Below are 43,621 nucleotides of genomic sequence, written 5' to 3'. Positions count from 1 at the left end.
TTACCCACGGCCATTACGACGCGGCCCCAATTGGCATCCTCACCCGCAATAGCCGTTTTGACCAAGGGCGAATTGGCGATTGCTAACCCGACGCGCCGCGCGCTGTCGTTGCTGACGGCCCCCGTAACTTGAATTTCAATAAACTTCTGCGCCCCTTCGCCATCCCGCACCACGAGATGCGCCAATTGGCGACAGACATCGCTCAGTGCCGCTGCAAAGGCGTCGGCCCCAGCGTCATCAAAAGAGGTTAATCGCGCATTGCCTGCCTTGCCTGTGGCAAAGGCCAACACTGTGTCGCTTGTGGAGGTGTCGCTGTCCACCGTAATGCAGCTAAAGCTTGCTTGATTGGCGGCAGACAAAAGCTGCTGCAAGAAAGCGGCGTCGACGGCGGCGTCGGTGAAGATATAACCCAACATCGTCGCCATGTCCGGAGCGATCATGCCAGAACCCTTGATGATGCCGACAATCTGCACCTTGCGGCCATCGACCATCGCGCTTGCCGTTGCGCCCTTGGCAAAGGTGTCCGTGGTGCCGATGCCATCAGTGACATCTTCCCAACTGCAGGATGCAGCATCAAAAGCCGCCTCAAGACCTGCCTGCGCCTTGTCGATGGGCAAAGGCACGCCAATGACGCCCGTTGAAGAGACGAATATTTCCGTCGTGTCGCAGTTCAAATGGGCCGCCACTTGGCCTGTAATCGCGTCCACGGCATCTTTGCCCCGCTGCCCAGTGAAAGCGTTGCTATTGCCCGCATTCACCACCAAGGCGCGCGCACTGCCATGCTGCAAATGCGCACGGCACAGATCAACCTCGGCTGAACAACACAGATTTTGCGTGGTGACGCCCGCAACCGTCGTGCCTGCATCAAACGTCACATAGCTGAGGTCACAGCGGTCCCATTCCTTATACCCCGCGCGGGCAACATATGGTGTCGCTCCCGCGATGTCGGGCATGACTGGAAAAGGAATGGCGAGTGGAGAAGTGCTGGACAAGTAACTGTAACCTTGTAATAATTTTAGAAATTTCTGGAGGGCGTGTAAATGGTGTATTTTGTTTATCTGTTGGCCGCAATTGGCGCAACTGGCAATGCACGCTAGTCAGGGCGCTTCGGGATAGACGGAGCGGCTTTGTGTCCCTATAGGTCAGTGCGCACCTAACAGGGCCATATATGCGTTTACTGATTTATCTACTGGCGATGATGAGCGGTTTTTCCGCTGCCGAGGCGGCGCGTCCGGTCTCTTCGTCGTCTGCGTCAGTGGATACGGCGGTTGCGCAGGCTTATGTTGCTGCTGCTGCGTTGGAGGCCGTTGCCGCTTGCGAACCCGTGGTCCAAGAGACCGCGAAGGCGCGGGCGTCACTTGCGCCCGCCATTGGTGAAGCCACCTCGGTTGCCGTAACGCCAGATACGCCGGTTGACCGGCATGATATCATTTTAGGTTAGGCTTTCTGCGCCCTTTGAGGCGCCATAGCTACCTACCGCGCGCCGTTCGTGCGCGTCCCCTAAATATTTTGAAGGAATTATCCATGCTCGGCGGATTTGCCAAAGCCATATTCGGGTCGTCGAACGACCGTTACGTTAAATCGATTATGAAGATCGTTGAAAAGATCAACGCGCTTGAAGTCGACATCGCCGCCATGGACGATGAACGTTTGAAAGGTCAAACACAGCTATTTCGCGATCGTCTGGCGGCTGGTGAGACGCTTGACGATATCCTGCCTGAGGCTTTTGCCACGGTGCGCGAAGTATCAAAGCGCGTGATGGGCATGCGCCATTTCGATGTTCAGATGGTCGGCGGCATTGTGCTGCATCGCGGCGAAATCGCCGAAATGCGCACAGGTGAGGGTAAAACCTTGACCGAAACATTAGCATGCTATCTCAATGCGTTAGAAGGCAAGGGTGTTCATGTTGTGACCGTGAACGACTATCTGGCCCGCCGTGACGCGGAATGGATGGGCCGGATTTACGGGTTCCTTGGCCTTACGACGGGCGTCGTCGTTCCAAGCATCGCTGAATATGAACGCCGCGATGCGTATAATTGCGACATTACTTACGCAACGAACAATGAACTTGGCTTCGATTATTTGCGCGACAATATGAAATATGAGCGCGCGCAAATGGTGCAGCGCCCATTCAACTTTGCGATTGTCGATGAAGTCGATTCTATCTTGGTCGATGAAGCCCGGACGCCGCTGATTATTTCGGGGCCGACCGATGACAAATCCGAACTATATATGCAGGTCCACGCCGTGGTTCTCCAGTTGGACGAGGGCGATTATGAGAAGGACGAGAAGAGCCGTAACGTCACCTTGACTGAAGATGGCACTGAGAAAGTCGAGCGCTTGCTTGAGGACGCTGGCTTGCTGACGGGCTCTAATCTGTATGATTATGAAAATACCTTGGTCGTGCACCATCTCGACCAAGCCCTAAAAGCCAATGTCATGTTCAAGCGCGACATTGATTATATCGTCAAGGATGGCAAGGTCATCATCATCGACGAATTTACCGGTCGTATGATGGATGGACGTCGCTGGTCCAACGGCCTGCACCAAGCAGTTGAGGCCAAAGAGGGCGTGGTTATTGAGCCAGAAAATCAGACGCTGGCGACCATCACTTTCCAGAATTATTTCCGCATGTATCCCAAATTGTCCGGCATGACGGGTACAGCGGCTACCGAAGCCGGCGAGTTTCATGAAATTTACAAGCTAAACGTCGTCGAAATACCGACCAATTTGCCCGTGCAGCGTGTGGACGAGGACGACCAGTTCTACAAAAACACGCAAGATAAATTCGGCGCTATCGCCAAGACTATCAAAGAAGCCAATGACCGCGGTCAGCCCGTTTTGGTTGGAACGGTATCGATTGAAAAATCGGAATTGCTGGCTGAATTTTTGGAAAAAGAAGGCGTCCAGCACAGCGTCCTGAACGCCCGATTCCATGAAAGCGAAGCACATATTGTCGCACAAGCCGGGCGCTTGGGCAGCGTTACCATCGCCACCAACATGGCGGGTCGCGGTACGGATATTCAATTGGGTGGCAACTTTGAATTTCGGTTGAATGACGAATTGCGTGACATGCCCGAAGGTTCGGAGCGCGATGCCGCCATTCAAGCGTTGCAGGACGAAATCGCCGCCGAAAAAGCGAAGGTCATCGAAGCTGGTGGATTGTTTGTCCTTGCCACAGAGCGCCATGAAAGCCGCCGTATCGATAACCAGTTGCGCGGCCGTTCAGGGCGTCAGGGGGATCCTGGACTTTCCCGCTTCTATTTGTCGCTAGACGATGATCTTTTGCGTATTTTTGGGTCCGAAACCCTGTTCTCCAAAATGATGAACTCCAGCCTCGAAGACGGGGAAGCGATTGGCGGTAAATGGCTGTCCAAAGCGATCGAAACCGCGCAGAAAAAGGTCGAGGCGCGCAATTACGATATTCGGAAACAGTTGGTCGAATATGACAATGTCATGAATGATCAGCGCAAGGTCATTTATGAACAACGCAGTGACATCATGGATGCGGAAGCTGTCGATGACATCATTGACGATATGCTCAACGATACCGTCAACAACCTTGTTGGCGACCATTGCCCCGAAGGTACATATCCTGAGCAATGGAATGTGGAGGGCCTCAAGCAAAAATGCGCTGAGGTGCTTGGCCTTACGCCCGATATCGACAGTTGGTTGCAGGAAGACGGGCTTGAACCTGAAATCATCGAAACCCGCATTGCCGAATTGGCGAGCGCGAGATTCAAGGCCAAGGGCGCTACGCTAGATGAAACCATCTGGCGTCAGGTTGAAAAAAGCATCTTGCTGCAAACGCTGGACCATCATTGGAAAGAGCATTTGTCCACGCTCGATGCCCTGCGTCAAGTGATTTATCTGCGTGCGTATGCGCAGAAGAACCCAGTCAATGAATATAAGCAAGAAGCCTTTGGCCTGTTTGAACGCATGCTGTCCGCCATTCGCGAAGGCGTGACCAAAACCATCGCCACCAATGATTTCCGCGCCGAAGAAGAATTTGTACCCCAAGATTTACCCGAGTTGCCCGATTTCCTGACAACGCATATCGACCCGTTGACGGGTGCAGATAATAAAGACGACAGTGACGGCGCTGCGCTTGGGTTGGTGACAACGACAATCCCACGCGCTTCGGCTCCATCGGGTTTCAATGACCCATATGCAGGTGACCCTGATCTGCGCCGTAACGACCCATGTCCTTGCGGTTCGGGACAAAAATATAAGCACTGTCACGGCGCTTATTGATGATTTGATGCGGGGAGGACGAAGATGTTCTGGCTAGCCGGCCTCTTTGCTCTCGTCGCATTTGTCTATGCATCAGTTGGCTTTGGCGGCGGGTCGACTTACACGGCGCTTCTTGCCTTGTGGGGGGTGGATTACCGGCTGATCCCGGTGATTGCACTGGTCTGCAATATCATCGTCGTTACTGGGGGCAGTATTCGCTTCGTGCGCGCTGGCTTGGTGTCTTGGCGGCAAGTTCTGCCTTTGCTTATGGTATCAGCGCCGCTCGCCTTTTTAGGGGGGCTTGTGCCGCTGAAACAAGTCGTGTTCCTCACCATATTGGGCGGCACGTTGCTGGCGTCTGCAATTGCCCTATTTCTCCAAGCGGACAAGATGGCGCCGCGCGCCGTTCCCAAGCCTGTGGTGTTGGCGCTTTCAGGCGCGGTGGGCTTGCTCGCGGGGTTGTCGGGCATTGGCGGGGGCATATTTATGGCACCGGTTTTACACCTGATCCGTTGGGCAGAGGCACGCCGGATTGCGGCTTTTGCATCGCTTTACATATTGATTAACTCGGCAGCTGGCTTGCTAGGGCAAATACTGAAATCAGGGGCGCATTCGCTTGCGGAGCCTGCGCTGCAATATGGACTGCTGCTCGGCGCTGTGTTGGTCGGCGGACAAATGGGCAGCCTGTTCGGCATGCGCTATCTATCACCACATTTGTTACGTGTACTCACGGCGTTGCTGGTTGGCTATGCCGCGCTCCGGCTGCTCTGGCAGGCCCATGGGCCATTTTAGCATCTGCTTAGCCAGAAAAATGGCTCCCCGGGAGGGATTCGAACCCCCGACCAATTGATTAACAGTCAACTGCTCTACCACTGAGCTACCAGGGAACAGCCCGATATGTTCGGGCAGAGGCGCGCCTATAGCAGCGCTTTTTTGCTTTTGGCAAGCGTCCATTGCCCGTTCAGACAATAAATTGTTCCATCGATATGCGATCATCCAAAGCATGCTCGGGATCGAACAACAATGTGAGCGCGCGGTTGCGGTCCAAGGCGACTTCGACAGAGGCAATATCACGGATTTCGCGTTGATCTGCCACGGCGCTAACCGGCCTTTTACTGGCCTCTAATATTTTGATCCGGATGACATAGCGGTCGGGCAATATTGCGCCCTTCCAACGTCGTGGTCGAAAAGGGCTGATGGGGGTCAAAGCGAGCAACGAAGAGTCCAATGGCAAAATTGGGCCATTGGCGGATAAATTATATGCAGTGGATCCAGCGGGCGTTGAGACCAATATGCCATCGCAAATGAGTTCAGGGATGACTGCTCTGCCGTTGACGGAAATCTCCAGCTTCGCCGCTTGACGCGTTTCGCGCAGCAGCGACACTTCGTTAATGGCGGGCAAGGTAAATTTTTGACCGCTGATTGTGGTTATGTCTGCCGTCAATGGACGGACAGAAAATGACTTGGCGCGTTGAAGGCGTCTGGGAAGGTCATGCACGTCCCAGCTATTCATCAAAAAGCCAATTGTGCCGCGGTTCATGCCATAAGCCGGAATGTCGCGGCGGTTTTCCAATAATTGGTGCAAGACCTGAAGCATGTGCCCGTCGCCACCAAGCACAATGACAGCATCAGCGACGTCAAGCGGCACAAACTCATGCACTTCGCGCAATAGTGCCTCAGCTTCACGGGCTTGCGGGGTTGCCGACGAGATGATCGCAAGTTGCATATTTTGGTTCATCCACCTGTTGCGTTCATATGCCGCGCGAGCCGGAGATCAGGCTGCGCCAACTGTGTTTCGAATTCATGGCGCTGGGGTTTAAGCCGCAAAGCCCGTTGAAGCAAATAATCGACATCTGTAAGCGTGTCCTCACGCAGCGCCTTGCGCAAATCGACGTGCAGTTCCGAGCCAAGGCACATATAAATTTTGCCGTCGGTGGTGAGGCGGATCCGGTTGCAATGGTCGCAGAAATTATGGCTCATGGGTGTGATGAGACCAAGGCGCAGGCCCAAGGGCTCCACGCGCCAATAACGCGCAGGGCCGGCGCTCTTATGCGCTAAAGGATGGAGATCATAAAGTTCGCGCAAAGGTGCGGTGAAATCATCGAGCGCGATGTAGCTCTCTTCGCGTTCCAAAACGCCAGCGCCCAAGGGCATGGTTTCTATCAATGTGAGATCAAGCCCATTTTCTGCGCAGAAATGCGCCATGGGTAAAAGCGCGTCTTCATTCTGCTGCTTCAGCGCGACCATGTTGATTTTGACATCCATGCCGTGCGCGCGCGCCGCATTTATGCCGGCCAACACCGTATCGAGGTCACCACCCCGGCTGATCCGGCGACAGGCTTCGGCATCCAACGTATCGAGGCTGACATTTATCCGCTTCATGCCCGCTGATGCCAATAATGGCGCGAACTGTTCCAATCGGCTGCCATTGGTTGTCATGGTCAGTTCTTCGAGAGCGCCGCTGCGCACATGCCGACCAAGCGCCTCAATCAAGATATGGATATCGCGCCGAACAAGGGGTTCGCCGCCGGTAAGTCGGATTTTGCGGATGCCATGGGCGATGAACCGTTCCACCAAAACCAGGATTTCGTCATAGGTAAGGAGGTCGCGGTGCGGCAAAAAGCTTTGCTGTTCTGGCATGCAATAGGTGCAACGAAAATTGCAACGGTCGATCACCGATATGCGTAAATAGTCGATATTGCGTCCGAAACCGTCGATCATTTTTGCGATGTAAGCGCAAAACCGTGCGGACGAAAGCTGAATCCAACAGCGGCAAGGGGAAGGGTCGGATTATCCGTATCGCCCTTTACCCTCATCCGCTGTGCAGCTTTGGCCCGAAGCTTGGTCTAACCCGATTTACGCGCCAGGCTGGCGAGGCCGCGTGACAGTTGTAAGCATCCGTTCAACCGCGCCACAGGGTCGCCCCAAACGCGGTTGATCACCAGCTTACTGTCGGGGCGCAACTTTGCAGTTTGGCCAAGCTTGTCGACATAAGCGAGTAATCCGGCAACGTTGGGCGGCGTATCCTGATGGAAGCTGACCAACGTCCCGCGCGCGCCGACTTCGATCTTCGCAACCTTTGCGATGAGTGCGTTTTGCTTGATCTGGATAAGCTTGAGCAGATTTTGTGTGGGTTCGGGGATCGGACCAAATCGGTCGGTCATTTCCGCAGCAAAGCCTTCGACGTCTTGGCCCTCTTCGAGATCGTTCAAGCGGCGATACAGCGCCATACGGACCGACAGGTCGGGGACATAATCTTCGGGTATAAGGATTGGCGCGTCGATGGTGATTTGCGGCGAGAAGCTGCCACGCGGCTTGGCCAGCCCTTGCGCCCCTGCACGGGCCTCCAAAATCGCTTCTTCAAGCATCGATTGATATAATTCAAAGCCGACTTCCTTGATGTGGCCCGATTGCTCGTCACCCACCAAATTGCCTGCGCCGCGAATGTCGAGGTCATGGCTTGCAAGCTGGAAGCCTGCGCCAAGGCTATCGAGGTCGCCCAGCACCTTCAGGCGTTTCTCCGCTGTCTCCGTCAGAACACGGTTTGGTTCATGGGTCAGATAGGCATAAGCACGCGTCTTTGAACGTCCAACCCGCCCACGTAGCTGATATAATTGCGCAAGACCGAAACGGTCGGCGCGATGGATGATCAGGGTATTAGCGCTGGGGATATCAAGGCCACTTTCCACGATCGTGGTCGACAGCAGGACATCATACCGCTTTTCGTAGAAAGCGCTCATGCGCTCCTCAACTTGTGTGGGCGACATTTGGCCATGCGCCGTGACATATTTCACTTCGGGTATTTCGGTCCGCAGATATTCCTCGATCTCGGTCAAATCTGCAATGCGCGGCACAACAAAGAAGCTTTGTCCGCCGCGATAATGTTCGCGCAGCAAAGCCTCGCGCAGCACGACCGGATCCCATGGCATAACATAGGTGCGCACGGCCAGACGATCGACCGGTGGGGTTTGAATGACCGACAATTCACGCAGGCCCGACATCGCCATTTGCAATGTGCGCGGGATGGGGGTCGCGGTGAGCGTGAGCATATGCACGTCTGTTTTGAGTGCCTTCAACTGTTCCTTGTGATTAACCCCGAAACGTTGTTCTTCGTCTACAATGACAAGCCCAAGGCGTTTGAACGCGAGCGACTTTGCCAGCACGGCATGCGTCCCGATCACAATATCCACGGTTCCATCGGCAAGGCCTTCACGGGTTTGCGCGGCTTCTGCAGCGGGCACAAGCCGCGACAGCCGACCCAATTTCAAAGGCAAATCACGAAAACGTTCGGCAAAGTTCGCATAATGCTGCCGAGCCAGCAGGGTTGTTGGCGCAATGACGGCGACCTGAAGCCCCGCCATCGCCGCGGCAAAAGCAGCGCGCATCGCAACCTCGGTTTTCCCAAAGCCGACATCGCCGCACACCAGACGATCCATAGGCTTGCCAGCCGACAGATCCTGAAGCACTTCTTCAATCACGCGGAACTGATCTTCGGTTTCCTCATAAGGGAAGCGATCCACGAAGCTTGCATAAGCAGGGCCATCAACTTCAATTATGGCACCCGGCCGCAATGCCCGTTCGGCAGCGGTTTTGAGCAGCTCGCCGGCAATGGCGCGGATGCGTTCTTTCAACTTTGACTTGCGCCGCTGCCATGCTTCGCCGCCCAATTTGTCGAGCGTGACATGCTCGCTGTCTGAACCATAACGGGACAGCACGTCGATATTTTCAACCGGCACGTATAATTTGTCGCCGCCCGCATAAGTAAGGGCAACGCAGTCGTGCGGACTGTTGCCGACGGGGATGGATATCAGGCCATCATATCGTCCGATACCATGGTCTTGATGGACAACAAGGTCACCCGGCGTCAGCGCGGCCAATTCGGCCAAGAAAGCGTCTGCTGACTTGCGCCGCTTCTGACGCCGTACAAGACGGTCGCCCAGCATGTCCTGTTCGCTCAGCACCACAAGGTCAGGCGCAGTATAGCCATGGTCCAGCGGCAGAACGACAATGGCGGTTTGTCCCGCCGCAACGCCCAAGGCTTGTTGCCAACTATCGGCCGCTACAATCGTCGGTGCCTTATGCTCGGCCAGTAACCCCTTCAACCGTTCGCGCGCGCCACCTGAGTAGCTGGCGATGATTGTTTTGGTTTTGGCGGCGTGCAACGATTTAAGATGCGCGGCGACCGCCTCATATACATTTACCTTTTGCGCCCGTTCCGGCGCGAAGTCGCGCGCGGCACCAATGCCGAAGTCGATTATGTTTGCTGAGTCCGGTTGCGCAAAGGGTGTGACGAGATGCGCGGCATTATCTGCAAATAATTGGTCGAGTTCATCGCCGCTCAAATATAGCATTTCCGGCGGGAGTGGACGGTAGCTTCCAGGCTCCGCCGCCTGCGCTTTCACGCGGTTTTCGTGATAGTCGGTGATGGAGTCGAGCCGTGACTGCCCCGCCGCAATCGCGCCGCTGTCTCGGATAATCAAGGCGTCCGCGCCAACATGGTCAAATATCGTCGCCATCCGCTCTTCGAACAAAGGCAACCAATGGTCCATGCCGGACAGCCTGCGGCCTTCGGACACCGCTTGATATAATGGGTCGCCCGTTGCCGTGACGCCAAATCGTTCGCGGTAGCCCACACGGAAGCGTTTGATGGCCTCTTCATCCATTAAAGCTTCAACGGCGGGTAAGATGTCGAAATGCTCGACCTGATCAATGCTGCGTTGGTCCGATGGGTTAAAGCGGCGGATGCTTTCAATTTCATCGCCAAAGAAATCGAGGCGAAGGCCGACTTCGCTGCCAGCGGGAAACAGATCGACAATGCTGCCACGGATAGCGAATTCGCCAGCGTCGGCAACGGTGTCCACGCGGAAATATCCGTTTGATTGCAACAAGGACGCCAGCCGTTCGCGGCTGATTTCGCGACCGGCGGTTAATCGTTCGCCTGTCTGGCGGATACGGAACGGCGTCACATATTTTTGAATAACCGCGCCGATGGTCGTAACCACAAGCTGCTTCTTTTTTGTTGGCTGCTGGAGTGCTTGCAGCGTCGACATACGCTGCGAGGTGACAGCGACGGAGGGCGAAGCGCGGTCGTAGGGAAGGCAATCCCAACCCGGCAGAATCAGGATTTCGATTTCAGGTGCAAAAAATGGCACGGCATCGGCAATGGCGCGCATCGCCGATTCATCGGGCGCAATATACAGCGCGCGCGTTTTCGCCGCGCGCGTCAGGTCCGCCAGCAACAACGGTGCAAAGCCATTTGGCACCGACGCAAGCGTAAGTGCTTGGCGGCTGTTTATGATGCGTTGCAGGTCAATCATGACTTATGCGTGCTAAGTCCTTCAGGAAGAACAATGAAATCCAGTTTCATCATCTGGTCCATCAATGGGCCAGCAAAGGCCGGGTCAGGCTCAGCGGTGCCAAGCGCCCATGCCATGATATCAACATCCTGTTCATCCAGCAGGCGTTCAAACCATTCATACTCAACCGCGCCCCATTGCGCGGAGCAATGATCGAAAAATCCACCGACCATAGCATCGGCTTCCCGCGTGCCACGATGGTGCGCGCGATAATGCAGTTTGCGACGATAAGGGTCAGCGTCCATGTCACGCATCCTTTAAGTTTCTGGTGGAATATGATTATCGGGTTATAAGCGGCCCTAGTCATGCGCCCCGATATACTCAATCCGTTATTTACAGACATTCGTGCCTTAAAAGGTGTTGGCCCTGGTCTTGCCAAGCCGTTGGAGCGGCTTGGGCTGGAGCGGGTGAAGGACGTTCTGTATCATTTTCCCAATAGCTGGACCTATCGCAAGGCGGTGTCCTGTTTGGATGTGGCCGATGTTGGCCGGAATATCATCCTAACCGTTACGGTCATGGATCACCGGGGCGCAAGCAGCCCGCGCGCGCCATTGCGCATATTCGCGGCGGATGCTGGAGGCAATTACATCACGCTGACATTTTTTGGCAGGAATGGCGGTTGGGCGCGTAAGCAGCTTCCGGTCGGCGAAACGCGCATCATATCGGGCAAACTTGACCGTTATGGAGATGAACTTCAGATGGTGCATCCCGATCATGTGGTGCCCATCGGTAGCGATACCTCGCCGGGGTTGGCCGAGCCGATTTATCCCTTGTCCGATGGCCTAACCAACAAGCGCATGGGGCAATTGGTGGCGACATCGTTGCAAGACGTGCCTGATTTGGCGGAGTGGATTGAGCCGACCTTGTTATCCAGTCGTGGGTGGTCCAGTTGGTCGAAGTCTATCAACCTACTGCACAACAAGGATGACCAAGACGCGCGGGATAGGCTGGCTTATGATGAGCTATTCAGCAACCAACTTGCCATGCGATTAATCCGCGCGGCAATGGACAAACGCGCCGCTGTGCCGATACGCGGTGACGGCTCTTTGGTGTCAAAGCTGACATTGCCCTTTGCGCTCACAGGCGCGCAGCAGCGTGCCATAACCGAGATTGAAGGCGATCTTGCGCAGTCGCGGCCAATGCTCCGCCTGCTGCAAGGTGATGTCGGCGCTGGCAAGACAATGGTCGCGCTGATGGCGTTGTTGCGCGGCGTTGAGGCAGGTATGCAGTCCGCGATGCTCGCGCCGACAGAAATTCTTGCGCGGCAGCATTATGCCAGCCTTCAAAAGATACTCTCAGGCTTACCCATCAACATTGCGATTCTTACCGGTCGCGAAAAAGGCAGCTTGCGCGAGGCAACTTTGATGGGGCTTGCCGATGGATCAATTCACATCCTTGTTGGCACCCATGCGATATTTCAGGAGGCTGTGACCTATAAGGCGCTCGCAGTGGCGGTGATTGACGAGCAACACCGCTTTGGCGTCTCACAAAGGCTAATGCTGTCCCGCAAGGGCAGGGGCGTGCCGCATTTGTTGGTTATGACAGCAACCCCGATACCACGGAGCCTTGCGCTCGCGGCTTATGGTGAAATGGATAGCTCGATCTTAGACGAGCTTCCTCCAGGGCGGACGCCGGTTGAAACCCGCGTGATGTCTCAGGAGCGGCTGGAAGAACTGGTTGAAGGCGTTGCCCGGCATTTGGCTGCGGGAAAGCAGGCATTTTGGGTCTGTCCTCTTGTTGAAGAGAGCGACAAAAGTGACCTTGCCGCCGCCGAGCAACGTGCTGAACAGCTTCGTCTGCGCTTTGGTGATCAGGTTGCGTTGGTGCACGGCCGTATGCGCGGCCCGGAAAAAGACGCTGTCATGGAACGCTTCGTAGCAGGTGAAACCCGCTTGCTGGTTGCAACAACGGTGATTGAGGTTGGCGTGGATGTTCCCAATGCCAGCCTTATGGTGATTGAGGCAGCAGACCGCTTTGGTCTTGCCCAGCTCCACCAGTTGCGCGGGCGGGTTGGTCGAGGGGCCGAAAAATCGGTCTGTATCCTGGTCCGCAGCACACAGATTGGCGAAACCGCAAGGGCCCGACTGGCGTTGATGCGCGAAACGAACGATGGTTTTCGCGTTGCTGAGGAAGATTTGAAACTGCGCGGCGCGGGCGAATTGCTGGGCACAAGGCAGTCGGGCGAAAACCCGTTTCGAGTCGCCACGTCTGAACAGGTCCGCGCGCTGATTGGTGTCGCTGCAGACGATGCGCGGTTGTTGCTTGACCGCGATGGCGGGCTTGATGGCGCGCGCGGTCAAGCGGCGCGGATAGCGTTATACTTGTTTGAAAGAGATGCAGGTGTTGCCACCCTGCGCGGCGGTTAGCAGCTTGTGTGACCAATCTCGTCTAGCAGCACGAGAAAATCAGGGAAACGCAGCACGCGTTCAAATTGCAGTCCCGCGCGCTGGGCCAGCGTCCAGATAACTAGCGCTTCAATCCGGCCAATGATCGGGAGCTTTAATTCAACCCGTTCGCCGCGTTCGTAACCGGGGTTGTTGTCGATCATGAACCCATGCGCAGAAATGTTCACGATATGGATATACTGATCGCCATGCCGGCGGCTTTCCGCAATCAATTTATGGTCGGTACGGTGCCGCGCCGCGCGACGTAAACTCATATCTGCATTTTGTAAGGCTTGCGCCATGTTCATCACCCCATGCGCTGTTTACATGAAACAGCAATATGGGCCAGAATTACGAATAATTGGTAAACCTATGCCAATGGGAAAGGGCAGGTTATACGAAGTTGATTAAACCGTGCTTTTTCTTTCCCGCAGAGATTTTGACAGGGGCTGCTTGAGCCGAAATAACTGCGTCTTCGTCTGTCACGGCGTCGCCATCAAGGCGTGCGCCGCCGCCTTGGATCATCCGGCGCGCTTCTTTCTTTGAAGCGACAAAGTTCAAGCCAACCAATGCGTCAATGAGTGAAATGTCGCCCGAAGCGTCAAAGCTGGGTAAGTCACCGCCGCTTGTGCCTTCTTCAAATGTCTTACGTGCGGTTTCCGATGCAAGGGTCGCGGCGTCTGTGCCACGGCACAATTCGGTCGCGGCATTGGCCAAGGCGATCTTGGCCGCGTTGATGTCCGAACCGCCGAGTGCTTCAAGCCGCTCAATTTCGTCTAGCGGGATATCGGTGAACAAGCGCAGGAAACGACCCACGTCACGATCGTCCGTATTCCGCCAGAATTGCCAATAATCATAGTCCGGCAATTGTTCACGGTTCAGCCAAATCGCGCCAGAGACCGACTTGCCCATCTTTGAACCATCGGCTTTTGTAATCAGTGGGGTCGTTAGGCCAAAAACGTCGGCGCCGTCCATCCGGCGGGCAAGTTCCATGCCGTTAATGATGTTGCCCCATTGGTCGGAGCCGCCCATTTGCAAGCGAACGCCCATAGTCTTGCTCAAATGTCGGAAGTCATAGCCTTGCAAGATCATATAGTTGAATTCGAGGAAGGTCATCGGCTGTTCGCGCTCAAGGCGCAGCTTCACCGAATCAAATGTCAGCATGCGATTGATGGTGAAATGCGTGCCAACCTGCTGCAGCAATTCGATATATCCCAACTTTCCAAGCCAGTCATGATTGTTGACCATCACCGCGTCGGTCGGGCCGTCGCCAAATGTCAGAAATTTTTCGAACGCCGTTCGGATGGAATTGATGTTCGCTTCGATCGTCTCGTCCGTCAGCATTTTGCGGACTTCGTCCTTGCCCGTCGGGTCACCAATACGCGTCGTTCCGCCGCCCATGACCACTACAGGCTTATGGCCCGCTTGCTGCAATCGGCGCAGCAGCATGATCGAGACAAGATTGCCGACATGAAGCGATGGCGCGGTCGCGTCGAAGCCGATATAGCCTGGAACAATCTCTTTGGATGCCAATGCGTCAAGCGCAGGGGCATCGGTCGTCTGGTGAATATAGCCACGTGCATCGAGCAGGCGGAGGAGATCGGATTTATAAGCAGTCATAACGCGTCCGCGCCTAGCATGGAGTTTCGACATTGGCCAATATTTCAATAACTGAAGTGCCGATGATATGCCACGTGCAGTCGCTAGCCGGCTGTATTGAGCGTATCGATGTTACGATTACGCTTGGGACAAGCGGCGAAGTTACGTTGACCTATCGCGTGTCTGCCGAAATAGCCGCTCTAGAAATTCCGGCCCTGTCAACGCCGCGCCGCATTGACGGTCTATGGAAAAGCGCTTGTTTTGAACTGTTTATAGGTAATTTTGAAGATGAAAACTATTTAGAGTATAATTTTGCGCCGTCGCGGCAATGGGCAGCATATCAGTTTGCGGGCTATCGTTCGGATATGGCTGAGTTGGAAACAAACACTCCAAACATCACAATCGCACAAGATGCCGATATTCTGACATTGTCCGCAACGCTTCACTTGCCCGATTCTTGGCGCGCACGCAGGCTGCGGGCAGGCATCAGTGCGGTCATCGCGAAGAAAAACGGAGATATTTCCTATTGGGCTGCGGCACACCCTCCGGGCAAGCCAGATTTTCATCATAAGGATTGCTTTGCCGTGCAACTGGAGGCACGAAGCGCGTCATGAAATTTGGAATTGACCGCCTTTTGGCAGAGCCTGAACTTCGTGCCCCCCTGAAGGGCAAGCGCGTTGCTTTATTGGCGCACCCCGCTTCCGTCACGGCGGACCTTACTCATTCGCTGGACGCACTCGCGGTTTTAGGCGACGTCAACGTCACCTCCGCCTTTGGCCCCCAACACGGCCTGCGCGGCGATAAGCAGGACAATATGATGGAATCGCCGGATTTCATGGATCCAGCACATAATATTCCAGTGTTCAGCCTATATGGCGAAGTCCGCCGTCCGACCACAGCGTCTATGGAGACTTTCGATGTCATCCTCATCGATCTGCAGGATCTGGGTTGCCGCATTTACACGTTTATCACGACGCTGCTGTACATATTGGAGGCCGCTGCGGAGCATGGAAAGACAGTTTGGGTATTGGACCGACCAAACCCGGCTGGACGCCCTGTGGAAGGGCTCACGCTGCGTTCTGGATGGGAAAGCTTTGTAGGGGCGGGGCCGATGCCTATGCGACATGGCCTGACGCTGGGCGAGATGGGCAAATGGTTCATCGATCATTATAAAATCAACGTCGATTATCGCGTCATCGCTATGGAGGGCTATGCACCCGACGCTGCGCCAGGCTTCGGTTGGCCTAAGGACCGGCTTTGGATCAACCCAAGCCCCAATGCGGCAAATATTAACATGGCGAGGGCTTATGCGGGCACCGTTTTGCTTGAAGGCACGACTTTGTCTGAGGGCAGGGGTACGACACGCCCTCTTGAGATTTTTGGCGCTCCGGATATCGACGCACGCAAGATCATCGCTGAGATGGAAAACTTCGCGCCTTCATGGTTGCAAGGCTGCAGTCTGCGGGAAGTCTGGTTTGAACCAACTTTCCACAAACATGTGCATCAGCTTTGCCATGGCGTGCATATCCATGCAGAAGGCCCCGGCTATGACCATCAAGCGTTCCAGCCATGGCGGTTGCAGACATTGGCGTTCAAGGCGATCCGGCGGCTGTATCCGGACTATGAACTGTGGCGCGATTTTCCCTATGAATATGAACATGGTAAGCTCGCCATCGACGTTATCAACGGCGGCCCAGCTTTGCGCGAATGGGTTGATGCAGCCGACAGCACGCCAGAGGCATTTGACGCAATGACGTCCATCGATGAGCAGGCTTGGGCCGAAGAACGGCGCAAACATTTACTATATTAATGGCCGTGCTTGCGGCTTAGCTCGCGCATAGCGTCATCCAGACCTTCTAGTGTCAGCGGATACATGCGGTCGTTGACAAGCTCCTTGATGATCTTGGTCGACTGCGAATATCCCCATTGCTTTTCGGGCACGGGGTTCAGCCAAACCGTTGCCGGATAAGTGCTGGTGATGCGGTTCATCCACACCGCGCCTGATTCTTCGTTGAAATGTTCAACCGAACCGCCGGGATGGGTGATCTCATAAGGGCTCATGGAGGCGTCGCCCACCATCACCACTTTATAATCATGCGGGAACTTATGGAGCACGTCCCACATCTGCGTACGCTCACTAAACCGACGCTTATTGTCTTTCCACACGCCTTCATATGGGCAGTTGTGAAAATAGAAAAACTCCAAATTTTTGAATTCACTAGTGGCTGCACTGAATAATTCTTCACAAAGTTTTATGAACGGATCCATCGATCCACCAACATCCAGCATGAGCAGCACCTTAATGGCATTGCGCCGTTCAGGGCGCATTTTAATGTCCAGCCATCCTTGGCGCGCCGTACCGTTTATTGTGGCGTCGATATCCAGCTCTTCCACCGCTCCGTCGCGGGCGAACCGGCGCAATCGGCGCATTGCGATTTTGATATTTCGGGTGCCTAATTCTTTGGTGTTGTCGAGATTTTGGAACTCGCGTTTGTCCCACACTTTGACGGCGCGCTTATGTTTCGATTCGCCACCAATGCGCACGCCTTCAGGGTGGTAGCCCGAATTACCATATGGCGAAGTGCCGCCAGTGCCGACCCATTTATTGCCGCCCTGATGTCGCTTTTCCTGTTCTTCGAGACGCTTTTTCAACGTCTCCATCAATTCGTCCCAGCTGCCCATTTTTTCGATCTTCGCCATCTCCTCGGGCGAGAGATATTTTTCGGCAATGGCTTTCAACCAATCCGCCGGAACATCGACGGGATTTTGTCCATATTCGGTGAAGATACCCTTGAACACCTTGCCAAACACTTGGTCAAAACGGTCAAGCAACGCTTCGTCTTTTACAAGTGTCGCGCGTGCCAGATAGTAAAATTCTTCAGGGCTTTGATCAATGACATCAGCGTCCAAAGCGGCAAGTAAAGCCAGATGCTCCTTCAGCGAAGCCGAGATGCCCGCAGACCGCAACTCTTCCATGAATGAGAAAAACATCGGCTGGTTCCTGTATAAAGTGACCGATTAAGCTTTTGGCGAATGAGCAGTTCTAAAGGTAAAAAGCGAGTGGACGAATTCTAGCTGGTTGGGCGACGCGCCATGAAAGCGAGGCGTTCGAACAACATAATGTCCTGCTCATTTTTGAGCAGCGCACCGTGCAAAGGCGGGATGGCCTTGGTTGGATCGCGCGATTGAAGCACATCCAACGGCATATCTTCGTGCAGTAGCAGCTTAAGCCAATCGAGCAATTCGCTCGTGCTTGGCTTTTTCTTCAAGCCAGGCACGTCGCGTACTTCGTAAAAAATGTCCATTGCCTTTGAAACCAGCATTTTTTGAATGCCGGGAAAGTGGACATCAATAATGGACTGCATCGTCGTGCGATCTGGGAATTTGATATAATGGAAGAAACAACGGCGCAGAAACGCGTCGGGGAGTTCCTTCTCATTGTTTGAAGTGATGATGACGATCGGGCGCTCGACCGCTTTGATTGTCTCTTGCGTTTCGTAGACAAAGAATTCCATACGATCGAGTTCCTGTAACAAATCGTTCGGAAATTCGATGTCGGCCTTGTCGATTTCGTCGATCAACAAAACGGGTAATTGGGGGGCAGTAAAAGCTTCCCACAGCTTGCCTTTTTTGATGTAGTTTTTGATGTCATGCACGCGCTCATCGCCCAATTGGCTGTCGCGCAGGCGGGCAACGGCATCATATTCATATAGGCCTTGGTGCGCCTTGGTCGTGGACTTGATATTCCATTCGATGAGCGGCGCACCGAGCGCGGTGGCTATTTCTTGCGCAAGGACGGTCTTACCTGTGCCTGGCTCACCTTTGACCAGCAAAGGCCGACGCAACTTAGTGGCGGCGTTAACCGCGACCTTCAGGTCATCAGTGGCGACATAATTATCGGTGCCTTCAAAGCGCATGAACAAACCCCTTAGTTAATCGAACAATTAATTCGTTAAGTGGACCAATGGGGATATGCAACATTATATTATGCAAGACAGCGCGGGGCGTAGCAACGGCGCCCAGGTCCGACCTGCATATAAGAAAGGATCCCATCCTGAATTTCGGAAGGGGCCCTTTTCCAACAATTTGATGCGATGTTATTGATCGAGGAAGCTGCGCATTTTGCGGCTGCGGCTTGGATGCTTGAGCTTGCGTAACGCCTTGGCCTCAATCTGGCGAATACGCTCACGCGTCACGCTAAATTGCTGTCCGACTTCTTCAAGCGTGTGGTCGGTGTTCATTCCAATGCCGAACCGCATACGCAACACGCGCTCTTCACGCGGTGTAAGCGATGCAAGAACACGCGTTACCGTTTCCTTCAAATTGGCCTGAATTGCGGCATCCACAGGAATGATCGCGTTTTTGTCTTCGATGAAGTCCCCCAAATGGCTGTCTTCTTCGTCACCAATGGGGGTTTCAAGGCTGATCGGCTCCTTAGCGATTTTCATCACCTTGCGCACTTTTTCAAGTGGCATGGAAAGGCGCTCGGCCATTTCTTCGGGTGTAGGCTCGCGACCTTGCTCGTGCAGGAACTGGCGGCTCGTGCGCACCAATTTGTTGATAGTTTCGATCATATGCACGGGGATACGAATGGTCCGCGCCTGATCGGCAATCGACCGCGTAATCGCCTGGCGGATCCACCATGTTGCATATGTGCTGAACTTGTAACCACGGCGATATTCAAACTTGTCTACAGCCTTCATCAGGCCGATATTGCCTTCTTGAATAAGATCAAGGAACTGCAAGCCACGGTTGGTGTATTTCTTGGCAATGGAAATCACGAGGCGCAAATTTGCCTCAACCATTTCCTTTTTCGCGATGCGTGCTTCGCGCTCGCCCTTTTGCACCATGTTCACAATGCGGCGGAATTCGCCAAGTGACATGCCGGTATTGGCTGCTATGTCAGCTATCTCACTGCGAATGCGCTCGACGCTTTCGGCTTCGGTCGTTGCGAAGGCCGTCCATTTCTTGTCGATGTTAGACACTTCGGCGAGCCAATTTTCATCCAGCTCATGACCCATATAGCTGTCGAGGAACGCCTTGCGGGGAACCTTATGCCGCTCGGCCAAGCGCAGCATCTGACCACCAAGAGCGGTCAGGCGGCGGTTGAATGAATATAATTGATCGACCAGATATTCGATCTTGTTCGCGTGGAACTGAACGCTTTCAACTTCTGCGGTCAATTCTTCACGCAATTTGTGATATTTGTTTTCGGAGGCAGTGGAAAAATCTTCGCCGGCGTTCAGTGCGCGCATGCGCTCAAGCTGAATGTTTGAGAATTTCTTGAACAATGACGTGATCTTGGCGAAACGCTCAAGCGCTGCTGGCTTCAACGCTTCTTCCATTTGGGCGAGGCTGAGGGTGTTATCTTCCTCCTCTTCCTCGACAGGACGCGAGCGCCGCTCGGTCATGTCTTCATCATCGTCGCTTGCCGCTTCGGGTTCATCTTCGACGTCATCTTCCTCTTTATAGGAAGGACCAGCGGTCTTCTCGCTGATTTCGCCGTCGCTTTCTTCTTCGCCATCTTCGGTAAGCGATTCAGGAGCAGGCTCTTTCGAAAGCATGGCATCGAGGTCGAGAATTTCGCGCAACTGCATTTCGCCGTCGTTGAGCGCATTGGACCAATCGATAATCGCATGGAAAGTGATCGGGCTTTCGCACAGGCCCAAAATCATGGTGTCGCGTCCAGACTCGATTCTCTTGGCAATAGCGATTTCGCCTTCGCGGGATAGCAATTCCACCGCGCCCATTTCACGCAAATACATGCGGACGGGGTCATCGGTCCGTTCGCCCGTGCCCGTTTTCTTGATCGTGTTGGTCAGCGAGCGGGGATCGTTTTCGGAAATATTGTCGATGGTTTCGACTTCTTCCTCGGCCTCGTCCTCACTATCGTCGCCAGCTTCGTCATTCTCGACGATTTGCACGCCCATATCGTTGATTGCCGACATGACGTCTTCAATTTGTTCCGACGACATCTGATCCTGTGGCAGGGCTGCATTCAGTTCGTCATAAGTCAGAAAACCCCGGCGCTTGGCCTTGGCGAGCAGTTTCTTTACGGTCGCGTCGTTCAGGTCGATCAGCGGTGCATCACCGTTTTCGCCGATGTCTTCTTCGTTTTCATTTGCGCGACTTGCCAAAATAATTCCCCGATAAACTTATAAACTATCCGCATCACGCCGAAAAAATTCGATGATACGATCGTCAAATGCCTTTTTTTCGTGTCGCAACCTTTGCTGTTCGGCAAAAGTCTCTTCAGTCATCTCCAAACCCGCCAACTGCGTGGCGCGTTCCAGAGCTTCTTCCAGCGCCGGGCGCTGCTTCATAAGCCTGATTGCTTCACCCAAATTTTTTGAAGCGTTAGAAAATCCGTCGCCTCCCGTACCGAACTCTCCGCGGTTAAAGGCAAATACCTTACCGTTGCTGTGGAGCAGTGTCGACGCGACATTATACAACTTCTCGCCCAATATGGTAATTAGCCCCTCGGTATCAAGCGTTTCTTTGCTAAAAAATTCGTTGAGCATCACGTTGAGCAAAGCGGCATGATTCGGGTCGGGCGGGACGAAGTCGCTGAGTGCCTCGTGATGTTGTGCAATAAGCGCGGGGTGGCGCAATAAAGCAGCAAGCACGCCTTGGATAAGAAAGTCCGAACCCTTGGCATTGAAGCTTTTGGTCTCCGCGCCTGGCGGCAAAGTTTGCGTCTTGTTCCACCCGGGCTTTTGTCCGCGCACATAGGGTGGGGGTGGCTTAAATGTAGAGCTTCGTCGCGGCGCGAACAGATTATCGAACCGCTCGCGAAAGGCATCGGCATAATGACGACGAATTTCTCCGTCCGCGATATTTGCCATATGCGCCCCTAATCGCTGCTTAAGCCCCGCACGGTCCTCTGGCGTGTCTAATGGCCCTGCAGACATTTCTGCCCTCCATAACCTCTCTACGAGCGGCTGAGAGGAGTTTAGAAGCTGCGTGAGAGCGCCGGCACCGGATGCCTTGACGAGATCATCTGGATCCTGTCCTTCGGGCAAGGTCACAAACTGAAGACTATGGCCAGGCTTCAACAATGGTAGTGCGCGTAAAGCCGCGCGCATGGCGGCCTTTTGACCTGCCGCATCACCATCAAAGCATAAGGCAGGCTTTTCTGTCATCCGCCACAACATCTGGATCTGCTGTTCCGTGAGCGCGGTACCCAGCGGCGCAACGGCGTCTGCAAATCCCGCCTGCGCGAGGGCAATGACGTCCATATAACCCTCAACCACAATTACGCGGCCCGTCTGGCGCGAAGCAGGGGAGCATTTGTCCAGATTGTACAACACACGGCCCTTGTCGAATAAGGGCGTGTCAGGTGAATTGAGATATTTCGGTTCACCTTCACCTAAAATCCGGCCTCCAAAGGCAATCACGCGGCCACGCGGATCACGGATCGGGATCATCAGCCGACCGCGAAACCGGTCATAGGGCGCTTTCCCGTCGACCGATATTAGCAGCCCTGCCTCAATCAAGTTTGGTTCACCGAATTGCTTAAGTGCGGTTTTTAGGCCCGTGCGATTGTCGGGAGCGAGGCCGAAGCCAAAGTCGCGGATCGTTTGCTCCGTAAATCCGCGTTGCTTGAGATAACCTCGCGCAGCGGAACCCTCAACGCCAAGCAATTGTGTGACGAACCAGTCCTGCGCCGCCGTCATGACGTCATATAGGCTGTTTGCCTTCTCGGCCCGCTGTGCCGCCTTGGGATCAGCGGCAGGGACCTCCATCCCGGCCTCAGCCGCCAGTTCCTTAATCGCATCCATGAAAGACAGGCCGCGCTGGTCGGTCATCCAGCGGATGGCATCGCCATGCGCGGAACAACCAAAACAATTGCCGGTCAGGATATTGTCATCCAGCGCGAACGCATGTTCTTTCGGCACGTCGGCGCAGTAGACCGTTTCGATCCTGTCGGTTTCTTCAACTGAACAAACGACCCAGCGCAGCCGGGCAAATTTTTTTCTGCTGTTAGCGAACCGCTGCCGAGCCTCGGACAGAAGGAATAATTCTTTAGCCAAACCCGAATTAACCAAATGGATTCGGTGCAATGCGGACGCGGTTTTCCCATAACCTTTTCGCCACAATGTCGTTCGTCCGTAGGTAGTAATGCCAAGCGACGTGCAGATGTCCCTGATTGCTTCCAACGTCTCGGCATTGGACGAATTTAGCATCACCGTTCCGTCTTTGGCGACGTGCCCGTCAGCCGCCAGGTAACCAGCCAGAAAACCCAGAAGATACGACTGCGAAGCACCATTTTTGGGCAACGCCTTCATATCCTCAAAGGCACGTCCGCCATAAATTCTCAGATAAAGCGCACCGCCTTCACGCTCATGGATATGATGCTTTTGCGACGGAAAATACTTGCGTAGCTGCGCATCTTTTTCTCCATGCAGGTTCACTGTACCGTAGATGCCTTTATACATCGCGCCGTCGCCATATACGATGCCATGGCGGATGCCTTCGGGGTCAAGCGACCAATTTTTTCGGATATCAGGAAGAGCGGACTGCAGAGCATATCCCGGTTTAAGGTCTGTGGTTAGATATTCCGAAACCCGATCATGCACGAACCACCGATGGCCGGATGTCGCAAAAATCTGTTTCTTAACGCCGTTTCGCGAGAGCGAAATTTTCCAGAGCCGCTGTTCGCCATAACTGTTAAATTCAGCACGGATCCATCGCCCCCCGCGCGACAGCACCGAATGGCTTTTGCCCGATAGAGCTGAGATTGGAAACCGACCCCTATCAGTTATGACGACCGTCTCGCCGGCTAAACAATGGTAAAAGCCCTTTTCATCGTTGATCGTGAAGCTGGGTGTTTTTTCGTTATGGAACGGGCAACATGCCTTAAACTCGCGGCCAGCCCTGGTGACCTTGACGGTGCGGCCAATCAACGCAGACAGCGTAATCCGCGCGCGCAATTCGTCCAGCCATTGCGGGGTAAGAGCCACCTTAACCCAACGCTGCCTTTACCAAAGCACTGGCCTTGCTCATGTCGAGTTGTGGGCCATGACGCTCTTTCAAGACGGCTATAACGCGGCCCATATCTTTCAAGGTTTCTGCGCCAAGCTCTGCCTTGATGCCCTCAATCGCTTCGCTGGTTTCGGCGTCGCTCAACTGCGCAGGCAGGAAGTCTTCGATAATCGCCAGCTCGGCAGCCTCAACCGCAGCAAGTTCAGCACGACCACCCTGTTCGTATAACGCGATCGACTCGCGGCGTTGCTTGATCATTTTCTGCATGACCTCAACTACCATCGCGTCATCATCCGGTTGCTGGGATGCGGTGCGCAGTTCGATGTCGCGGTCTTTGATCTTGGCGAGAATTAGGCGTACGGCGGCTAGACGGTCTTTATCGCCCGCTTTCAACGCGGTAATCTGGGCGGCTTTGATGGTGTCACGAATCATATTTGGTTCCGAATTTCTGATGATGCATTGCGTTAGACGAACATCCAAATTTCGTCACTCGGAACTTGTCTATCGTTATCCTGACATCATCGGTCGTCATCCTGAACTTGTTTCAGGATAACAGCTGGTGTTGAAGATGATGTTAGATGACTTATTCCACAGCTTTGTCGATTTCCGCATTGACGCTTTGGGTCACCATCTCTAGGCGCAATGCCTTAGCGACATTGCTGTAATCTGTTTATCAGGAGCGACCCCATCATGGCCGACCCCAAATCTTCGCGCGCGCCTTCAGGAGCGACGGGGGTATTGGTTTTGGCTTCCGGGGAAGTGGTCTGGGGCAGGGGCTTTGGCGCCGAAGGGCAAGCGGTTGGTGAAGTCTGCTTCAACACCGCCATGACGGGTTATCAAGAAGTGATGACCGACCCGTCTTACGCCGGGCAAATCATCAACTTCACCTTTCCGCATATTGGCAATGTCGGCACTAACCCCGAAGATGTCGAGGCATTGAACCCGCATGCCTTGGGCGCGATTGTGCGGCAAGATGTAACCGACCCATCCAATTTCCGCAGCACGCAGCATTTTGATGCATGGATGAAAGCCAATGGCCGTATCGGCATCTCCGGCGTCGATACCCGCGCACTGACACGTCTTATCCGCGTTGCTGGCGCGCCGAACGCCGTGATCGCGCACACGGCGAACGGTGAATTCGACGTGCCTGCATTGTTGGCGCGCGCAAAGGCGTGGGCTGGTTTGGAGGGCATGGACCTAGCCAAGGATGTAACGACGTTGCAGACTTATGGTTGGGATCAAGGACTTTGGAAGCTGGGGTCTGGCTATGCTACGCCAGCAAAGGGCGGCAAAAAAGTCGTCGCCATTGATTATGGAATCAAACATAATATTTTGCGTAATCTGGTCGATGTCGGTTGCGATGTCACCATCGTCAGCGCGACCACAACTTTCGACGAGATCATGGCCCATGCGCCCGATGGCCTGTTCCTGTCGAACGGCCCCGGTGACCCAGCCGCGACGGGCGAATATGCCGTGCCGGTCATCAAGCAGTGGCTTGAGACCAAAAGGCCGTTGTTCGGCATTTGCCTCGGGCATCAGATGCTCGGCCTCGCGGTCGGCGCAAAGACCGAGAAGATGCATCAGGGCCATCGCGGCGCGAACCATCCGGTCAAGCGTCTAAGCGACGGTGCAGTCGAGATCACCAGCATGAACCATGGCTTTGCCGTGGATGCAGATACTTTGCCGGCCAATGCCAAGGCCACGCATATCAGCCTGTTCGACGGCAGCAATTGCGGCTTTGAACTCGCCGACCAGCCCGCATTTTCAGTACAATATCACCCCGAAGCCTCACCCGGCCCGCAGGACAGCCATTATCTGTTCGAGAAGTTCGCTGGGATGATGGGAGATTAGATTATGGCAGTTGAGGTCAATGGTGAGAAGTATATCCAAATAGACACTTATGATTGCGAAGAACGCGAATTTCAAAATAAGCTCTCTCAGTCCCTTCGCCTGACAGAAAACGCCTTTAACCAGTTGAAGAAGTTAGGTTAAAATCACTTCTTATGCCCAAACGTACTGACATAAAATCCATCCTCATCATCGGCGCTGGCCCCATCATCATCGGGCAGGCGTGCGAGTTTGATTATTCGGGGACGCAGGCTTGCAAGGCGCTGCGCGAGGAGGGCTATCGCATCATCCTCGTCAATTCGAACCCAGCGACGATCATGACCGATCCGGATATGGCCGACGCGACCTATGTCGAGCCGATTACGCCTGAAATCGTCGCCAAAATCATCGAAAAAGAGCGCCCCGACGCGGTGTTGCCTACGATGGGCGGGCAGACGGCGTTGAACGTCGCTTTGGCGTTGTTCAACGATGGCACGCTGGCAAAATATGGTGTCGAGATGATCGGCGCCGATGCCGAAGCCATCGACAAGGCCGAAGACCGGATCAAGTTCCGCGACGCAATGACCAAAATCGGGCTGGAATCCGCGCGGTCGGGTATTGCACATTCGATGGAAGAGGCGCTCGAAGTGTTGGAACGCACGGGCCTACCTTCCATCATCCGCCCAAGCTTTACCATGGGCGGCACAGGCGGCGGCATTGCATATAACCGCGACGAATTTATCAAGATCGTCACCGGCGGCCTTGATGCATCGCCAACCACCGAGGTGTTGATTGAGGAATCGCTGCTCGGTTGGAAAGAATATGAGATGGAAGTCGTGCGGGACCGCGCCGACAATGCCATCATCATCTGCTCTATTGAAAATGTTGACCCGATGGGCGTGCATACCGGGGATTCCATTACCGTAGCACCAGCATTGACGTTGACCGACAAAGAATATCAGGTCATGCGCAATGCGAGCATCGCGTGCTTGCGTGAAATCGGCGTAGAAACAGGCGGTTCCAACGTACAGTTTGCAGTAAATCCCGCTGATGGTCGCCTGATCGTCATCGAAATGAACCCGCGCGTGTCGCGTTCTTCGGCGCTGGCGTCAAAGGCGACGGGTTTCCCCATTGCCAAGGTCGCCGCGAAACTGGCGGTTGGCTTTACGCTCGACGAAATCACCAACGACATTACCGGCGCAACGCCAGCATCGTTTGAACCAACGATTGATTATGTCGTCACCAAAATCCCGCGCTTCGCCTTTGAAAAGTTCAAAGGGGCCGAGCCATTGCTGCATACCGCCATGAAATCGGTTGGCGAAGTGATGGCGATTGGCCGCAATATCCACGAAAGCATGCAAAAGGCTCTGCGTGGCCTTGAGACCGGATTGTCGGGCTTCAATTATATCGATGCTTTGCGTGGCGCATCTAAGGATGAATTGTCGGCCGAACTCAGCCGTGCAACACCCGACCGATTGCTGGTTGCGGCACAAGCCCTGCGTGAGGGCATGACCGTAGCCGAAATTCACGCCATCGCAAAATTCGACCCATGGTTCCTCGAACGGCTTGAGGAAATCATTGCAGCTGAGAATGATGTTAAGGCGAACGGTCTACCCAATAATGCAGAGGCGCTCCGCCGTTTGAAGGCAATGGGCTTCTCGGACAAAAGGCTTGCCTATCTGGCTGTGGAATCGGTCAATATACGGCCCGGTATGGCAACGGCAGTCCGCCGTGGCTCGGGCATTGCGATGCAGGCTGCCCGCGCGATGGCGGGCGCCGTGACTGAAGACGAAGTGCGCGCGCTGCGTCACAAATTGGGCGTGCGTCCAGTGTTCAAGCGTATCGACACCTGCGCTGCGGAATTTGAGGCAAAGACGCCGTATATGTATTCCACTTATGAGGCGCCAAGCTTTGGCGCGCCAGAGTGTGAGAGCGCACCTTCGGATCGCGAGAAAATCGTCATCTTGGGCGGCGGGCCAAACCGTATCGGGCAGGGGATTGAGTTTGATTATTGCTGCGTCCACGCCTGTTTTGCACTCGCGGACGCTGGCTATGAAACGATTATGGTCAACTGCAACCCAGAAACGGTGTCGACGGACTATGATACATCCGATCGTTTGTATTTCGAACCGCTGACCGCTGAGGACGTGCTGGAAATTCTTCATGTCGAGCAACAAAATGGCACATTAAAAGGCGTTATGGTTCAATTCGGCGGGCAAACGCCGCTGAATTTGGCAAAAGCGCTCGAGGCGGCGGGTATTCCTATTTTGGGAACGTCACCCGATGCCATCGACTTGGCGGAGGACCGTGAACGCTTTGCGGCGTTGATCAATAAGCTTAAGCTCAAACAGCCCGAAAACGGCATCGCGCGCAGCCGCGAAGAGGCGATAAAGGTCGCCGAAAATATCGGCTACCCCGTGCTGATGCGACCATCTTATGTGCTTGGTGGCCGCGCGATGGAAATCGTCGACACCCAGGCGCAGTTGGAGAATTACATCCAGACGGCAGTAATCGTCTCGGGCGACTCACCAGTTTTGATCGACAGCTATCTGCGCGATGCGATTGAGGTGGACGTCGATGCCTTATGCGACGGCGACGAGGTTGTGGTTGCTGGCATATTGCAACATATCGAAGAAGCAGGCGTGCATAGCGGCGACTCTGCGTGCACTATCCCGCCATATAGCCTGCCTGCGGACATTATTTCTGAAATCCGCCGTCAGACGGAATTGCTTGCCGTAAACCTGCATGTCCGCGGATTGATGAACATCCAGTTTGCGGTGAAAGACGGCGAAGTTTATCTGATTGAGGTAAACCCGCGCGCCAGCCGCACGGTGCCTTTCGTGGCCAAGGCCATTGGCGCGCCCATCGCGAAGATCGCCGCGCGCGTTATGGCGGGTGAGAAATTGAAGGATTTGCCGCCCATTAATCTCGATATTGATTATATTGCGGTGAAAGAGGCTGTGTTTCCGTTTGACCGCTTCCCCGGGGTTGATCCTGTGCTGTCGCCTGAAATGAAATCAACCGGCGAAGTCATGGGCATTGATCGTGATTTCGCGACGGCCTTTGCCAAATCCCAAATAGGCGCGCGTATGCCGCCGCCCATGAGCGGAAAGCTTTTCGTATCGGTCAAAGATACCGACAAGCCGGTGATTGTTCCTGCAGTTCGGCAAGCTATCGCTTGTGGCTTTAGCGTCTGCGCTACCGGTGGCACTGCCGATTATTTATTGGCGCAGGGCATAGAGGTCGAGCGTGTGAACAAGGTTGCCCAAGGCCGCCCTCACATTGTCGACAAGATTAAAGATGGCGAAATCCAGCTTATTTTCAACACGACCGAAGGTTGGCAAAGCCTGAAAGACAGCGAGGAAATCCGCCGTTCCGCCCTTGCGGGCAAGGTTTCGCAATATACGACGGCTGCAGGAAGTGTGGCGGTTGCGCAGGCGATTGCCGCGCTGCAGCAACGGCAACTTGAAGTTCGGCCACTTCAAGACTACTATTAATACGCGCAGTATCTTTCCCCGACAATTGAACTGCATATCGGATGGGTGGTTAGTACGCGTCCGGTCGGGATGTTTTTGTGACGAAGGGTTTTTGCCTGATGGCGAGTTTTGAGAAATATCCGATGTTGGCCGAAGGCTATGAAAAGCTGACGACCGACTTGAAGCGCCTTCGTGACGAACGTCCGTTGATTGTGGAAGCAATTGAGGAGGCGCGCGCGCATGGCGATCTTTCGGAAAATGCCGAATATCACGCTGCTAAGGAACGTCAGGGCCAGGTTGAAGCCACGATTTCGGAAATCGAGGACAAGATTGGTCGTGCGCAGATTATTGACCCTTCAACGCTGTCGGGCGATAAAATCGTATTCGGTGCGACCGTTACCTTGTTGGACGAAAATGATAAGCCCGTGCGCTATCAGCTTGTTGGCGAGACCGAAGCCGACGCAAAAGCGGGCCGCATTTCTTACAACTCGCCATTGGGCCGTGCGCTAATTGGGCGGATTGTCGAAGATGAAGTCGAATTGACTGTGCCGTCCGGCGACAAATATTATCTTGTATCGAAAATCGAGTTTATTTGATCATGCGCTTCGGTGAGAAGCGTCAAACGGGATAATATGCAGTTTCCGCGTGGCCCTGTTACCAATGCCTTGGTGGTCATCAATCTGTTGATTGCAGCCATATTGCTGATTCCGTCTTGGTGGCAATATGCGGTGATATCGGGCGGGCTGTTCCCAGTCCGCTTAAGCAGCGGTAGTGCGGCATTTTCAGATGTCGCGTTCCTCATGCCCGCGTTTTTGACGCCACTATCTGCTGCTTTTCTGCATGGTGGCGTGGCGCATGTCGTGATGAACATGCTGATGCTTTTACTTATCGGTAAGATGGTGGAGCGCGTATTGGGCAGTGGCCTCTATCTCGCGCTTTACATCGGGTCGGCTTATTTTGCCGCAGCGATGGAGTGGCTTGCGTCATTCATGGCTTGGCCCATGTCTTTGGACATGATGACACCAGCCATTGGCGCAAGCGGTGCAATTTCGGGCGTTATTGGCGCTTATGTGCTGCTCTTTCCAAACAAGAAACCGCAGTCTTGGGGACCGATTCCCGCTGAATATGCCCGGCCATTGCACTTAACTATCGCCTGGGCGGGGTTAAATCTTGCGCTTGGTTTTGTGGGGCCCAGCTTGGGAATCGCTATCGCAATATGGTCGCATATGGGCGGATTTGTCGCCGGATTATTGCTGGCGCGGCCATTGTTATTATGGCGATATCGGCACGCTTAATCGGCACTGCGTGCGGTTATCAGCTTTCGGGTTGCAAAAGCTTGTGCAAATGCACCACAACATATTTCATTTCGGCATCATCGACCGTGCGCTGGGCCGCCCCGCGCCACGCTTCCTCAGCGCTGGCATAATCGGGAAACATGCCGACAATGTCCAAATTTTCAAGGTCGGTAAATTTTAACGTTTGCGGGTTGTCAACGCGGCCACCAAAAACGAGATGTAATTTCGTATCGCTCAAACGGCTATCCTTAACTTTTTTCCTTAGCCGCATCTGTAGCGGCCTGACTGGCGGCCTTTACAGCTAGAGCGGCCTTGCTGACAAGCTCTCTAAACTGCGCACGCATGGCTTCGCCATTTAAACCAAGCGTATCGACCTGGCTCATGCCAGCGACTTTGGCAGCTTCGGCTATTTTGCGCGCTTTTTTATTCAATTTCTTGCCCGCCTTGCCCAACACTTTGGTCTCGCGTTCGGTCCGCGGCAAAAGCGCGCCGACAATCGCGCCAATGGCGATACCGCCTAGCACGATGGCAAGCGGGTTTTTATCGATACCGTCGCTCGTCTTTGCCTTTGCCTTGCGGGCCATTTCCTTAGATTGCTCTAAGCCTGAAGCGGCAGCATCTTTGCTTTTCTCCAATGCGACCGAAGCCTTCTGTCGCGCCGCAGAGGTCGAACGTGAGGTTTTTGCTTTCGCGCTATCAGCTGCGGATTTGATGCTGTCGCCAATCTTGCTCATATATCGTTCCTATATCTTTTGCTGGAGGGCGTTTTGCTTTTACTGTGTCGCAGCGTCGAAATCCAACGCGTAATTGGGCCGCGTGCCGCGATTAACAAGGCACCCAAGCCAATAACACCAATGATGGGGGCATTGTTCTTCGCAATTTGAACTGTCTCGTCTGCAATATGCTTGGCTTGGGTGGTTTGACGTTCGACGAACCGCTTGAGTTGGTTGCGTGGCTTAAGGACATCACGCGCGACGGCCAAGCTCCCTGTAAGCTTACGCCGTAAATACCGCCGCTCTGCGTTCGACAAAATCACGCTTTCCCGATCCGTGACAACAGGTTCTTCAGGTAAGATCGTCGACATTTTTCTGCATTTCCGGAAAGTAAACTTTCCGCATCCATTTTCGAGCCAATACCGCGAAAAAGATACCGATGATCACAAAACTTATGGTGACGAGCAAGGTTGCCGCCAATGGGCCAATTAATGGTGAAAGTGTTAGAACCAGCCCGAGCACCAGCGCAATGGAAGCTCCCCCAAATGCGAAGGCTGCGACGGCGCCATAGCGGAATGACCAGCGGAATACGTGGCGGGTGTAATCTAACCGCGAGCGATGATAGCGCATTTCTGCCTTCACCATCGCACGCATATCCTCCATCACCAAGGCGAGCTGTTCGCTCACGCTTGGCTCAATCGGCGGCGCTAGGTCTTCCAACGCTTCGGGCTGAGGTTCTTCTATCTTCATCTTACCCGCTTATCGGCCATTGGCTGCATTTTGCAATGCCGCCTGTGCTTCTACTCAAACGTCTTTACCGCCAGAACGCACAAGACGCGCCAAAACAAAGCCTATTGCAGCTGCGGCACCAATGGCCACCGCTGGGCTTTTGCGGACAAATTGTCGTGCATCTTCTGCCAACGCATCCACATCCTTAGCGTCCATTTTGCCGGCGAAGCCTTCCACCATATCAGCTGCGCTGCGGGCATAGTCGCCATATTGCTTGCCAACATTATCGTCGATGGTGCCAGCGCTATCCCGGATTAGCTTGCTGATGCTGCCAACCGCTTCGGTCGCGCGATCCTTGCCTTTTGTTGCCGCCGCGCGGACGGTGTCGGTGGCTTGGGCCTTAAAGCCATGCATGTCGGGTGTGACCTTTGATTTGGCGGTTTCGGTCTTGCCTTTGGCTGGTTGCGCCTTTGTTACAGCTCTTGGTGCCGGGGTCTTCGCCTTGGCAGGCTTGGATGCTGCCTTAGCAGTAGGCTTGGCTGCTGATGACTTAGTGGCTGCTTTTTGGGCTGCTGCGGGCTTTTCGGTTTCGGCCATAACAATGGATCCTTTTAAACAACTGGGGCGAAAGAAATTGTCTTGCTACCCATGAATATTTGTATTGCGCGTGCCTTAGTCAACTATAGCACCGCAAATTTAGTTTTAAAAACGATATGTCGGTGGGTCGTTGCCAAATCCTGATCACAAGGATAGACGCGCTGACATAACGCCTCACTCGCACGAACGGACACTAGTTATGACAGCTATCCTTGATATTCACGCTCGCCAGATCCTCGACAGTCGGGGCAATCCGACGGTTGAAGTCGATGTCGTGCTGGAGGATGGCAGCTTTGGTCGCGCCGCTGTGCCATCTGGTGCATCCACAGGCGCATATGAAGCTGTTGAAAAGCGTGATGGCGACAACTCCAAATATATGGGCAAGGGCGTGCTACAAGCGGTTGAGGTCGTAAACGGACCAATTTTCGAAGCGTTGGTCGAACTGGACGCGGAGGAGCAGGAAAATATCGATGCGGTCATGATTGACCTTGATGGCACGGACAATAAATCGAACCTAGGCGCGAATGCCATTCTGGGCGTCAGCCTTGCGGTAGCAAAAGCCGCTGCGGACGCACGCGGGCTTCCGCTGTATCGCTATGTTGGCGGCGTAAATGCCCATGTCCTGCCAGTGCCGATGATGAATATCATCAATGGCGGAGAGCATGCCGACAATCCGATTGATTTTCAGGAATTCATGGTCATGCCGGTCGGCGCTGGCTCCATTGCCGAAGCCGTCCGCTGGGGCTCAGAAATATTCCATACGTTGAAGAAGGGCCTGCATGAGAAAGGTCTGGCAACCTCGGTAGGCGACGAAGGTGGTTTTGCCCCCAATTTGGCGTCAACCCGTGATGCGTTGGATTTCATAATGGCGTCGGTTGAAAAGGCTGGATTTAAAGCAGGGGTAGATGTCGTTTTGGCGCTGGATTGCGCCGCGACCGAATTCTTCCGCAATGGCAAATATGAAATATCAGGTGAGGGACTTTCGCTGACACCCCATCAAATGGCCGATTATCTTGCTGCGCTCTGCAAGGACTATCCAATCCTGTCGATCGAAGACGGCATGAGCGAAGATGACTTTGAAGGTTGGAAGGCGATCACTGACAAAATTGGTTCCGAGGTGCAATTAGTGGGTGACGATTTGTTTGTTACGAACCCAGAGCGCCTGTCGATGGGTATCGGCAAGGGACTTGCAAACTCCTTGCTGGTGAAGGTCAACCAGATCGGTACTTTGACCGAGACGCTGGCCGCCGTGTCTATGGCACACCGCGGGTCCTACACGGCCGTGATGTCGCACCGTTCGGGCGAAACCGAAGACGCGACGATTGCAGACCTTGCCGTGGCGACCAATTGTGGCCAAATCAAAACCGGAAGCCTCGCCCGTTCGGACCGGTTGGCCAAGTATAACCAGCTTATCCGAATAGAAGAAGAGCTTGGCGCTTCTGCGATTTATGCCGGTCGGGGTATTTTTCGCTGACCGTGATATCCTTGCCAAATCGTCTAAAATATGATTCTGTCTGAATATGGTCCGAGGCAATAAAAAACCGGAATATATGAAGTCAGTGGTTGGGCCTGCTTTGGGGCTTCTGGCTTTGCTCGGGATCGCGTCTTACGCGTTGCTGGGTCCGACGGGAATCATTGCGTGGACCGACTATCGCGCGGCGTTGAGTGAGCGTAAAGTTGAGTTGGCAAATCTGCAAAAGGAACGGGACGCTTTGAGGAATCGGCAGATGCTGCTGGATCGGGATAATGTTGACCCAGACCTTGCGGGCGAACTTATGCGCAAAGAATTGAACGTTGTTGCCCCTGACGAAGTGGTCGTTCCACTAAAGTAAGGCGCTTTCCATATAATGAATAGCTATGCCTTGATTTACGTAGCGGAAAAGTCTTTTCACCTTAACCGTTTTTGACTAGGCGGCTTTAAATTCGCATATAAAAATTCCACCAAAGGAAATAATTTTGGCATCCACCCCAGCGAAAAAATCTGCTTCCAAGAAGGCAAGCGTCAGCGAAGATGCGGCGCGCGCCAACAGGGAGCGTCCGACCGAGCCAGTGCCGTATAAAGCGACTAAGGAAGAGCTTCTAAAGTTCTACCGCGACATGTTGCTGATCCGGCGTTTTGAGGAAAAGGCGGGGCAGCTTTACGGACTAGGGCTGATTGGTGGTTTTTGCCATTTGTATATAGGGCAAGAGGCGGTCGCGATCGGCCTGCAATCCGCGCTAACACCCGGCAAAGACAGCGTCATAACCGGCTATCGGGACCATGGCCATATGCTGGCTTATGGTATCGACCCAAATATCATTATGGCCGAACTGACTGGCCGCGCTGCCGGCATATCGAAGGGCAAGGGCGGGTCAATGCACATGTTTTCGACCGAACATAAATTTTACGGCGGACACGGGATTGTCGGGGCGCAGGTATCGCTCGGCGCGGGCCTTGCCTTTGGGCATAAATATGCGAATGATGGCGGCGTGTGCCTTGCCTATTTTGGCGACGGCGCTTCCAATCAGGGGCAGGTATATGAAAGCTTCAACATGGCGGAGCTTTGGAAACTGCCCATCATTTTCGTGATTGAAAACAACCAATATGCAATGGGCACCAGCGTCAACCGCGCTTCGTCCGAAGATCAGCTTTATCGCCGCGGTGAGAGCTTCCGCATCCCCGGCATACAAGTCGACGGCATGGATGTGCTGGCCGTACGCGGCGCTGCCGAGGTTGCGCTGGATTGGGTGCGCAGCGGTAAGGGACCTGTATTGTTGGAAATGAAAACCTACCGTTATCGGGGCCATTCCATGTCCGACCCTGCTAAGTACCGCAGCCGTGACGAAGTCCAGTCGGTCCGCGACAACAGCGACCCGATTGAAGGTTGTAAAGCCTATCTCGCCGAAATGGGTGTGGGTGAAGACGCGCTGAAGATGATTGAAAAAGAGATCAGGACGATTGTGAACGAATCCGCCGATTTTGCCGAAACCTCGCCAGAGCCGGATCTTACTGAACTATATACTGACGTGCTGGTGGAGCAATATTGATGGCAATCGAACTTAAGATGCCCGCGCTTTCGCCAACGATGGAAGAAGGCACCTTGGCCAAATGGCTGGTCAAAGAGGGCGATAAGGTTAAATCTGGCGATATTCTTGCGGAGATCGAGACCGATAAGGCGACAATGGAATTTGAAGCTGTCGACGAAGGCGTGATATCTTCGATTAATGTTGCCGAAGGGACCGATGGCGTCAAAGTTGGCACCGTGATTGCGTTGATTATCGGTGAGGGGGAGGAGGCCGCTGCGCCTTCTTCAAAACCAGTCGCATCGAGCCCCGTCGAGAATCCGGCAGATAATGCGCCAGCCCCAATTGTGCCGAATAAGCCCGATACAAAAGGGAAGGGGCGCGCCACGCCTGCAAAATCTGAGCCAGTCGCTATCGCGAGCGGCAATATGCAATCCGTCACCTTACGCGAAGCCTTGCGCGATGCCATGGCAGAGGAAATGCGCCGCGATGACCGCGTATTTGTGATGGGTGAGGAAGTCGCAGAATATCAAGGGGCCTATAAGGTCACGCAAGGCCTGCTGGACGAATTCGGCGCGCGGCGGGTCATTGATACGCCCATCACGGAATATGGGTTTGCTGGCGTTGGCACGGGCGCTGCAATGGGGGGCTTAAGGCCAATCATTGAATTCATGACCTTTAACTTTGCCATGCAGGCCATTGATCACATCATCAACTCAGCGGCGAAGACCAATTATATGTCCGGCGGACAAATGCGTTGTCCCATCGTGTTTCGTGGTCCCAATGGTGCAGCAGCACGTGTCGGTGCACAGCACAGCCAGAATTATGCACCTTGGTATGCCAGCGTCCCTGGCCTCATTGTCATTGCGCCTTATGACGCCGCCGACGCGAAGGGATTGTTGAAAGCCGCCATCCGTTGCGAGGACCCAGTTGTATTCCTGGAAAATGAATTGCTCTATGGCCGCACCTACGACGTTCCAATGGGCGACGATCATGTGTTGCCCATTGGCAAAGCGCGGGTGATGCGTGAGGGCAAGGACGTTACTATCGTCAGTTACTCTATTGGCGTTGGCCTCTCGCTTGAGGCGGCGGACAGGCTGGCCGAAGAAGGCATCAACGCGGAGGTCATTGACCTGCGCACCATTCGTCCGCTCGACAAGGCGACGGTTTTGGCAAGCCTTGCAAAAACCAATCGCTTGGTCGTTGCCGAAGAGGGTTGGCCAACATGTTCGGTTGGCAGCGAAATTCTGGCGATCTGCATGGAAGAGGGCTTCGATGATTTGGACGCACCCGTTTTGCGCATCACCAACGAAGACGTACCCATGCCTTATGCAGCAAATCTGGAGAAAGCGATGCTATTGAACGCGGACAAGATTGTGGCTGGCGTTCGAAGAACGCTTGGGGTCTAATCGCGCGGTGACCAGATTGTCTCGGCGCTGGTTATTGAAAGCCAATGATAGCTTTGCTGCGCATAAAGTGCGCACATGACGACCGACGCTGTTTTGGAATTGGTTCCGCCCGCCCGGCTGGCAATTGCCTATGCGCCGTCAAATATTCGGTCTGCTTTTGCATTGCTTCTGCAAATCGACAACCGCTTTGCCGAGATATTGCGCAATGCGCGCGAGCCGATGATCGCACAGATCAAGATGGCGTGGTGGCGCGAAGCTTTTGCCAGCCCAGCTGAGGCGCGACCGAAAGGGGAGCCATTACTGCAAGCGCTAAACGAGGTGGGTGAGTATATTCCTTTAAGCGCGCTTGAGGCGCTGGCTGCGGCGTGGGAGCATCTGCTGGGCAATGAGCGGTTCAGCCAAGAGCTTGTCGACGCCCATGCCGAATTGCGCGCAGAGGCGATTTTTCTGACCTATGCGGGTTGGATGGGCACAGTGCAGGATATGCGCCCAATTGGGCGGATATGGGCGCTGGAAGCCCTGCGGATTGCGTTTCCCGAACGCGTTGCAGATTGCAATATGCCCCATGCGCCGTTGCCAAAGGCACGGGCTTTGCGGCCATTGTCTATTTTGACCATGTCCGTGCGGACGGCGTCAGGGTCAAGATTAATTTTACATGCTTTAACAGGGATTTAGGTATAGGCTCTGCTTGCGAGCCATCAATCAGGAGATGGTTGCAATGCAGCGTATGTTGATCGGCGGTGTTGCTGCCTTATTCATGGCGCGCGGCGGACTATTGGTCTGGCAGGGCATGGCCAAACAGCCATCGCTTATCCCCGCGCCGCCACCGCCCGCTGCCATATCCGACAAACTCCCTGAAGCAGGGGCCGATGCGCCTGCCTTTGGTCCCCCGCCGCCTACGCCGCCGGAGGCGCCAAAAGCGAGCCGTGAGGAAGTGCGTTTCAACCGTTATGACCGCAACAGGGATGAGCTTGTCTCTCGCCTTGAAATGATGGGCAGCCGGACGAAGGCGTTTAAGGCGCTGGATACCGATGATAATAATCTGCTGACATTTGAGGAATGGGCCGCCGCCACGGGCCAGCGTTTTGCGAGCGCCGATGGAAACAAAGATCAGCTTTTGACGCGCAAGGAATTTGCCCGGACCCGGCCCAAGACACCCGCAAAGCCGGGATGTCGCTGCTAGGTCCTGACCCTAGGCCGCGATGGCTTGGGCGGTGATCCAGCTGTTTAAGTCTGTTCGCGCCCTATTGGTCATCGCGGCTTTGCGTGATTTCTTGTGCACTTTTTCATCGAGCGGTGCGAACAGGCCGAAATTGATGTTCATCGGTTGATAATCGTCGGCCAACGCATCGCCGGTGATATGGCCAAGCAATGCACCAAGCGCGGTGGTGGATGGTGGCGCCGTAACCGTGCGTCCGGCCAATTCCGCTGCCGTCATAATACCGGCCATCAAACCTACGGCACTGCTTTCCACATAGCCTTCGCAGCCCGTAATTTGCCCTGCAAAGCGAATATGCGGGGCGGATTTTAACCGAAGCTGCCGGTCCAACAATATGGGCGATCGGATGAAGGTGTTGCGATGTAAACCGCCAAGGCGCGCAAACTCAGCCTTTTCAAGACCCGGGATCATGCGGAGCAATTCAATTTGCGCCTTGTGCTTCATCTTTGTTTGAAACCCGACCATGTTCCACAAGGTGCCCTGTTTATTGTCCTGCCGTAATTGCACCACGGCATGGGCCCAACGGCCCGTTTTGGGGTTGTCGAGACCAACAGGCTTCATAGGGCCAAAGCGCAACGTGTCTAACCCGCGCGATGCCATGACCTCAATGGGCATACAGCCTTCGAAATAAGGCGTATTGGTCTCCCATTCCTTGAACTCTGTTTTCTCCGAGTCCAGCAGACCTTGGTGAAAGGCGCGATATTGCGCCTCGTCCATTGGGCAATTGATGTAATCCTTGCCTTCGCCTTTGTCCCAGCGCGAGGCATACCACGCAATGTCCATGTCGATGCTGTCATGATAGACAATGGGCGCAATCGCATCGAAGAAAGCAAGGCGGTCCTCACCTGTTTTCGCCATAATGCTTTCGGCGAGATTTGTTGCAGTCAGCGGGCCAGTGGCGATAATCACGGGCCGGTCAGTTGGAATGGCGTCTACACGTTCGCGGACGATTTCGATGTTGCTGTTAGTTTCGAGATGCTTTGTGACGGTTTCTGAAAATACATCGCGATCCACGGCAAGTGCGGAACCGGCGGGTACCTTGGCGACTTCGGCCGCTTGCATAATCAGCGAACCCAAATCCCGCATTTCCTGATGCAAAAGGCCAACGGCATTGTTTTCGGCATCGTCCGACCGAAAGCTGTTGGAACAAACCAATTCTGCCAGACCATCGGTCTGATGCGCTGGCGTCATATCTCCTGATCCGCGCATTTCCGACAGCCGCACGCGTATCCCGCGCTGTGCCAATTGCCACGCTGCTTCGCAGCCTGCGAGGCCGCCACCGATAATCTGGACATCATGTTTTTTGGTCATGAACGTGCGGCTATCAAAAATCTTTGGCGCTGCACAGGCAAAAGCGCCAAGATGGGCCATGGGATTTACATTGAACTCTTCGGGCGACGGAACAATCTTGCGCCCAACGCTGCTTCCACCGCCTTTTGACGCGCACAAATATAGCCGTGGGCACGCGATGCTGTGGAGTGGGCCAGTCTTGCACACTGGCGCTTCGCGGCTATCTGCACAGGCGGCATTGGCCGTGGGGGCTGGCCTTGTAACGCTGATTGGCGACAGTGCGGCGCTGACGGAACACGCCGCCCATGTGACCGCTATCATGTTGCGCGAAACGGATCTGTCCTTGGCCTGTGTCGATGATCGCGTTACCGCCTTTGCCATTGGCCCAGGGGCAGGGGCATTTGTTCGGCAGGCTGTCCTCAAGATTCTGAGCCTGAGTGTCCCGACTATACTCGATGCTGACGCGCTGACCGCCTTTGAAGGCGACCCCGCTACCTTGTTTGGCGCAACAGGTCCGTATGACGTGATGACGCCGCATATGGGCGAGTTCCGTCGGCTTTTCCCGGACATACCGACTGATAATACTGCAGAGGCCGCGCGCCGAGCAGCGGATCGGGCGCAATGTGTTGTGCTGCTTAAAGGATCTGAAACTTGGATCGCTGCGCCTGATGGCCGCGCATTGGTGAACCGCCACGCGTCACCATGGCTCGCAACTGCCGGTTCGGGTGATGTGCTCACTGGGCTGATTTGCGGGTTGGTGGCACAAGGCGTGCCGGCGTTTGACGCGGCAAGCATAGCGGCATGGCTGCATGGTGATATAGGCATATGCGGCGGACCAGGGCTCACCGCGGACAATATGATTGGTCATATTCCGCTTGTCTTGCGCGGGTGTTTGCACGATGCAAGCAAACATGGCTGAAGATCTTGCACATAAACGCCCGTATTTGCTCGGCAGCTTGATTGCAGGGATTAGCTTTCCAGCAACATGGCTGTTCCTGCCGATTGACGGCGGATTATACGCCATCATCTGGAAAATGGCGGCGGTTGGGCTGCTGGTGCCATTTGCCTTGCGCCGTCATCATCAGGGCGAATTTATCCTGCTGGCTATAATGCTTGCATTTTATGCACTGGGTGACGGGTTGATTGAACTCAGCATGGTCGCCGGGGCCTTGGCCTTTGCCGCCGGACATGCAGTGGCGATGCTCATCTATTTCCGTCATCGGCGGGTCAAACCGGTGTTCGACCAAAAATTGCTGGCCGCCACAATATTGTTGGTCACGCCAGTGATTGCGTATTTCCTGCCGCCCACGCAAGACGAAGGCATTCAGGTGGCGGCTTATAGCGTCATCCTCGCCATCATGGCGGCCATGGCATGGAGCAGCAATTTTCCGCGTTACCGCGTCGGTTTTGGTGCGATATTGTTTGTGGTTTCCGACTTGCTGATCTTTGCTGAGCTTGGACCGTTAGCCGGTTCGACAATGACGGGCATTGCCATCTGGTATCTTTATTATTTCGGTGTGCTGATGATTACGGTTGGCATAGCGCAGACATTCGTAAAACGTGGGCATTTTGCCGAAGGTGAAGAGCGCGACTGAATAGGGCAGGATTAAGCAGGCCCATAAGGAAGAGGTTTCGCTTTAGCTGCGCGTTTCGTCACCCTGTAGCCGCCCGCTTCATTCGGGGCAACGTCGGCTTGGTTCACTTATTCAGGGTGACGTAGCCTGTGCTCCAGGTGACAGTCGCTTGGGCTACTCCGCTATCGGCGTATCGGTGATCGCGCCTTCGCTTTCGGCTCCACTTTGAATGGAGGCGTCGGCATCATCGTCATCGCTCTCGTTAATCTTGGCCGCGCCGACCACTTGTTCATTGTCGCCGACATTGAACAAGCGCACGCCAGCGGTTCCGCGACCCAAAACGCGCAAGCTGTCGAGCGGCATGCGGATAAGCTTTGCCTGATCGGTGACGAGCATCAATTGATCACCCTTTGTCGCGGGGAAGCTGGCTACGACGGGACCATTGCGTTCGATATTGTCGATATTGGTGATGCCTTGGCCGCCGCGACCCGTGCGGCGATAGGCGTAAGCAGATGACAATTTGCCATAGCCATTGGCGCACACCGTCAGGATGAACTGTTCACGCTCGGACATTTCCGCGATACGTTCGGCAGAAATCATCGGCTCGCCTTCCTTCTCGGGTTTCCAATGGGCAAAGCGAAGATAATCCTCGCGCTCTTCTGGCAATGTGCCGACGCGTTTGAGGATCGATAGCGACATAACCTCATCGCCTTTCGCCAATTTCATCGCGCGCACGCCAGTCGACGCGCGGCTTTGGAATTCGCGAATGTCGTCAGCCGCAAAGCGAATGGCCTTACCATAACGGCTTGCAAGAAGGACATCATCTTCGGCGCTTAACAGTTCGACGCCAATCAGCTTATCATCGGCATCATCGCCTTCAAACTTCATGGCGATTTTGCCGTTGCTTGGGACATTTGCAAAGGCGTCCATGCTATTGCGGCGGGCATAGCCCTTTGATGTCGCAAATACGACGCTCAAGCCGCCCCATTCGGCTTCATCCTCAGGCAAGGTCAAAACATTGGATATGACTTCGCCTTCGCCCAGTGGCAGCAAGTTGACCATGGGCCGACCGCGTGTGGACGGGCCGCCTTCGGGCAGTTTCCAAACCTTCAGGCGATAAACCTTACCAATGTTGGAAAAGAATAATACAGGCGTGTGCGTGCTGGTCACGAACAATTCGGTAACGGCATCCTCATCTTTGGTCGCCATACCCGCGCGGCCCTTGCCACCGCGGTTCTGCGCGCGGAATATCGCCAAGGCGGTACGTTTGATGTAACCACCATGGGTGACGGTAACGACCATTTCCTCACGCTCCATAAGGTCTTCATCGTCCAAGCCATCCCAGCTTGCGGTGATTTCGCACAAGCGCGGGGTCGAGAATTCTGCGTCAATCGCAACGAGTTCTTCGCGCAGAACAGCATATAGCTTCACGCGGTCGCCCAAGATTGCGAGATATTCCGCGATGCTTTCTGCAAGGCCCTGAAGTTCTTTACCAATTTCGTCACGGCCAAGGGCGGTTAGGCGATGCAGACGCAATTCAAGAATGGCGCGAACCTGCAACTCTGACAATTGGTAGCTGTCGCCGGTAATCTCGGTTTCGACGGCTTCGACCAATTTGATGTAGGACGCGATTTCGGCGATTGGCCATTTGCGCGCAATTAATGCCGCGCGCGCTTCGGCGGGGCTGGCGGAACCACGAATGATCCGCACGACCTCGTCCAAATTGGTAACCGCAACAACAAGGCCAAGCAACAAATGCGCGCGTTCGCGGGCCTTATTGAGTTCAAACTTCGTGCGGCGGGTGATTACTTCTTCGCGGAAACGAATGAAAGATTCGATGATGTCGCGCAGGTTCAAGACTTCGGGCCGACCGCCACGAATGGCGAGCATATTGGCGGGGAAGCTTGATTGCGCCTGCGTGTGGCGCCACAATTGGTTAAGGACAACGTCAGTGGTCGCATCCCGCTTTAGATCGATGACGATACGCACGCCTTTACGGCTCGATTCATCGCGAATGTCGGATACGCCCTCAATCCGCTTATCCTTCGCCGCTTCGGCGATTTTCTCCACAAGGCCGGATTTGCCGACCTGAAACGGAATGCTGGTGAGGACGATGGAGCGGCGGTCGCCTTTTCCTTCTTCAATTTCATGCCGCGCGCGCTGCATGATGGAGCCCTTGCCTTCACGATAGGCCGCGCGTGCACCGCCCGTGCCAAGGATTAGCGGGCCTGTAGGAAAATCAGGGGCCGGAACGATTTCGATAAGTTCGTCAATCGTAATCGCCGGATTATCGATATAGGCCAAGCACGCCTTGATCACTTCGCCCAGATTGTGCGGCGGAATGTTGGTCGCCATGCCAACGGCAATACCGCCAGCGCCATTGACCAAAAGGTTCGGGAAACGCGCGGGCAAAACCTGCGGCTCTTCCCGACTGCCGTCATAATTGGGCTGGAAATCAACCGTGTCCTTATCAAGATCGTCCAAAAGCGCGTTGGCGACCTTGTTCAACCGCGCCTCGGTATAACGCATCGATGCGGGCGGATCGGGGTCCATCGAACCAAAATTGCCCTGACCATCGATCAACGGCACGCGCATTGACCAATCTTGAGTCATACGCGCCAGCGCGTCGTAAATCGCGCTGTCGCCATGTGGGTGATAATTGCCCATCACATCGCCGACGATCTTCGCCGATTTGCGATAGGGCCGCCCGGCGACGAAGCCGCCTTCTTGGCTAGCGAACAAAATCCGGCGGTGAACCGGCTTTAAACCGTCGCGCACATCTGGCAGGGCGCGCGATACAATGACCGACATCGCATAATCGAGATAGCTCGACTTCATTTCATCGACAATGTCGACCGGTGAAATGTCTGATGGGTCCAAGGTAACTGTGTCGTCGGTCACGCCGCGATAATCCTTATATTTTTATAATGAC

Annotated in this window: 38 protein-coding genes and 1 tRNA gene; 19 read left to right on the top strand and 20 right to left on the bottom strand. The window is 54.5% G+C overall.

What is annotated here, in order from left to right; translation table 11 throughout:
• Positions 1-992, bottom strand: a 992-nt coding sequence (gene argJ / locus ACILP3_RS07325; RefSeq protein WP_395616000.1) for a bifunctional glutamate N-acetyltransferase/amino-acid acetyltransferase ArgJ, incomplete at its 3' end; no start/stop codon positions are given.
• A 176-nt stretch (positions 993-1,168) separates the two neighbouring features.
• On the opposite strand from argJ, the gene ACILP3_RS07320 reads away from it, so the two are divergent.
• The 3 genes from ACILP3_RS07320 to ACILP3_RS07310 all read left to right on the top strand — a co-directional run bounded on the left by ACILP3_RS07320 (position 1,169) and on the right by ACILP3_RS07310 (position 5,025).
• Positions 1,169-1,441 (top strand): hypothetical protein, encoded by a 273-nt coding sequence (locus tag ACILP3_RS07320; RefSeq protein WP_395615999.1) that lies wholly within the window; start codon positions 1,169-1,171, stop codon positions 1,439-1,441.
• 83 nt (positions 1,442-1,524) lie between these two features.
• Positions 1,525-4,254 carry a preprotein translocase subunit SecA gene (gene secA, locus ACILP3_RS07315; protein WP_395616001.1) on the top strand — a complete coding sequence of 910 codons (2,730 nt, stop codon included), beginning with the start codon at positions 1,525-1,527 and terminating at the stop codon, positions 4,252-4,254.
• Positions 4,255-4,278: 24 nt separating this feature from the next.
• Positions 4,279-5,025 (top strand): sulfite exporter TauE/SafE family protein, encoded by a 747-nt coding sequence (locus ACILP3_RS07310; RefSeq protein WP_395615998.1) that lies wholly within the window; start codon positions 4,279-4,281, stop codon positions 5,023-5,025.
• Between the two features lie 20 nt (positions 5,026-5,045).
• Here the strand turns inward: ACILP3_RS07310 and ACILP3_RS07305 are convergent.
• From ACILP3_RS07305 to ACILP3_RS07285, 5 genes are all read right to left on the bottom strand, one after another.
• Positions 5,046-5,120: transfer RNA gene (locus ACILP3_RS07305), tRNA-Asn, on the bottom strand.
• Positions 5,121-5,194: 74 nt separating this feature from the next.
• Positions 5,195-5,971, bottom strand: coding sequence for an NAD kinase (locus ACILP3_RS07300; protein WP_395615997.1), 777 nt, complete (start codon positions 5,969-5,971; stop codon positions 5,195-5,197).
• On the bottom strand, positions 5,968-6,954 hold the full coding sequence (gene moaA, locus ACILP3_RS07295) for a GTP 3',8-cyclase MoaA (RefSeq protein WP_395615996.1): 987 nt from the start codon (positions 6,952-6,954) through the stop codon (positions 5,968-5,970). Before moaA ends, ACILP3_RS07300 begins: the two co-directional genes overlap by 4 nt.
• A 125-nt stretch (positions 6,955-7,079) precedes the next feature.
• Positions 7,080-10,550 carry a transcription-repair coupling factor gene (gene mfd / locus ACILP3_RS07290; RefSeq protein WP_395615995.1) on the bottom strand — a complete coding sequence of 1,157 codons (3,471 nt, stop codon included), beginning with the start codon at positions 10,548-10,550 and terminating at the stop codon, positions 7,080-7,082.
• Positions 10,547-10,834 (bottom strand): succinate dehydrogenase assembly factor 2, encoded by a 288-nt coding sequence (locus ACILP3_RS07285; RefSeq protein WP_395615994.1) that lies wholly within the window; start codon positions 10,832-10,834, stop codon positions 10,547-10,549. The genes mfd and ACILP3_RS07285 overlap by 4 nt, the downstream gene beginning before the upstream one ends.
• 60 nt (positions 10,835-10,894) lie before the next feature.
• Between ACILP3_RS07285 and recG the strand changes: the two genes are divergently transcribed.
• Positions 10,895-12,955 (top strand): ATP-dependent DNA helicase RecG, encoded by a 2,061-nt coding sequence (recG, locus tag ACILP3_RS07280; protein WP_395615993.1) that lies wholly within the window; start codon positions 10,895-10,897, stop codon positions 12,953-12,955.
• Here the strand turns inward: recG and ACILP3_RS07275 are convergent.
• Both ACILP3_RS07275 and tyrS read right to left on the bottom strand, forming a co-directional pair.
• Positions 12,952-13,248, bottom strand: coding sequence for a PilZ domain-containing protein (locus ACILP3_RS07275; RefSeq protein ID WP_395615992.1), 297 nt, complete (start codon positions 13,246-13,248; stop codon positions 12,952-12,954). The genes recG and ACILP3_RS07275 overlap by 4 nt on opposite strands.
• A 118-nt stretch (positions 13,249-13,366) precedes the next feature.
• A complete protein-coding gene (gene tyrS / locus ACILP3_RS07270) occupies positions 13,367-14,593 on the bottom strand; it encodes a tyrosine--tRNA ligase (protein ID WP_395615991.1) in 1,227 nt (408 codons plus the stop codon).
• A 74-nt stretch (positions 14,594-14,667) separates the two neighbouring features.
• Between tyrS and ACILP3_RS07265 the strand changes: the two genes are divergently transcribed.
• Both ACILP3_RS07265 and ACILP3_RS07260 read left to right on the top strand, forming a co-directional pair.
• On the top strand, positions 14,668-15,186 hold the full coding sequence (locus tag ACILP3_RS07265) for a DOMON-like domain-containing protein (protein WP_395615990.1): 519 nt from the start codon (positions 14,668-14,670) through the stop codon (positions 15,184-15,186).
• Positions 15,183-16,382 (top strand): exo-beta-N-acetylmuramidase NamZ domain-containing protein, encoded by a 1,200-nt coding sequence (locus ACILP3_RS07260; protein ID WP_395615989.1) that lies wholly within the window; start codon positions 15,183-15,185, stop codon positions 16,380-16,382. Before ACILP3_RS07265 ends, ACILP3_RS07260 begins: the two co-directional genes overlap by 4 nt.
• Here ACILP3_RS07260 and ACILP3_RS07255 read toward each other — a convergent pair.
• The 5 genes from ACILP3_RS07255 to ACILP3_RS07235 all read right to left on the bottom strand — a co-directional run bounded on the left by ACILP3_RS07255 (position 16,379) and on the right by ACILP3_RS07235 (position 23,989).
• Positions 16,379-17,563: a VWA domain-containing protein gene (locus ACILP3_RS07255; RefSeq protein WP_395615988.1), complete on the bottom strand. Its 1,185-nt coding sequence runs from the start codon at positions 17,561-17,563 to the stop codon at positions 16,379-16,381. The two genes, ACILP3_RS07260 and ACILP3_RS07255, sit on opposite strands and share 4 nt — an antisense overlap.
• 80 nt (positions 17,564-17,643) lie before the next feature.
• Positions 17,644-18,489, bottom strand: a complete 846-nt coding sequence (locus ACILP3_RS07250) for an AAA family ATPase (protein ID WP_395615987.1) — start codon at positions 18,487-18,489, stop codon at positions 17,644-17,646.
• Positions 18,490-18,669: 180 nt separating this feature from the next.
• Positions 18,670-20,709, bottom strand: a complete 2,040-nt coding sequence (gene rpoD, locus ACILP3_RS07245) for an RNA polymerase sigma factor RpoD (protein ID WP_395615986.1) — start codon at positions 20,707-20,709, stop codon at positions 18,670-18,672.
• A gap of 18 nt (positions 20,710-20,727) precedes the next feature.
• Positions 20,728-23,535 carry a DNA primase gene (dnaG, locus tag ACILP3_RS07240; protein WP_395615985.1) on the bottom strand — a complete coding sequence of 936 codons (2,808 nt, stop codon included), beginning with the start codon at positions 23,533-23,535 and terminating at the stop codon, positions 20,728-20,730.
• Position 23,536: 1 nt separating this feature from the next.
• A complete protein-coding gene (locus ACILP3_RS07235) occupies positions 23,537-23,989 on the bottom strand; it encodes a GatB/YqeY domain-containing protein (protein WP_395615984.1) in 453 nt (150 codons plus the stop codon).
• A 258-nt stretch (positions 23,990-24,247) separates the two neighbouring features.
• Here ACILP3_RS07235 and carA point away from each other — a divergent pair, with 258 nt between their 5' ends.
• From carA to ACILP3_RS07210, 5 genes are all read left to right on the top strand, one after another.
• Entirely contained in the window at positions 24,248-25,408 is a 1,161-nt protein-coding gene (gene carA, locus ACILP3_RS07230; RefSeq protein WP_395615983.1) for a glutamine-hydrolyzing carbamoyl-phosphate synthase small subunit, read from the top strand.
• A 3-nt stretch (positions 25,409-25,411) separates the two neighbouring features.
• Positions 25,412-25,549: a hypothetical protein gene (locus ACILP3_RS07225; protein ID WP_395615982.1), complete on the top strand. Its 138-nt coding sequence runs from the start codon at positions 25,412-25,414 to the stop codon at positions 25,547-25,549.
• A gap of 11 nt (positions 25,550-25,560) precedes the next feature.
• Entirely contained in the window at positions 25,561-28,881 is a 3,321-nt protein-coding gene (gene carB / locus ACILP3_RS07220; RefSeq protein WP_395615981.1) for a carbamoyl-phosphate synthase large subunit, read from the top strand.
• 98 nt (positions 28,882-28,979) lie between these two features.
• Complete coding sequence (gene greA, locus ACILP3_RS07215) at positions 28,980-29,456, top strand: transcription elongation factor GreA (RefSeq protein ID WP_395615980.1); 477 nt, start codon at positions 28,980-28,982, stop codon at positions 29,454-29,456.
• A gap of 36 nt (positions 29,457-29,492) precedes the next feature.
• Entirely contained in the window at positions 29,493-30,155 is a 663-nt protein-coding gene (locus ACILP3_RS07210) for a rhomboid family intramembrane serine protease (RefSeq protein WP_395615979.1), read from the top strand.
• A gap of 19 nt (positions 30,156-30,174) precedes the next feature.
• On the opposite strand, the gene ACILP3_RS07205 is transcribed toward ACILP3_RS07210, so the two are convergent.
• Genes ACILP3_RS07205 through ACILP3_RS07185 form a run of 5 tightly spaced genes read right to left on the bottom strand, consistent with a single transcriptional unit; the run spans position 30,175 to position 32,194 of the window.
• On the bottom strand, positions 30,175-30,393 hold the full coding sequence (locus ACILP3_RS07205) for a DUF4170 domain-containing protein (protein ID WP_125230123.1): 219 nt from the start codon (positions 30,391-30,393) through the stop codon (positions 30,175-30,177).
• A gap of 10 nt (positions 30,394-30,403) precedes the next feature.
• Entirely contained in the window at positions 30,404-30,889 is a 486-nt protein-coding gene (locus tag ACILP3_RS07200) for a hypothetical protein (protein ID WP_395615978.1), read from the bottom strand.
• The gene (locus tag ACILP3_RS07195) at positions 30,886-31,239 is read right to left on the bottom strand and encodes a hypothetical protein (protein WP_395615977.1); all 354 of its coding nucleotides are present in this window, start codon (positions 31,237-31,239) and stop codon (positions 30,886-30,888) included. Before ACILP3_RS07195 ends, ACILP3_RS07200 begins: the two co-directional genes overlap by 4 nt.
• On the bottom strand, positions 31,220-31,618 hold the full coding sequence (locus ACILP3_RS07190) for a phage holin family protein (protein WP_395615976.1): 399 nt from the start codon (positions 31,616-31,618) through the stop codon (positions 31,220-31,222). Before ACILP3_RS07190 ends, ACILP3_RS07195 begins: the two co-directional genes overlap by 20 nt.
• Positions 31,619-31,672: 54 nt before the next feature.
• Positions 31,673-32,194 carry a hypothetical protein gene (locus ACILP3_RS07185; RefSeq protein ID WP_395615975.1) on the bottom strand — a complete coding sequence of 174 codons (522 nt, stop codon included), beginning with the start codon at positions 32,192-32,194 and terminating at the stop codon, positions 31,673-31,675.
• 199 nt (positions 32,195-32,393) lie between these two features.
• On the opposite strand from ACILP3_RS07185, the gene eno reads away from it, so the two are divergent.
• The 6 genes from eno (at position 32,394) to ACILP3_RS07155 (ending at position 37,789) form a co-directional block, all read left to right on the top strand.
• Positions 32,394-33,668 (top strand): phosphopyruvate hydratase, encoded by a 1,275-nt coding sequence (gene eno / locus ACILP3_RS07180; protein ID WP_395615974.1) that lies wholly within the window; start codon positions 32,394-32,396, stop codon positions 33,666-33,668.
• A gap of 76 nt (positions 33,669-33,744) precedes the next feature.
• Positions 33,745-34,026 (top strand): septum formation initiator family protein, encoded by a 282-nt coding sequence (locus ACILP3_RS07175; protein WP_395615973.1) that lies wholly within the window; start codon positions 33,745-33,747, stop codon positions 34,024-34,026.
• A gap of 124 nt (positions 34,027-34,150) precedes the next feature.
• Entirely contained in the window at positions 34,151-35,221 is a 1,071-nt protein-coding gene (pdhA, locus tag ACILP3_RS07170; RefSeq protein WP_395615972.1) for a pyruvate dehydrogenase (acetyl-transferring) E1 component subunit alpha, read from the top strand.
• Entirely contained in the window at positions 35,221-36,606 is a 1,386-nt protein-coding gene (locus ACILP3_RS07165; protein ID WP_395615971.1) for a pyruvate dehydrogenase complex E1 component subunit beta, read from the top strand. The genes pdhA and ACILP3_RS07165 overlap by 1 nt, the downstream gene beginning before the upstream one ends.
• A gap of 75 nt (positions 36,607-36,681) precedes the next feature.
• Positions 36,682-37,281, top strand: a complete 600-nt coding sequence (locus ACILP3_RS07160) for a squalene/phytoene synthase family protein (RefSeq protein WP_395615970.1) — start codon at positions 36,682-36,684, stop codon at positions 37,279-37,281.
• 43 nt (positions 37,282-37,324) lie between these two features.
• Positions 37,325-37,789 (top strand): hypothetical protein, encoded by a 465-nt coding sequence (locus ACILP3_RS07155; RefSeq protein WP_395615969.1) that lies wholly within the window; start codon positions 37,325-37,327, stop codon positions 37,787-37,789.
• Positions 37,790-37,798: 9 nt separating this feature from the next.
• Here ACILP3_RS07155 and trmFO read toward each other — a convergent pair whose 3' ends face one another.
• Positions 37,799-39,136: a methylenetetrahydrofolate--tRNA-(uracil(54)-C(5))-methyltransferase (FADH(2)-oxidizing) TrmFO gene (trmFO, locus tag ACILP3_RS07150; RefSeq protein ID WP_395615968.1), complete on the bottom strand. Its 1,338-nt coding sequence runs from the start codon at positions 39,134-39,136 to the stop codon at positions 37,799-37,801.
• Here trmFO and ACILP3_RS07145 point away from each other — a divergent pair.
• Positions 39,135-40,034, top strand: a complete 900-nt coding sequence (locus ACILP3_RS07145) for an NAD(P)H-hydrate dehydratase (RefSeq protein WP_395615967.1) — start codon at positions 39,135-39,137, stop codon at positions 40,032-40,034. The two genes, trmFO and ACILP3_RS07145, sit on opposite strands and share 2 nt — an antisense overlap.
• On the top strand, positions 40,027-40,710 hold the full coding sequence (locus tag ACILP3_RS07140) for a lysoplasmalogenase (RefSeq protein ID WP_395615966.1): 684 nt from the start codon (positions 40,027-40,029) through the stop codon (positions 40,708-40,710). The genes ACILP3_RS07145 and ACILP3_RS07140 overlap by 8 nt, the downstream gene beginning before the upstream one ends.
• A gap of 153 nt (positions 40,711-40,863) precedes the next feature.
• Here ACILP3_RS07140 and gyrA read toward each other — a convergent pair whose 3' ends face one another.
• Positions 40,864-43,590, bottom strand: a complete 2,727-nt coding sequence (gene gyrA / locus ACILP3_RS07135; RefSeq protein ID WP_395615965.1) for a DNA gyrase subunit A — start codon at positions 43,588-43,590, stop codon at positions 40,864-40,866.
• Between the last annotated feature and the right edge of the window lie 31 nt (positions 43,591-43,621).

This window comes from Sphingorhabdus sp. (assembly GCF_044239665.1).
Classification (GTDB): Bacteria; Pseudomonadota; Alphaproteobacteria; order Sphingomonadales; family Sphingomonadaceae; genus Sphingorhabdus_B.
The sequence above is the reverse complement of the archived record's forward strand: the minus strand, read 5'-3'. Positions and strand labels throughout refer to the sequence as shown.

What these genes read in the sequence shown, in the direction of transcription:
- eno (WP_395615974.1), top strand. Translation starts at nt 32,394, where the DNA reads ATGACAGCTATCCTTGATATTCACGCTCGCCAGATCCTCGACAGTCGG.
- tyrS (WP_395615991.1), bottom strand. Translation starts at nt 14,593, where the DNA reads ATGACTGCTTATAAATCCGATCTCCTCCGCCTGCTCGATGCACGTGGC.
- ACILP3_RS07155 (WP_395615969.1), top strand. Translation starts at nt 37,325, where the DNA reads ATGCAGCGTATGTTGATCGGCGGTGTTGCTGCCTTATTCATGGCGCGC.
- ACILP3_RS07160 (WP_395615970.1), top strand. Translation starts at nt 36,682, where the DNA reads ATGACGACCGACGCTGTTTTGGAATTGGTTCCGCCCGCCCGGCTGGCA.
- ACILP3_RS07210 (WP_395615979.1), top strand. Translation starts at nt 29,493, where the DNA reads ATGCAGTTTCCGCGTGGCCCTGTTACCAATGCCTTGGTGGTCATCAAT.
- ACILP3_RS07200 (WP_395615978.1), bottom strand. Translation starts at nt 30,889, where the DNA reads ATGAGCAAGATTGGCGACAGCATCAAATCCGCAGCTGATAGCGCGAAA.
- ACILP3_RS07300 (WP_395615997.1), bottom strand. Translation starts at nt 5,971, where the DNA reads ATGAACCAAAATATGCAACTTGCGATCATCTCGTCGGCAACCCCGCAA.
- carB (WP_395615981.1), top strand. Translation starts at nt 25,561, where the DNA reads ATGCCCAAACGTACTGACATAAAATCCATCCTCATCATCGGCGCTGGC.
- ACILP3_RS07260 (WP_395615989.1), top strand. Translation starts at nt 15,183, where the DNA reads ATGAAATTTGGAATTGACCGCCTTTTGGCAGAGCCTGAACTTCGTGCC.
- mfd (WP_395615995.1), bottom strand. Translation starts at nt 10,550, where the DNA reads ATGATTGACCTGCAACGCATCATAAACAGCCGCCAAGCACTTACGCTT.
- ACILP3_RS07285 (WP_395615994.1), bottom strand. Translation starts at nt 10,834, where the DNA reads ATGGACGCTGACCCTTATCGTCGCAAACTGCATTATCGCGCGCACCAT.
- recG (WP_395615993.1), top strand. Translation starts at nt 10,895, where the DNA reads ATGCGCCCCGATATACTCAATCCGTTATTTACAGACATTCGTGCCTTA.
- greA (WP_395615980.1), top strand. Translation starts at nt 28,980, where the DNA reads ATGGCGAGTTTTGAGAAATATCCGATGTTGGCCGAAGGCTATGAAAAG.
- ACILP3_RS07250 (WP_395615987.1), bottom strand. Translation starts at nt 18,489, where the DNA reads ATGCGCTTTGAAGGCACCGATAATTATGTCGCCACTGATGACCTGAAG.
- ACILP3_RS07225 (WP_395615982.1), top strand. Translation starts at nt 25,412, where the DNA reads ATGGCAGTTGAGGTCAATGGTGAGAAGTATATCCAAATAGACACTTAT.
- ACILP3_RS07145 (WP_395615967.1), top strand. Translation starts at nt 39,135, where the DNA reads ATGAACGTGCGGCTATCAAAAATCTTTGGCGCTGCACAGGCAAAAGCG.
- ACILP3_RS07140 (WP_395615966.1), top strand. Translation starts at nt 40,027, where the DNA reads ATGGCTGAAGATCTTGCACATAAACGCCCGTATTTGCTCGGCAGCTTG.
- ACILP3_RS07320 (WP_395615999.1), top strand. Translation starts at nt 1,169, where the DNA reads ATGCGTTTACTGATTTATCTACTGGCGATGATGAGCGGTTTTTCCGCT.
- ACILP3_RS07275 (WP_395615992.1), bottom strand. Translation starts at nt 13,248, where the DNA reads ATGAGTTTACGTCGCGCGGCGCGGCACCGTACCGACCATAAATTGATT.
- ACILP3_RS07195 (WP_395615977.1), bottom strand. Translation starts at nt 31,239, where the DNA reads ATGTCGACGATCTTACCTGAAGAACCTGTTGTCACGGATCGGGAAAGC.
- ACILP3_RS07175 (WP_395615973.1), top strand. Translation starts at nt 33,745, where the DNA reads ATGAAGTCAGTGGTTGGGCCTGCTTTGGGGCTTCTGGCTTTGCTCGGG.
- ACILP3_RS07185 (WP_395615975.1), bottom strand. Translation starts at nt 32,194, where the DNA reads ATGGCCGAAACCGAAAAGCCCGCAGCAGCCCAAAAAGCAGCCACTAAG.
- ACILP3_RS07255 (WP_395615988.1), bottom strand. Translation starts at nt 17,563, where the DNA reads ATGTTTTTCTCATTCATGGAAGAGTTGCGGTCTGCGGGCATCTCGGCT.
- carA (WP_395615983.1), top strand. Translation starts at nt 24,248, where the DNA reads ATGGCCGACCCCAAATCTTCGCGCGCGCCTTCAGGAGCGACGGGGGTA.
- ACILP3_RS07165 (WP_395615971.1), top strand. Translation starts at nt 35,221, where the DNA reads ATGGCAATCGAACTTAAGATGCCCGCGCTTTCGCCAACGATGGAAGAA.
- ACILP3_RS07235 (WP_395615984.1), bottom strand. Translation starts at nt 23,989, where the DNA reads ATGATTCGTGACACCATCAAAGCCGCCCAGATTACCGCGTTGAAAGCG.
- ACILP3_RS07190 (WP_395615976.1), bottom strand. Translation starts at nt 31,618, where the DNA reads ATGAAGATAGAAGAACCTCAGCCCGAAGCGTTGGAAGACCTAGCGCCG.
- ACILP3_RS07310 (WP_395615998.1), top strand. Translation starts at nt 4,279, where the DNA reads ATGTTCTGGCTAGCCGGCCTCTTTGCTCTCGTCGCATTTGTCTATGCA.
- trmFO (WP_395615968.1), bottom strand. Translation starts at nt 39,136, where the DNA reads ATGACCAAAAAACATGATGTCCAGATTATCGGTGGCGGCCTCGCAGGC.
- secA (WP_395616001.1), top strand. Translation starts at nt 1,525, where the DNA reads ATGCTCGGCGGATTTGCCAAAGCCATATTCGGGTCGTCGAACGACCGT.
- moaA (WP_395615996.1), bottom strand. Translation starts at nt 6,954, where the DNA reads ATGATCGACGGTTTCGGACGCAATATCGACTATTTACGCATATCGGTG.